At 49.9% G+C, this 45,704-nt stretch carries 43 protein-coding genes, 2 tRNA genes and 2 riboswitches (1 of these 47 only partly in view); of the genes, 30 read left to right on the top strand and 15 right to left on the bottom strand.

The annotated features are described in order from the left end of the window. Nucleotides 1-16 precede the first annotated feature (16 nt). From C9I89_RS18340 to thiH, 9 genes are all read left to right on the top strand, one after another. A tRNA-Asp gene (locus C9I89_RS18340) sits at nt 17-93 on the top strand. Nucleotides 94-131: 38 nt separating this feature from the next. Continuing rightward, a tRNA-Trp gene (locus tag C9I89_RS18335) sits at nt 132-208 on the top strand. A 156-nt stretch (nt 209-364) separates the two neighbouring features. Then, nucleotides 365-429, top strand: a riboswitch (Fluoride riboswitch). A 76-nt stretch (nt 430-505) separates the two neighbouring features. Continuing rightward, complete coding sequence (locus C9I89_RS18330; RefSeq protein WP_107284766.1) at nt 506-1,876, top strand: voltage-gated chloride channel family protein; 1,371 nt, start codon at nt 506-508, stop codon at nt 1,874-1,876. Nucleotides 1,877-1,978: 102 nt separating this feature from the next. Then, nucleotides 1,979-2,077, top strand: a riboswitch (TPP riboswitch). 140 nt (nt 2,078-2,217) lie between these two features. After that, nucleotides 2,218-4,140 (top strand): phosphomethylpyrimidine synthase ThiC, encoded by a 1,923-nt coding sequence (gene thiC, locus C9I89_RS18325; protein ID WP_107284765.1) that lies wholly within the window; start codon nt 2,218-2,220, stop codon nt 4,138-4,140. Then, a complete protein-coding gene (locus tag C9I89_RS18320; protein WP_107284764.1) occupies nt 4,140-5,390 on the top strand; it encodes a thiamine phosphate synthase in 1,251 nt (416 codons plus the stop codon). The genes thiC and C9I89_RS18320 overlap by 1 nt, the downstream gene beginning before the upstream one ends. Continuing rightward, a complete protein-coding gene (locus C9I89_RS18315; protein ID WP_107284772.1) occupies nt 5,380-6,174 on the top strand; it encodes a HesA/MoeB/ThiF family protein in 795 nt (264 codons plus the stop codon). Before C9I89_RS18320 ends, C9I89_RS18315 begins: the two co-directional genes overlap by 11 nt. Next, nucleotides 6,161-6,397, top strand: coding sequence for a sulfur carrier protein ThiS (gene thiS / locus C9I89_RS18310; RefSeq protein ID WP_245905521.1), 237 nt, complete (start codon nt 6,161-6,163; stop codon nt 6,395-6,397). The genes C9I89_RS18315 and thiS overlap by 14 nt, the downstream gene beginning before the upstream one ends. After that, nucleotides 6,398-7,168 carry a thiazole synthase gene (locus C9I89_RS18305; RefSeq protein WP_107284763.1) on the top strand — a complete coding sequence of 257 codons (771 nt, stop codon included), beginning with the start codon at nt 6,398-6,400 and terminating at the stop codon, nt 7,166-7,168. 10 nt (nt 7,169-7,178) lie between these two features. Beyond that, complete coding sequence (gene thiH / locus C9I89_RS18300; protein ID WP_107284762.1) at nt 7,179-8,291, top strand: 2-iminoacetate synthase ThiH; 1,113 nt, start codon at nt 7,179-7,181, stop codon at nt 8,289-8,291. Between the two features lie 221 nt (nt 8,292-8,512). On the opposite strand, the gene C9I89_RS18295 is transcribed toward thiH, so the two are convergent. Further along, a complete protein-coding gene (locus C9I89_RS18295) occupies nt 8,513-10,300 on the bottom strand; it encodes an aminopeptidase P family protein (protein WP_107284761.1) in 1,788 nt (595 codons plus the stop codon). Between the two features lie 152 nt (nt 10,301-10,452). Next, nucleotides 10,453-11,400 carry a LysR family transcriptional regulator gene (locus tag C9I89_RS18290; RefSeq protein WP_107284760.1) on the bottom strand — a complete coding sequence of 316 codons (948 nt, stop codon included), beginning with the start codon at nt 11,398-11,400 and terminating at the stop codon, nt 10,453-10,455. Nucleotides 11,401-11,516: 116 nt separating this feature from the next. Between C9I89_RS18290 and C9I89_RS18285 the strand changes: the two genes are divergently transcribed. Further along, complete coding sequence (locus C9I89_RS18285) at nt 11,517-12,740, top strand: multidrug effflux MFS transporter (protein WP_107284759.1); 1,224 nt, start codon at nt 11,517-11,519, stop codon at nt 12,738-12,740. A 227-nt stretch (nt 12,741-12,967) separates the two neighbouring features. On the opposite strand, the gene C9I89_RS18280 is transcribed toward C9I89_RS18285, so the two are convergent. Beyond that, on the bottom strand, nt 12,968-13,867 hold the full coding sequence (locus C9I89_RS18280) for a DMT family transporter (RefSeq protein ID WP_107284758.1): 900 nt from the start codon (nt 13,865-13,867) through the stop codon (nt 12,968-12,970). A 307-nt stretch (nt 13,868-14,174) separates the two neighbouring features. On the opposite strand from C9I89_RS18280, the gene rmuC reads away from it, so the two are divergent. The 9 genes from rmuC (at nt 14,175) to hemB (ending at nt 22,313) form a co-directional block, all read left to right on the top strand. Next, nucleotides 14,175-15,713: a DNA recombination protein RmuC gene (gene rmuC, locus C9I89_RS18275; protein WP_107284757.1), complete on the top strand. Its 1,539-nt coding sequence runs from the start codon at nt 14,175-14,177 to the stop codon at nt 15,711-15,713. A gap of 72 nt (nt 15,714-15,785) precedes the next feature. Beyond that, a complete protein-coding gene (ubiE, locus tag C9I89_RS18270; protein ID WP_107284756.1) occupies nt 15,786-16,541 on the top strand; it encodes a bifunctional demethylmenaquinone methyltransferase/2-methoxy-6-polyprenyl-1,4-benzoquinol methylase UbiE in 756 nt (251 codons plus the stop codon). A gap of 7 nt (nt 16,542-16,548) precedes the next feature. Then, nucleotides 16,549-17,151, top strand: coding sequence for a ubiquinone biosynthesis accessory factor UbiJ (locus tag C9I89_RS18265; RefSeq protein WP_107284755.1), 603 nt, complete (start codon nt 16,549-16,551; stop codon nt 17,149-17,151). Between the two features lie 6 nt (nt 17,152-17,157). Next, nucleotides 17,158-18,795 carry a ubiquinone biosynthesis regulatory protein kinase UbiB gene (gene ubiB, locus C9I89_RS18260; protein WP_211315273.1) on the top strand — a complete coding sequence of 546 codons (1,638 nt, stop codon included), beginning with the start codon at nt 17,158-17,160 and terminating at the stop codon, nt 18,793-18,795. Between the two features lie 89 nt (nt 18,796-18,884). Beyond that, nucleotides 18,885-19,136, top strand: a complete 252-nt coding sequence (gene tatA, locus C9I89_RS18255) for a Sec-independent protein translocase subunit TatA (protein WP_107284754.1) — start codon at nt 18,885-18,887, stop codon at nt 19,134-19,136. Nucleotides 19,137-19,139: 3 nt separating this feature from the next. Beyond that, entirely contained in the window at nt 19,140-19,478 is a 339-nt protein-coding gene (gene tatB, locus C9I89_RS18250) for a Sec-independent protein translocase protein TatB (RefSeq protein WP_107284753.1), read from the top strand. Nucleotides 19,479-19,489: 11 nt separating this feature from the next. Continuing rightward, nucleotides 19,490-20,242, top strand: a complete 753-nt coding sequence (gene tatC, locus C9I89_RS18245; RefSeq protein ID WP_107284752.1) for a Sec-independent protein translocase subunit TatC — start codon at nt 19,490-19,492, stop codon at nt 20,240-20,242. 168 nt (nt 20,243-20,410) lie between these two features. Further along, nucleotides 20,411-21,208: a 3'-5' ssDNA/RNA exonuclease TatD gene (tatD, locus tag C9I89_RS18240; protein ID WP_107284751.1), complete on the top strand. Its 798-nt coding sequence runs from the start codon at nt 20,411-20,413 to the stop codon at nt 21,206-21,208. 55 nt (nt 21,209-21,263) lie between these two features. Further along, nucleotides 21,264-22,313: a porphobilinogen synthase gene (gene hemB / locus C9I89_RS18235; RefSeq protein ID WP_107284750.1), complete on the top strand. Its 1,050-nt coding sequence runs from the start codon at nt 21,264-21,266 to the stop codon at nt 22,311-22,313. Between the two features lie 76 nt (nt 22,314-22,389). Here the strand turns inward: hemB and asnC are convergent, their stop codons facing one another. Beyond that, nucleotides 22,390-22,851, bottom strand: coding sequence for a transcriptional regulator AsnC (gene asnC, locus C9I89_RS18230; protein ID WP_107284749.1), 462 nt, complete (start codon nt 22,849-22,851; stop codon nt 22,390-22,392). Between the two features lie 155 nt (nt 22,852-23,006). On the opposite strand from asnC, the gene C9I89_RS18225 reads away from it, so the two are divergent. The 3 genes from C9I89_RS18225 to C9I89_RS18215 all read left to right on the top strand — a co-directional run bounded on the left by C9I89_RS18225 (nt 23,007) and on the right by C9I89_RS18215 (nt 26,878). Continuing rightward, nucleotides 23,007-25,559 (top strand): putative bifunctional diguanylate cyclase/phosphodiesterase, encoded by a 2,553-nt coding sequence (locus C9I89_RS18225; RefSeq protein WP_107284748.1) that lies wholly within the window; start codon nt 23,007-23,009, stop codon nt 25,557-25,559. A 90-nt stretch (nt 25,560-25,649) separates the two neighbouring features. After that, nucleotides 25,650-26,420 carry a class I SAM-dependent methyltransferase gene (locus C9I89_RS18220; protein ID WP_107284747.1) on the top strand — a complete coding sequence of 257 codons (771 nt, stop codon included), beginning with the start codon at nt 25,650-25,652 and terminating at the stop codon, nt 26,418-26,420. A gap of 62 nt (nt 26,421-26,482) precedes the next feature. Further along, entirely contained in the window at nt 26,483-26,878 is a 396-nt protein-coding gene (locus tag C9I89_RS18215) for a hypothetical protein (RefSeq protein ID WP_107284746.1), read from the top strand. A gap of 353 nt (nt 26,879-27,231) precedes the next feature. Here the strand turns inward: C9I89_RS18215 and C9I89_RS18210 are convergent, their stop codons facing one another. The 4 genes from C9I89_RS18210 to hemC are packed head-to-tail and all read right to left on the bottom strand — an operon-like array spanning nt 27,232 to nt 31,373. Next, nucleotides 27,232-28,419 (bottom strand): heme biosynthesis HemY N-terminal domain-containing protein, encoded by a 1,188-nt coding sequence (locus C9I89_RS18210; protein ID WP_107284745.1) that lies wholly within the window; start codon nt 28,417-28,419, stop codon nt 27,232-27,234. Next, complete coding sequence (gene hemX, locus C9I89_RS18205) at nt 28,416-29,678, bottom strand: uroporphyrinogen-III C-methyltransferase (RefSeq protein WP_107284744.1); 1,263 nt, start codon at nt 29,676-29,678, stop codon at nt 28,416-28,418. Before hemX ends, C9I89_RS18210 begins: the two co-directional genes overlap by 4 nt. 4 nt (nt 29,679-29,682) lie before the next feature. After that, a complete protein-coding gene (locus C9I89_RS18200) occupies nt 29,683-30,438 on the bottom strand; it encodes a uroporphyrinogen-III synthase (RefSeq protein WP_107284743.1) in 756 nt (251 codons plus the stop codon). Next, entirely contained in the window at nt 30,438-31,373 is a 936-nt protein-coding gene (hemC, locus tag C9I89_RS18195; RefSeq protein WP_107284742.1) for a hydroxymethylbilane synthase, read from the bottom strand. The genes C9I89_RS18200 and hemC overlap by 1 nt, the downstream gene beginning before the upstream one ends. Nucleotides 31,374-31,767: 394 nt before the next feature. Here hemC and C9I89_RS18190 point away from each other — a divergent pair, with 394 nt between their 5' ends. Then, entirely contained in the window at nt 31,768-34,332 is a 2,565-nt protein-coding gene (locus tag C9I89_RS18190) for a class I adenylate cyclase (protein WP_107284769.1), read from the top strand. Between the two features lie 57 nt (nt 34,333-34,389). On the opposite strand, the gene cyaY is transcribed toward C9I89_RS18190, so the two are convergent. Continuing rightward, nucleotides 34,390-34,701 carry an iron donor protein CyaY gene (gene cyaY / locus C9I89_RS18185; protein WP_107284741.1) on the bottom strand — a complete coding sequence of 104 codons (312 nt, stop codon included), beginning with the start codon at nt 34,699-34,701 and terminating at the stop codon, nt 34,390-34,392. Nucleotides 34,702-34,778: 77 nt separating this feature from the next. Here cyaY and lptM point away from each other — a divergent pair, with 77 nt between their 5' ends. From lptM to yigB, 6 genes are all read left to right on the top strand, one after another. Further along, nucleotides 34,779-34,895: an LPS translocon maturation chaperone LptM gene (lptM, locus tag C9I89_RS18180; RefSeq protein WP_107284740.1), complete on the top strand. Its 117-nt coding sequence runs from the start codon at nt 34,779-34,781 to the stop codon at nt 34,893-34,895. A 111-nt stretch (nt 34,896-35,006) separates the two neighbouring features. After that, complete coding sequence (lysA, locus tag C9I89_RS18175; RefSeq protein ID WP_107284739.1) at nt 35,007-36,257, top strand: diaminopimelate decarboxylase; 1,251 nt, start codon at nt 35,007-35,009, stop codon at nt 36,255-36,257. Between the two features lie 34 nt (nt 36,258-36,291). Next, on the top strand, nt 36,292-37,122 hold the full coding sequence (gene dapF, locus C9I89_RS18170) for a diaminopimelate epimerase (protein ID WP_107284738.1): 831 nt from the start codon (nt 36,292-36,294) through the stop codon (nt 37,120-37,122). Further along, nucleotides 37,119-37,820, top strand: coding sequence for a DUF484 family protein (locus tag C9I89_RS18165; RefSeq protein WP_107284737.1), 702 nt, complete (start codon nt 37,119-37,121; stop codon nt 37,818-37,820). The genes dapF and C9I89_RS18165 overlap by 4 nt, the downstream gene beginning before the upstream one ends. Next, nucleotides 37,817-38,731: a tyrosine recombinase XerC gene (gene xerC, locus C9I89_RS18160; protein WP_107284736.1), complete on the top strand. Its 915-nt coding sequence runs from the start codon at nt 37,817-37,819 to the stop codon at nt 38,729-38,731. Before C9I89_RS18165 ends, xerC begins: the two co-directional genes overlap by 4 nt. A gap of 15 nt (nt 38,732-38,746) precedes the next feature. Beyond that, nucleotides 38,747-39,463, top strand: coding sequence for a 5-amino-6-(5-phospho-D-ribitylamino)uracil phosphatase YigB (yigB, locus tag C9I89_RS18155; protein ID WP_107284735.1), 717 nt, complete (start codon nt 38,747-38,749; stop codon nt 39,461-39,463). An 88-nt stretch (nt 39,464-39,551) separates the two neighbouring features. Here the strand turns inward: yigB and C9I89_RS18150 are convergent, their stop codons facing one another. Genes C9I89_RS18150 through C9I89_RS18135 form a run of 4 tightly spaced genes read right to left on the bottom strand, consistent with a single transcriptional unit; the run spans nt 39,552 to nt 41,944 of the window. Then, the gene (locus tag C9I89_RS18150; RefSeq protein ID WP_107284734.1) at nt 39,552-40,007 is read right to left on the bottom strand and encodes a DoxX family protein; all 456 of its coding nucleotides are present in this window, start codon (nt 40,005-40,007) and stop codon (nt 39,552-39,554) included. Next, nucleotides 40,007-40,840, bottom strand: a complete 834-nt coding sequence (locus C9I89_RS18145; RefSeq protein WP_107284733.1) for an HvfC/BufC N-terminal domain-containing protein — start codon at nt 40,838-40,840, stop codon at nt 40,007-40,009. The genes C9I89_RS18150 and C9I89_RS18145 overlap by 1 nt, the downstream gene beginning before the upstream one ends. After that, entirely contained in the window at nt 40,818-41,681 is an 864-nt protein-coding gene (gene bufB / locus C9I89_RS18140) for an MNIO family bufferin maturase (RefSeq protein WP_107284732.1), read from the bottom strand. The genes C9I89_RS18145 and bufB overlap by 23 nt, the downstream gene beginning before the upstream one ends. Beyond that, the gene (locus C9I89_RS18135) at nt 41,681-41,944 is read right to left on the bottom strand and encodes a BufA1 family periplasmic bufferin-type metallophore (protein WP_107284731.1); all 264 of its coding nucleotides are present in this window, start codon (nt 41,942-41,944) and stop codon (nt 41,681-41,683) included. The genes bufB and C9I89_RS18135 overlap by 1 nt, the downstream gene beginning before the upstream one ends. A 333-nt stretch (nt 41,945-42,277) precedes the next feature. On the opposite strand from C9I89_RS18135, the gene uvrD reads away from it, so the two are divergent. Next, nucleotides 42,278-44,449, top strand: a complete 2,172-nt coding sequence (gene uvrD, locus C9I89_RS18130; RefSeq protein ID WP_107284730.1) for a DNA helicase II — start codon at nt 42,278-42,280, stop codon at nt 44,447-44,449. 89 nt (nt 44,450-44,538) lie between these two features. On the opposite strand, the gene C9I89_RS18125 is transcribed toward uvrD, so the two are convergent. Both C9I89_RS18125 and C9I89_RS18120 read right to left on the bottom strand, forming a co-directional pair. Next, nucleotides 44,539-45,195, bottom strand: a complete 657-nt coding sequence (locus C9I89_RS18125) for a LysE family translocator (protein WP_107284729.1) — start codon at nt 45,193-45,195, stop codon at nt 44,539-44,541. A 128-nt stretch (nt 45,196-45,323) separates the two neighbouring features. Next, nucleotides 45,324-45,704: the 3' portion of an AraC family transcriptional regulator gene (locus tag C9I89_RS18120; RefSeq protein ID WP_107284728.1), read on the bottom strand. 414 nt of this gene lie beyond the right edge of the window; 381 of the gene's 795 nt are visible here — the last part of the coding sequence; its start codon lies off the right edge, out of view — the gene reads right to left on this strand; its stop codon occupies nt 45,324-45,326.

Genomic DNA, 45,704 nt, shown 5'->3' with positions numbered 1-45,704 from the left:
GCTGAATAGACACTGCGGAGTGGTAGTTCAGTTGGTTAGAATACCGGCCTGTCACGCCGGGGGTCGCGGGTTCGAGTCCCGTCCACTCCGCCACTTATTTAGAGTTGTATCGCTCTTTAAACTGATAAGATAGGGGTGTAGCTCCAATTGGCAGAGCAGCGGATTCCAAATCCGCGTGTTGGGAGTTCGAATCTCTCCACCCCTGCCACTTTAGAAAGCCTCAGCAGAAATGCTGAGGCTTTTTTCGTATCTGATGTTTGGGAAAATTAACGGTTTTATGTCAACTCAAATGAGAAAAGTGTATTTTGAACTTGTTGCTGCAGCTGATTACCGTTAGCATGCTTTTATTGTCACTGGCACCATGCTGGTGACGGGTGATGGAGTTCCACCTTTAACTGCTCTTGTCGAGATGATGACTCCTGCTGTAGTAGGATAGATCTCTCTATGGCAGGGCTATTGCCATGTTATCTATCCTAAGATATAAACCTGATATAGATAGGCTGGTATGGCTCATCCACTAAGCGAAAACCCTAAAATTTTTGTCCATATTCTCAGATGGACGCTACTTATTATCCCTGTCGCTGCCATTGTCGGTTCTCTCAATGCTTTTTTTCTCTGGATATTGAGTGTGGCTACGACGACTCGAATTGACAACTCCTGGTTGATTTACTTATTACCCCTTGCAGGCATTGTGATCGTTTATTGTTATCGCAATCTGGGGAAAAACTCTGAAGGTGGCAATAACCTCATCATGGATGAAATCCATGAGCCAGGAGCTGGCATTCCTACCCGTATGGGACCTCTTGTCTTGATTACGACGGTGATCACTCACTTATTTGGGGGATCAGCCGGTCGGGAAGGTACAGCCGTTCAAATTGGAGGAGCAACAACACATTGGCTTGCCAGAGTATTTAAACTTAATGAAGCTGATACACGTTTGATCCTTATTGCTGGGGTGGCTGCAGGTTTTGGTGCGGTATTCGGGACGCCATTAACCGGGGCAATATTTGCGTTGGAGGTGTTGGCAATTGGTCGCTTGAAGTTTGATGCAATTATTCCTGCACTTTTTGCCGCTATTCTTGCCGATCTGGTGTGTAGTGCATGGGGAGCCCATCATACTCATTATCGCATTAACTTTTTAGAGACAATTACCTTGTTTGAGCAAGCGGTAAAAGTGGATATCTTTCTGATCGGAAAAATCATTTTAGCTTCGATAGCATTTGGTTTGGCTGGATACCTGTTTGGTGAGTTGACTCATGCCTTTAAAGATATCTTTAAAGCAACCCTGAAAAATCCATATCTTATTGTGGTGGTTGGGGGGCTGATCGTTATCGGTGCTGTTCAGTTGATTGGTCATTATGATTATATCGGTCTCGGGGTCTATTCGAGTCGAGATGGTGGGGTCAGTATTCTCAGCGCATTTAGTCCAGGAGGTGCTGAATGGTACAGCTGGTTGCTTAAGCTGTTGCTGACAGCCGTTACCCTGGCTGCTGGCTATAAAGGTGGTGAGGTGACTCCGCTGTTCTTTGTTGGTGCGACATTAGGAAACACCATGGCCTGGGTAATGGGTGCACCAGTTGATCTATTTGCCGCACTTGGCTTTTTGGCTGTCTTTGCTGCGGCAACCAATACCCCGCTTGCCTGTACCATTATGGGCGTCGAGTTGTTTGGTGCAGACTATATGTTGTACTTTGCGATAGCTTGTTTTACTGCTTACTATTTTAGTGGTCATACCGGTATTTATTCATCGCAGCGGGTTGCTGTACCTAAGTTATTTGACTTAAAAGGTGCACCGAAAATTACCCATAAGTTGGGTGAGCTGCGTGAAACGCATTCATCTCTGCTCAAAGCAATGGTTAAAAAGCATTCCAAATAACCGTAAGGCCGCACAGTTGTGCGGCCTTATTTATTTTACATGAGTTCATCATTTTCTTTGTTTTGCCCTTGCTGTGAATTATTCCCTTCCCTATACTCTTTTCGAAACTTGTCGGAGTGCCAAATGGCTGAGACCGTATTACGGGATCCGTTGAACCTGATCAGGCTAATACCTGCGAAAGGGAACAAGAGAATTCTTCTGCCTAGCTGTATTGATAGATACGCGACATTAATACACAACTAGCGCACCTGATGCTGCTGCACAGCCTACGTGTATGCCTCTTGTTTACGCGCCAATCCGCCAAGCAATTTCCCCCTATATGGATACTCAAGGAATTTGCTATGTCGAATCGCAAACAAGCGAGACTGGAAGCTAAACAATTTATTGATTCACTAACCGCCCAACCTTTTCCTAATTCCCGGAAAGTTTATGTGCAAGGTAGCCGAGCTGACATTCAGGTACCCATGCGCGAGATCTCTCTGTCTGACAGCCTTGTTGGCGGCACTAAGACTGACCCTATTCTAGATCCCAATGAACCTATTCGTGTCTATGACACCTCCGGTTTTTATTCCGATCCTAAGCAGCCTGTAAATATTTATACAGGCTTAAAAAAAATTCGTTCAGGCTGGATCGATGAGCGTGGTGATACTGAACTATTAGGTGAGCTAAGCTCGGAATATACCGAGGAACGTTTATCGGACGATACGTTGGATGATCTTCGTTTTGCCGAGCGAATTCATCCTCGTCGTGCCCAGCAAGGACAATGTGTTACCCAGCTGCACTATGCCCGCAAAGGGGTTGTGACACCTGAAATGGAATACATTGCCATTCGCGAAAACATGGGACGTGCTCAGTATCGTGGTGAAGTGCTGAACCAACAGCATCCCGGTATTAGTTTTGGTGCAAACCTGCCTGCTGAAATTACGCCTGAGTTTGTGCGGCAGGAAGTGGCTGAAGGTCGTGCCATTATTCCTGCCAACATTAACCACCCTGAATCTGAACCGATGATCATTGGTCGTAACTTTCTGGTGAAAGTGAATGCCAATATTGGTAATTCTGCGGTCAGCTCTTCCATTGAAGAAGAAGTTGAAAAGCTGGTGTGGTCAACCCGCTGGGGCGGCGATACCGTGATGGATCTTTCTACCGGTCGGAATATTCATGAGACCCGTGAGTGGATCATCCGCAACAGCCCCGTGCCAATTGGTACGGTACCTATGTATCAGGCATTGGAAAAAGTGAATGGTATTGCCGAGAACCTAACCTGGGAAGTCTTCCGCGATACCTTGTTGGAACAAGCCGAGCAAGGGGTTGATTATTTCACGATTCATGCCGGTATGTTGCTTCGTTATGTGCCGATGACGGCTAAACGAGTGACCGGGATTGTGTCACGTGGTGGCTCGATCATGGCTAAATGGTGTTTAGCACATCATGAAGAAAGCTTCCTCTATGTACACTTCCGTGAAATCTGTGAAATTTGTGCGCAATACGATATTGCCCTTTCTTTAGGTGATGGCCTGCGTCCTGGCTCTGTTGCTGATGCTAATGATGAAGCTCAGTTTAGTGAGTTACGTACGCTGGGTGAACTGACGAAAATTGCCTGGGAATATGATGTCCAGGTGATGATTGAAGGCCCGGGTCATGTGCCAATGCATATGATCAAAGAGAACATGGAAGAGCAGATGAAGCATTGCCATGATGCCCCTTTCTATACACTGGGACCGCTAACGACAGATATCGCACCTGGTTATGATCATATTACCTCGGGAATTGGTGCTGCAGTCATTGGTTGGTATGGTTGCGCTATGTTGTGTTATGTCACTCCGAAAGAACACCTTGGCTTACCGAATAAAGACGACGTAAAAGTGGGTCTGATCACGTACAAGTTATGTGCTCATGCGGCAGACTTGGCTAAAGGCCATCCTGGCGCACAAGTCAGAGACAACGCTTTGTCAAAAGCGCGTTTTGAATTCCGCTGGGACGACCAATTTAACCTGGGTTTAGATCCTGATACTGCTCGTGCATATCATGATGAAACCCTGCCTCAGGAATCGGGAAAAGTCGCGCATTTTTGTTCTATGTGCGGGCCTAAATTCTGTTCGATGAAGATCTCTCAGGAAGTACGTGATTACGCCAAAGGTCTTGAACAGGATGACGAGTTAGCGATCAATTTATTGAATGATCCATTGGAAGGCATGCAGCAAAAAGCCGATGAGTTCCGTTCCCGAGGTAGTGAGTTATACCACCCTGCTCAAGAGGATAGTTAATGAGCTCTTTATGTTTACCCGATAGTTTAACACCGTTGTTAATGCATGTAGAACCTCTGCTGGCCACTGCTGATCAGTATCAGCTTGGTGAGTCAGTCAGTGTGAAGTTGAGTGATTCGGGGGCTGTAGAGATTCAAATTGAAGAGCGTCAGTTCAGCCTGGTATTTAACCAGGCTGAAGCTGGTATTGATGGCTACAGAGTGCTGGATCAGTGGTTAGCACCCTATCCGACGTTGCGTGAGATGCAGCATAAGGTTGAGCAAGATCCGTCATTAGTGGTGTGTGATTTGCCAACGGATAAGGGCTGCGTCGATATCTGGCATCATAAAGGTGAAGCACGTGCGGTCTATTGTCACCATGCCGGGGCCAGTGATCCTCAGCGTGCAATGCTACTAACTGCACTGGCGCTCGATTATCCGCTGGAAGATGCGGTGACCTTAGCGCGCGCTCATGCTCGTGGCTATCAGGAATCGAATGCGGATGGCCATGGTGAAATTAGCTGGCCAATGCGGCGTGAGCTGTTTCCCCGTCCATTAACGGCTAATCATCCGGAAGTTGCCGAGTTAGGCTGGCACAGTAAAGAAGTGGCGGTTGCTCCCTTTGCTGAGACAGATGTGACGCAGCTGGCATTGTACCCGGTTGTCGATTCGGCAGAGTGGGTGGAACGCTTACTCAAGTTGGATGTGAAAACCACCCAGCTGCGAATTAAAAAACCGCAAGATATTGAACTTGAAGAGCAAATCCAGCGAATTACTGCCTTGGGCAATGCTTATCATGCACAGGTTTTCGTTAATGACTACTGGCAGTTGGCGATTAAGCATCACGCCTATGGCGTTCATCTTGGTCAGGAAGATTTAGACACCGCAGATCTGACCGCAATTCAGCAGGCTGGTTTGCGTATTGGTTTATCGACACATGGCTATTTTGAAATATTGCGGGCTGCGGAGTTTTCGCCGAGTTATATCGCGCTGGGGCATATTTACCCAACCACCACCAAAGATATGCCATCCAAGCCGCAAGGCCCGAACCGTCTGGCGCTGTATCAAAAATTGATTGGTGATGAGTTCCCGACTGTGGCGATTGGCGGCATTGATTTATCTCGTGCGGAAAAAGTCTGGCGTACCGGCGTCAGTAGTGTGGCTGTGGTTCGCGCGGTGACTCAGGCCGATGATACAAAAGCAGCGATTGAGGCATTTAATCAATTGCTGATCCGCCATGCTGCTGTTGGGGGCCCGCTGGATGCTGGGTGATCAGGAATTTCTTCGCTACAACCGTCAGGTCATGTTGCCGGAAATCGGTGAACAAGGTCAGCAGTTATTGGCTCGGTCTCAGGTTTTGTTAGTGGGGGCCGGCGGTCTGGGCTCGGCGGCTGCATTGTATCTGGCGGGAGCTGGCGTCGGAAATATCGTGATCGCCGATGACGACGAAGTCGAGAGTTCTAACTTGCAACGTCAGGTGATTTATCGTGATGCCCATCAGGGGCAAAGCAAAGCCAAAATGGCGGCTGAGCAGATCCAGGCGCTTAACCCGCATATACGGGCACGTGCAGTACAAGCCCGGTTAGCCAATCAGCGTCTGGCGATGGAAGTTGAACTGGCAGACGCCATTTTAGATTGCTCTGATAACCTGCCTACTCGACATGCGGTGAATCGGGCCTGTTTTTCCGCGGGTAAGCCTCTGATCTCAGGCGCGGCCATTCGCTGGCAAGGGCAGTTGATGGCATTTGATTTCAGGCAGAAACAAGGGCCGTGTTATCACTGTCTGTTCCCTTTGCAATCCGATTCTCCACAAGAGCCACAGAATTGCAGTAATTCTGGTATTGCCGGTCCGGTTGTCGGCATGATGGGAACTATGCAGGCATTGGAAACGATTAAGTGTATTACCGGGGCGGGACACGTTGCCTTTGCTGCGTTGCAACAATTTGACGGTCTGACTATGGCCTGGCAACGATTTAACCTTGCCCGGGATAAGCAGTGCCCTGTTTGTCGTCCGGGTAGTGATAAAAGAGAGCGGCATTCTAATGACAATCCATAACCAGATAATGAATGACTTGCAGATCCAGATCTGGGTGAACGATAAGCCCGTAGATTGCTCATCAGAGCAAAGTCTTACAGCGTTGCTGACGACTTTGGAAATGCCATTACAAGCCACTGCAGTAGCATTAAACGACGAGATCGTCGCACGCAGTGAATGGGACAGCACACAATTAAGTGCCAGTGATCGTATTGCTTTGTTTCAAGCCATTGCTGGAGGTTAAATGCTAACTATTGCGGATAAAACGTTTTTTTCTCGTCTTTTTACCGGCACTGGTAAATATGCCAATAGCCAGACAATGGCTGAATCCATCATCACATCCGGATCGGAGCTGGTGACGATGGCGCTTAAGCGGGTCGACATTGATAATCGTGACGATGATATTCTTGCACCGTTGATTAAAGCGGGTGTGAACTTACTGCCGAATACCTCTGGGGCTAAAAATGCCCAAGAGGCTATTTTTGCCGCGAAGCTTGCCCGTGAAGCGCTGGGAACCAATTGGTTGAAACTGGAAATTCATCCGGACCCTAAATATTTAATGCCGGATCCGACTGAAACGCTGGCAGCGGCAGAGCAACTGGTACGAGATGGCTTTATCGTTCTGCCATATTGCCATGCCGATCCGGTGTTATGTAAGCGTTTGGAAGAAGTGGGTTGTGCTGCGGTGATGCCGTTAGGTGCACCGATTGGTTCTAACAAAGGGCTGGTATCGCATGATTTTCTTGAAATTATCATCGATCAGGCCCGGGTACCGGTGATTGTTGATGCCGGTATCGGCGCACCTTCTCATGCAGCAGAAGCGATGGAGATGGGAGCCGATGCGGTTCTGGTGAATACCGCAATTGCTGCCGCTGCCGATCCGGTTGCAATGGGGCGCGCATTTAAATTGGCGGTTGAGAGTGGGCGTATGGCCTATGAAGCGGGGTTGGCGGGTACGGTTAATCATGCAATTGCTTCAAGCCCGCTAACGTCTTTCTTAGATCAAAGCGCATAAGGGGATCGGCATGAGCTATGTTGATGTCTGGAAGCAGCTTGATTGGGATGATGTGCGCTTATCGATCTACAGTAAGACGGCGGCAGATGTAGAGCGTGCATTACGTAAAACTAAGCGCGATCTGGAAGATTTCAAAGCGCTTATTTCACCGGCGGCCGAGCCATACCTCGAGCAGATGGCACAACAGTCTGCCGCGTTAACGCGGAAGCGGTTTGGCCATACAATATCATTTTATGTCCCGCTCTATCTGTCGAATTTGTGTGCGAATGCCTGTACCTATTGCGGCTTTTCAATGGAGAATCGAATCAAGCGACGTACATTAGCTATCGAAGAGATCGAGCTTGAGTGCCAGGCAATCAAGGCAATGAACTTTGACAGTGTGTTGTTGGTAACCGGTGAGCATGAGCGCAAAGTGGGAATGGAATATTTCCGTAAAACGGTACCTACGATCAAACAGCAGTTCAGTTATCTGGCCATGGAAGTACAGCCGCTGGAACAGCATGAATATGCCGAGCTGAAAACCTTAGGCTTAGATGCGGTAATGGTGTATCAGGAAACCTACAGCGCACCAACCTATGCCGAACACCATTTGCGTGGTAATAAGATGGATTTTGAATACCGACTGGCAACGCCAGATCGCCTGGCAAAAGCGGGGATAGATAAAATCGGTATTGGGGCTTTGATTGGTCTGGAAGAATGGCGGACAGATTGTTTCTTTGTGGCCAGCCATCTTGATTATCTTGAACGTACGTATTGGCAAACACGTTATTCAATTTCTTTTCCGCGCTTGCGTCCATGTGAGGGTGGCTTGCAACCGAAATCTGTCATGAGTGATCGCCAGCTGGTTCAGTTGATTTGTGCTTATCGGATGTTTAATCCACAAGTGGAATTATCACTGTCGACCCGTGAATCTCCTGAATTCAGAGATAATGTGTTACCACTTGGCGTGACTAGCCTGTCGGCAGGGTCGAAAACACAACCGGGCGGATATGCCAATGACGAGCCGGAGCTAGAGCAGTTCTCGATCAGTGATGAACGTTCGGTGGCAGACGTTGCGGCGGCAGTGAAGCAACACGGCTTTGAAGTGGTGTGGAAGGATTGGCACCACGCCTATTCCGGCTAATTAACTTTCCCCTCGTTGCTATTTAGCTAAATATAGTCATCGAAAGTGCTCATTTATACTTACAAACTGCGCGCTTTCTCTTTGTTCTTTAGCAAAATAGCTTAGAGGCAAAAAGTTACTATTTGGGCAGAGATAAAAAACTCCCGGGCTCGAGAAGAGTGCGGGAGTTTTATGTTTTAAGTACCTGAATGATTAAAGTCAGGTCTTAATTTCTTGTGGTGTTAGCGTTTAAGTGGTGCCGTTGCTTGCGCTAACCATGCCAGGTCGTTACCTTCCAGTGACGGGCTGATCACGGTGAATACGGTATGGTGGTAGTTGTTGAGCCATGCAAGTTCAACATCGTTAAGCAAGCGAAGGTCAATCAGACGACGATCGATCGGAGCACGAGTCAGGGATTCAAAGCCCATCATGGTCATATCACCTTGCGTTGCCACTTCTACCACCAGCTCCAGGTTTTCGATACGGATCCCGAAGGCGTCAGCACGGTAGTAACCCGGCTCATTAGACAGCACCATGCCCGGAAGCAGTGCGGTTGGGTTGTATACTTTCGCAATGCGTTGCGGACCTTCATGCACGCTCAAGAAATGTCCTACCCCGTGACCGGTGCCATGGTCGTAGTCGAAGCCATGCGCCCACAGGTGCTGGCGAGCGAGTGCATCAAGTTGTGAGCCGGTTGTACCTTTCGGAAAACGTGCCGAAGCAAGAGCAATATGCCCCTTCAGTACCAGCGTAAACGCCTGTTTTACTTCATCACCGGGCTGACCGATGGCAATGGTGCGGGTGATATCCGTTGTGCCGTCCGGATACTGGCCGCCTGAATCGACCAGATAGACATTATCCATTTCCAGTACGCTCGGCTCTGGCTGGTTTAAGTGATTGTAGTGACACATTGCCGCATTGCCGCCGACGGCAGAAATGGTATCAAAACTCACATCACTGCAGCTGGTATCCTGGACGCGGAACTGCCATAACTTGTCAGATAGTGTACCTTCATCGAGCAAATTACCCGCTGCTACCTGTGCATCAACCCATGCCAGGAACTTAGAAACAGCCACACCATCACGGATATGGCACGCCTTCATCCCGGCAATTTCGGTTGGATTTTTGGCGGCTTTTGGCAGTAAGCAAGGATCCGCCGCTTCGATAAGGTTGGCACCTGCGGCACGTAATACCTGATCAGCCCAGGCGTTACTCGTTGCCGGATCAACCAGAACGTGTTTGCCGCTCAGTGCTTGTAAGCCGGCTTCTAATGCCTCTGGCTGGTGGGTACGAACACCTTCGCCGACATGAGCGGCAAATTCAGCAGGCAGACGAGCAGGGTCGATATAGAAATCCACGCTGGCATCGGCATGAATAATGGCGGTCGAGAGCAGTACCGGCAGGCTTGGTACGTCACTACCACGGACATTCAGCAACCAGGCAATACTGTCTACCTGAGTCAGTAATGCCGCCTCAGCTTTCTGTTTTATCAGCTCTGCGGCAATTTTAATGCGCTTTTCATTGCTGCTCTGGCCGACAAAATCCAAGCCCATCAATTTGGCATCAGACAGTGTCGCCGCAGGACGATCATGCCATAGCGTATCGATTGGATTAGCAGCAATACAGACCAGTTCTAATGCGCCAGCAAGGCTTTCTGTTGTACGCGTTAGCCATGCGCTGCTGTGCAGGCGGGCATCAATGGCCACTTTGCTGCCGACGGCAAGGTTATCCTGGGTCCACTGAACTGGTGGCTCTTCAATCAGATGGCGATATTCAAAGACTTCACCCGGTACTTGTTTACGAACCTGTACCACATAACGACCATCAACAAAGACAGCAGCTTTGTCACGGGTGATCACCGCCATACCGGCAGAACCGGTAAAACCCGTAGCCCAAAGCAGACGTTCGTTGTGAGCGGGGATGTATTCGCCCAGATATTCATCTTCATGAGGAATAAGCAATGCGTCGAGCTGATTTTCAGCCAGCCATTGGCGAATTTGCTCAACGCGTTGTGAGATAACTGCTTGCATGTTTTGAGGTTCCTTGTGTGTGCCACCGTCCGTGTGACGGAATAAATGCCAACCTGAATAATTCAAGACAAGGTAGGTCAGATACTTATTGCCATGCGCTGAGTTGTTCAGGCTGATCACATTACGGTATCGCTTTTGCTGGCTGGCTGCAATTAAGAGGCAGATAAATCACCACAACGACTGATTATTATTTGACGTAACCAGCTATGTCCCGGATCTTTTTCCTGATGTTGATGCCAGAATAACGTATAAGCCATAGCAGGAAGCTCGAACGGCAGCGGTACCACCACCAAATCGAGCTGGGCGGCAATATAGTTGGCAAAATGACTGGGAGCGGTAAACACCAGATCGGTGTGGGTACAGAGGCTCGCCGCGCTATTAAAGTCCGGCACATATATCGCGATGTCTCTTTGCAGGCCGAGATCCGCCAGCTTGTAATCGAGTAACCAGCGATCGCTACCGTCACAGCGAACCTGAATGTGGCGCTGGCGCAGGTAACTATCCTGATCCCATGGTTGGTTTAAGAGCGGGTGATCCTTACGCACAATGCAGCGCTGGGTATCCCGGTGGAGTTCCTGCCACACGACATCTTTGGGTGGCATTAAGGTGAGCATGGCATCTTTGGGGTTGAGATCTTTGCCTGTTACGCCGAAATCAATTTCCCCGCGTTGCAGTTTGCTGAAGGTACTTGGCTCCCAGGCCTGGGTATCTAAAATAATATTAGGGCCTTTACTGAAAACTTCACTGAGAAATTGCGGCAGTAATAGCGGGTAGGCACTTTCCACTAAAGCCATTTTGAAATGGCGATCACTGCTTTGTGGCATAAATTCTACCGGTGCCGCCAGTTGTTCGATATCCCGCAGCAGTTGTTCTAATAGCGGTAACAGGGCCTGTGCCCGTGGTGTAGGCTTGAGGCCGTGGGACGAGCGGAGAAACAGGGGATCATTAAACTGCTCACGCAGACGCGTAAGGCTTTTACTGACCGCCGACTGGCTCAGATGCAATCGCTTGGCGGCCAGGGTGACACTGCACTCTTCTAGCAGTACATGAAGACATACCAGCAAATTGAGATCGAGCCGGGCAAGCTTTTCAAATGACACTGTGCACCTCTGCCAATAGTGATATTCCAAAATGGAAATTCTGGTTTGAATATAAACCATTTCTATTCATATCACTAAAACCTTAGACTGCCGCTGTCATTAAATAGGAAAGTAACATGCAGCCAGAAACATCAGCCGTTAGTCAGCAGACTGCCGCAACAGGAACAAGATTAGTCGCCTTAATGGTGGTGCTGGTCTTATTTAGCCCGCTTGCTATCGATATTTATCTACCTGCGCTTCCTGCGATGGCAGAGACATTTGCGGTAGATACAGCCCGGGTGCAAGATACCGTTACCTGGTTCATGTTCAGTCTGGGCTTGGGGCAGCTGTTAGCCGGCCCGCTGGCAGACCGTTTGGGTCGTCGTCCCATTGCTTTGGGTGGTGTAACCATTTATGCCCTGAGTGCAGCGATGGCGTACTGGGCACAGACATTAGATTTATTGCTGGTGGCGCGTCTGCTGCAGGGCTTTGGTGCCTGCGCAACGTCGGTCGCCGCCTTTGCTGCTGTGCGTGACAGCTTCGGTCCGGAACGCAGCGGCCGTATGATCAGCTACCTCAACGGTGCAATCTGTTTTATTCCGGCCTTGGCTCCGATCTTAGGTTCATGGTTAACCCATGAGTTTGGCTGGCGGTCTAATTTCAGTTTCATGGCGGGTTTTGCGCTGGTCGCGGGTAGCTTCATTGCTCTTTGCTTTAAAGAAACCCGGCCGGCGGACACCAATACTGATGGCGCAATGATCAGCCTGGATCGTTATATGTCAGTGCTACGTGAGCCGGCATTTTTGTTCCACGCCACGCTTTGCATGCTGTCAATGGCGGTGATCCTGGCTTATGTCACATCAGCGCCGGTCTGGCTGATGATGGAGCTGGGTCAGGATATGGGGCAGTTCACCCTATGGTTCGGAGTCAATGCGGCATTGAACATCCTGGCCTGTATGATCGCACCGAAATACATGGATAAATTTGGCACCCGAAAAACATTGAGTGCTGGCCTGATTTTACTGGTTATTTCTGGCGCTGCGATGCTGGCATTCAGCAGCATATCGCAAGCCTGGGCCTTTATGGGACCCATTTTCATGTGCTCATTTGGCTTTGCATTTGTGCTGGGCTCATCGGCGGGTAAGGCGCTGGCACCTTTCGGTGACCGTGCCGGGACTGCCGCAGCCTTGCTTGGCCTGTTTCAGATGAGCGGGGCTGGCATCATGGTCAGTCTGACTCAGCGTTTGGATCTTACCCCACCCATGCTGCTGACCTTCCAGATGTGGTTGCTGATCCCCGGTCTGTTGATTCTATGGTCGAAGTTGGGTCACCGGTGGCATGGCGCGGTGCCTGCTCATTAACAAAATTCATAACTAGACGCCTTTTATTCCGATAGGCGCTGGGTCTCGACAACCCTGCTATCCGTTTAGCCTGTCACATCAGTGACAGGCTTTTTTTTGATAACAATTCACCTTATTGCTATTTCGCCAAAGTTCGGCATCGAAAGTGCTCATTTATAAGTATAAACTCCGCGCTTTCTCTTTGCTCTTTAACGAAATAGCTGCAAGTTGAACAGTTATAAAAGGAGCTAAGCTAAATGGTTACTTTTTGTTATTTTGCCTTTCCATTGCTGGATTAACAGACCGCAGACGATCAGGACTAAACCGACCAACGTAGAGGGATGGATCTCTTCGCCAATAATTGTGGCCAGCAGCAGCAGGGAAATGAACGGCGAGATAAAAATGAGATTACTGATGCGTGCCGTATTGTTAGTCAGGCGCAGCGCATTCAGCCACAGCACAAAAGTGATGCCCATTTCGAACAAACCGACATAGCTTACGGCTAACCAGCCTTGCCATGGCACAGAGCCCCAGCTACCGGCATAAAGGCTAAGGCCGATGGAGAATGGCAGCGAAAGCAAGAAGCCCAGCAAGACCCCTAACACCGGATCGGCCTGGTTCTTAGTATTTAAGATCCAGTACATCGCCCACAGCAGGGTCGAACACAGTGCCAGTGCGACGCCCTGAGGGTTGTCAAACTGCAGCGCCATCACATCCCCTTTCGTCGCGATAATTACCACACCCAAGTAGCCACATGCGCAGGCAATCCAGTCTTGATTGCGGATTTTCTGACCTAAGAAAATCGCGGCCATCAAAGTCAGCGTGATTGCCCAGCTGTAATTAATTGGCTGAGCCTGAGATGCCGGCAGTAGCTCATAGGCTTTAAACAACACCAGGTAATAAGCAAATGGGTTGATAATCCCAAGCATCAGGTAATAGAGCGGGCGAGCCGTAAACGTACGTCCTAACAGATGCAATTTTCCCTGAAGAAAAGCAATCAGGGTTAGCACGACAGCCGACACAATACTGGCGGCGACCATCATCTGAACAGGAGTGAAATAGTTGAGGGTGATCTTAAAGGCGGTCGCTACCGTCGACCAAAGCAGAACTGCAGCTAATCCATACCCAAGCGCATGACGTTCGTTCATTGTTCATCCATTAATAAGCGGCGATGCCTCCCACTCACGACGGGTTGAGCCGCAACAACAGCATTTAAAAAGAAGTATGGTGTTCACCATAAAGAGCGCCAGTCTATTCGATTGTTTTTAGCACGACCAGATCACAGCGCGCCATGCTGTGACCATCAGCTCAATCATGATGAACAATTTTGCCAGTGATTATCAAGGGCTCCTGACGGGGTTGATAATTACTGGACATTCATCCAGTATCCACTTAGCCTTTGAACTTGCAATTCCTACTTTTTCCAGTTTAAGAATAATTTCAGGTTTAACAACAATGATGACTGAATGGCTTAGCGGTGGTGCTTTGGTTGCATTAGCCACCCTTTCAGGAGCAACGATTGCCAGTGTGATCACTGGATTGTGGATGAGAGGGCGTTTGCAGCAGCAAGTCCAATTATTTCAGCAGCAGATCGACGCCGATGGGCGATTGGCGCAAAGCCGCGAACAACAACTGCAAGAGGTATTGGCTGAACGTAATCAGGATCTTGACGGGCTGGATATCGAGCGTGACCGTTTGACCGGTGAACTGCGCCAGATGCATGCGCGTCTGGCTGCCGCATTAGAGAAGATGCGCTATTTTGAAACGCTGAAGACTGAAAAACAGTATCTGACGGAGCAACTGGAGAATGCCCGCTCAGCTAATGCCGGGTTAGAAGCGGACTTACGCGAACAGTATGCCCGCCATGTCGAAGAGCAAAAAGCGGGCGAAGAAAAAATAGCGCTGCTGGAAAATGCGGAGGAACGCTTACGGGTGCAGTTTGAAAGTTTAGCAAATCGTCTGTTTGAACAGAAAACCCGGACGGTGGATGAACAGAACAAATTGAGCCTGGAAACCTTGCTAAACCCGCTGAAAGAGCAGCTTGACGGGTTCAAAAAACAAGTTACCGACAGTTTCAGCCAGGAGGCCCGCGAGCGGCATACCCTGGTGCATGAAATTAATAATCTTAAGCAGCTCAATGAACAGATGGCACTGGAAGCGGTCAACCTGACTCAGGCACTCAAGGGTGATAATAAAGCACAGGGTAACTGGGGGGAGGTGGTACTGGCACGGGTGCTGAGTGAATCGGGATTACGCGAAGGCCATGAATATCAGACTCAGGTGAATCTGGAAAATGGAGACGGAAAGCGTTATCAGCCTGATGTGGTGGTGCATTTGCCGCAAGATAAAGATGTGGTGGTTGACGCCAAAATGTCACTGGTGGCTTATGAACGCTTCTTTAATGCCGATACGGTTGCCGAGCGTGAGTTAGCCATGGGGGAACATGTCGCCTCTGTTCGTGCCCATCTTCGTGGCTTAAGCCGCAAAGATTACCATCAGTTGCATGGGGTACAGAGTCTTGATTATGTCTTGATGTTTATTCCGGTTGAGCCCGCCTTTCAGGCGGCAATAGAAGCTGACCCGAGCCTGATCCGCGATGCCATGGATCTCAACATCATGCTGGTCAGCCCGACCACCTTGCTGGTTGCCTTAAGGACGATCAATAACCTATGGCGTAATGAAAAGCAAAACCAGAACGCCAAAGAGATCGCTGATCGGGCCAGCAAGCTGTATGACAAATTGCGCTTGTTCGTTATTGATATGGAAGCCGTGGGGGGCTCGCTGGAAAAAGCCAGCCAGAGCTACCAGGGCGCAATGAATAAGCTCAGTACCGGACGGGGAAATATGATCCGTCAGGCCGAAGGTTTTAAGCTGCTAGGGGTGGAAGTGAAGCGCGACATCAGTCCGGGCCTGGTTGAAAAAGCCGACGCCGTGCTGAGCGAACGAAAGGACGTTGAGCGTCCGGAGTGCGTTGCCGCAAATGATTTGCCGTAGTGCTTTGAGCAAACCGTGACCATCAAGTACACTAAGCCAGTTGTTTACACATATAAACATGACGGATATAGCATGACGGACATCACACAAGATACGACCCATTTTGGCTATCGTACCGTAGCCAAGGAAGATAAAGCGAACCTGGTCGCGGAAGTATTTCATTCCGTAGCCGCGAAATACGACATCATGAATGACATGATGTCGCTGGGCATTCACCGGGTGTGGAAACGCTTTACCATTGATTGCAGTGGTGTTCGCCGTGGTCAACGCGTACTCGACTTGGGCGGCGGTACGGGCGACTTAACCGCTAAGTTTTCCCGTATTGTGGGTGACGACGGGCAGGTCGTACTGGCTGATATCAACAATTCAATGCTGAAAGTGGGCCGCAGCAAACTCCGTGATTGCGGCATTGTCGGGAATGTCGGCTATGTACAGGCCAATGCCGAAGACCTGCCTTTCCCCGATGATTACTTTGACTGCATTACGATCAGCTTCTGTCTGCGTAATGTCACCGATAAAGAGAAAGCACTGCGTTCGATGTTCCGGGTATTAAAACCGGGCGGTCGTCTGTTAGTGTTAGAGTTCTCAAAACCGATTATGAAGCCGTTATCGAAAGTGTATGACGCCTACTCTTTCCACCTGTTGCCAAAAATGGGCGAAATCATTGCTAACGATGGTGAAAGTTATCGTTATCTGGCTGAGTCTATTCGCATGCACCCGGATCAGGAAACACTGAAGGGGATGATGGAAGAGGCAGGCTTCGAGCAGGCCACCTACCACAACCTTACGGGTGGTATCGTGGCGTTGCACCGCGGCTTTAAGTTCTGAGGACATTATGTCATTTGATGCCTTTGTCACCGGCGCGGTCGAAACCTCGCTAAATAGACTGTTAAAAGACGATCCAGAAAGCCTGCGTCGTCTTGCTCGCTTGCGCGGTAAAGTGATCAGCGTAACCATTAATGAATTTGGCAAGCAGCTGATTTTCATTTTCAGTCAGCAGATAGACGTGCTGGCAGCGTATGAAGGAGACGTGGATTGCCAGTTAGCGCTGAACCTGAGCGTGCTGCCTGAGCTACGCCAGCAAGCAAACCTTACCCAGTTAATTAAAGCCGATAAACTGGCCGTGGAGGGTGATATTCAGCTGGCACAACAGTTTTCCTCCTTGCTCAGTGGCTTAAAACCTGATCTCGAAGAAAAATTGTCGCACTACACCGGTGATATTGTCGCTCATACTGTCGTGAGCGGGGCTAAATCCAGCGTGCGTTTTATTCAGCGCGAGGTTGAGCGTTGCCAGCGTGATTTGGCGGAAGTGATCACCGAGGAGTGGAAGTTGGCACCCCAAGCATTAGAAGTCGCCTATTTTGCCGATCAAGTCGATGACTTGAAATCTGATTGTGCGCGTCTTGAAGCACGATTTAATCAGCTGCCAGGGCAATAACAGGTCATGATAACTCCCTCTGATTGTAAACGTCTCTATCAGATCACCGAAGTTCAGCTTCGTTACGGTCTTGATGATCTACTGCCTGACGATCCCCGGGTTAAAGTGCCGAAAATGGCACGCAAGTCGCTGTTCTGGATTAAAAATAAGCATCCGGAAAAGTCACTGGGTGAGCGCCTGCGCCTGGCGCTGCAGGAGCTGGGGCCGGTCTGGATTAAGTTTGGCCAGATGATGTCGACCCGGCGGGATCTGTTTCCACCGCATATCGCCGATCAGCTTGCCTTGCTTCAGGATCAGGTAGCTCCTTTTGACGGTAAACTGGCCAAAACACAAATGGAGCAGGAACTGGGTGGGCCGCTGGAAACCTGGTTTGATGATTTTGATGAAACCCCCCTGGCTTCGGCATCGATTGCTCAGGTACATACCGCGACATTAAAAGAAAACGGTCGGGAAGTCGTTCTGAAAGTGATCCGTCCTGATATCTTGCCGGTGATTCAGGCCGACATCAGGCTGATGTACCGAATGGCCCATACCATATCGCGCTTTTTGCCGGATGCACGTCGGTTACGCCCGGTCGAAGTGGTGCATGAGTATGAAAAAACGCTGCTTGATGAACTGGATATGATGCGTGAAGCGGCGAATAGTATTCAGCTGCGCCGCAACTTTGAAGATAGCGGAATGCTATATGTACCGGAGATGTTTACCGATTACAGCAGCAAGAAACTGTTGGTGATGGAACGCATTTATGGCATTACGGTGTCTGATATTGATGCCCTGAAAGCGAATGGCACTGACATGAAACGTCTGTCAGAAAATGCGGTTACCGTTTTTTTTACCCAGGTGTTCCGTGATAGCTTCTTCCATGCGGATATGCATCCGGGAAATGTTTTTGTTTCCTATGAAAACCCGGACAACCCGCAGTGGATAGCCTTAGACTGTGGCATCGTCGGTACTTTGAACCGGGAAGATAAGCGCTACCTGGCAGAAAACCTGCTGGCATTCTTTCATCGCGACTACCGCAAGGTGGCTGAATTGCATGTCGATTCGGGCTGGGTACCACCAGATACCAATGTCGATGGGTTTGAAGTTGCCATTCGTACCGTCTGTGAACCTATTTTTGAGAAACCGCTGGGCGAAATTTCTTTTGGCCATGTTCTGCTGAATTTGTTTAATACCGCGCGGCGCTTCAATATGGAAGTGCAGCCACAGTTGGTCTTATTGCAAAAAACGCTACTGTACGTTGAAGGACTGGGCCGTCAGCTGTATCCTCAGCTGGATTTATGGGATACCGCCAAACCTTTCCTGGAAGACTGGATGTCGCGTCAGGTCGGACCGCAAGCCGTCGTAGAGGCAGTAAAGAGCAAGGCCCCATTCTGGGCCGAAAAATTACCGGAAATACCAGAATTACTCTACGACAGTTTGCGTCAGGGCAAGGCAATGAACCAACGTATCGATAAACTTTATGATAATTTCATGGAGAGTCGACGTTATCAGGGGCTGGCAAGGTTCTATCTAGGGATTGGTGCTACTCTGGTGGTATGTTCTGCCATACTTTTTAGTAATCACATTGAAACTTTCCCGGCGGTATCTGCCGTTACAGGTGTCACGTTTTGGTTGCTCGGATGGCGAGCTTGCCGAAAATAGCGGTTAAAGTATACTCCCTAAATATTTTTTATTCGTTATGGGCTAGTTATAATTAGTCATTAACCACAAAGAGCTGAGGTAAAGCAAGCATGGGTGGTATCAGTATCTGGCAATTGCTAATTATTGCACTGATCATTGTTCTTTTGTTCGGAACTAAAAAACTTCGTAGCCTGGGTGGTGATTTGGGCTCGGCGGTTAAGGGGTTCAAAAAAGCGATAAGCGATGATGAAACAGCTGCAAAGAAAGACAGCACTGACGCTGAATTCGATCAGAAGACTTTGTCTGATGAGCCGAAAGGTGATCAGGTTCAGAAGAGCCAAAAAGACAAAGAGCAGGTTTAACGCGTGTTTGATATCGGGTTCTGGGAGTTAATATTGATCTCGGTGGTGGGATTAGTAGTACTGGGGCCGGAGCGTCTTCCCGTCGCGATCCGTACGGTTTCGCAATGGGTCGGCGCTGCTCGAAATATGGCAAACTCGGTGAAGGATGAATTGTCGCAGGAACTGAAAATTCAGGAGCTGCAAGCGAATCTGAAAAAAGCCGAGAAAATGGGGATGAAGGATTTATCACCTGAACTGCGTGATTCTGTGGCAGAGCTGAAACAAGCCGCTGCGGATGTGCAGCGTCCTTATGCTGAGAAAAACGAGCAAACCTCAGCAACAACTTCTCAAAAGCAGGAATAAATTACATCACTATGTCGACAGTCGAAGAAACACAACCGCTATTCAGCCATTTGATTGAGCTGCGTAATCGGTTATTGCGTTCTATTTTGAGTGTAATAGTGGTTTTTCTTGGTCTGGTTTGGTTTGCGAATGACATTTATGCTTTCTTGTCTGCGCCTTTGGTAGAACGTTTACCGGAAGGGGCAACCATGATAGCAACCGATGTGGCATCACCTTTCTTTACGCCAATAAAACTCACTTTGGTTACCTCAGTGTTTGTTGCTGTGCCGATGATTTTGTATCAGGTCTGGGGGTTTATTGCTCCGGGTCTGTACAAGCATGAGCGTAAGCTGATCATGCCGCTGCTGTTTTCCAGCTCTTTGCTGTTTTACGGCGGTGTGTCATTTGCGTATTTTGTCGTGTTTCCTCTGGTGTTTGGTTTCTTTACCAGCATCGCACCGGAAGGTGTGCAGGTCGCAACTGATATTGCCAGTTATCTCGATTTCGTTCTGGCGCTGTTTATGGCGTTTGGTATCGCCTTTGAGATCCCTGTTGCAATCATCCTGTTATGCTGGACGGGGGCAACGGACCCGGAAAGTTTAAGACAAAAGCGTCCTTACATTATCGTGGCTGCTTTTGTGGTGGGGATGATGCTGACACCGCCTGACATTATCTCGCAGACGTTGCTGGCGATACCAATGTGCCTACTGTTTGAAGTCGGCCTGTTCTTCTCGCGTTTTTATGTTCGCAGCGAAGAAGATGACGCCGAGCAGCATGAAGAGTAATGGTCTGCCAGTGCAGTGATCCATTGTGATAAAAAACCGGCCGAGTGCCGGTTTTTTGTTTATAAAGCCGCTATCCACCTGTTGGCTCTTGAACGAAATCGCAGTGAGTTGAATTGTGATGCATAGTAAGGCGTTAAAGAATAATCTGAAAAAACGGATGAAAGTAAGATGATTGATATTGGCGTTAACCTGACCAACAGCCGATTTGATAAAGACCGTGCTGAGGTCATCTCGCGTGCTCAGGCCGCAGGCGTGAAAGGATTGATCCTGACGGGGACCAGCATTGAAGAAAGCCAGCAGGCACAGGTGATGGCGCAGCAGTGGCCACAGTATTGCTACAGCACGGCAGGAGTTCATCCCCATGATGCTAAAACGGTCACGGATTTATCTCTGCCGCCGATCCGGGCATTAGCGTTAACCCCCCAAGTGGTGGCAATTGGTGAGTGTGGGTTGGATTTTAACCGGGACTTTTCCCCTCGCCCTCAACAGGAAGCCGTCTTTGAAGCGCAGTTGGCGTTAGCCGCAGAATTGAAGATGCCGGTCTTTATGCATTGCCGTGACGCGCATGAACGCTTTATGGCGATATTAAAGCCGTGGCGAGATAAGTTACCTGCCGCGGTACTGCACTGCTTTACCGGTAGTGAACAAGAGCTGAAAGAGTGCCTGGCTCTGGATCTGCATATTGGGGTCACGGGCTGGGTGTGTGATGAGCGTCGTGGCACAGAGCTGCGTGACATTATTCGCTATATCCCCGATGATCGCCTGATGATTGAAACGGATTGTCCTTATTTATTGCCTCGTGACTATCGGCCCAAGCCGAAATCAAGCCGCAATGAGCCCCGATATCTGCCCCATATTGCCAGCGTGATTGCACAGTGCCGGGGGCAGGAAGCCTCTGAAGTAATGCGGAATTCTTGTGCTACAGCGCAGGCGTATTTTGGAATTGGATCACCCGAACCACAATGACGGTGGTATTATCGAACAATTGAAAAAGTGAATTAACTCATACAAGGAGTATGCAGTGTCTGTATCTATCCAGGGCGCGTTTCCGGCACGTCGTATGCGTCGTATGCGTAAGCATGACTTTAGCCGCCGTTTAATGGCAGAGAATCAGATTTCTGTTAATGATCTGATTTATCCGATGTTTATTCTGATGGGTAAAAACCGTCGTGAAACCGTTGAGTCCATGCCGGGTATCGAACGCCTGTCTATCGACCTTATGTTGCAGGAAGCACAATACTTGTCCAAACTCGGTGTACCGGCGATAGCCCTGTTCCCGGTTGTTTCCCAAGATGCCAAGAGTATCTGTGCTGCTGAAGCCTACAACCCCGAAGGTCTGGTACAACGTGCTGTACGTTTGCTGAAAGAGAATGTGCCACAAATGGGGGTGATCACCGATGTCGCGCTAGACCCGTTCACCATTCACGGTCAGGACGGCATTATTGATGAGAGCGGTTATGTGATCAATGATGTTACGACCGACGTGCTGATCAAGCAGGCATTGTCACACGCCGAGGCGGGTGCTGATGTGGTGGCTCCCTCTGATATGATGGATGGTCGGATCGGTGCGATCCGTGAAGCTCTGGAAGAAGCGGGTCATATTCACACCCAGATCATGGCGTATTCGGCGAAGTACGCCTCGAATTATTACGGCCCGTTCCGTGATGCCGTCGGCTCAGCCGGCAACCTGAAGGGGGGGGATAAGAAAACCTATCAGATGGATCCGGCCAACAGTGACGAAGCGTTGCACGAAGTGGCGATGGACGTCAATGAAGGCGCCGATATGGTGATGGTGAAGCCAGGAATGCCCTATCTGGATGTGGTGCGTCGCGTGAAGACGGAACTTCAAGTCCCCACTTTTGCGTATCAGGTTTCCGGTGAGTATGCGATGCACATGGCCGCGATTCAGAACGGCTGGCTGAAAGAGCGCGAAACCGTGATGGAATCGCTTCTGTGCTTTAAGCGTGCTGGTGCTGATGGCATTCTGACTTATTTTGCCAAATCCGTTGCCCAGTGGCTGGCGGAAGATGCGGCCGCTCGTAAGGCTGACGCCGATACTTGTAATGAATAAATTGGTACCCATCGGTTGAGCCATGACAGAGGCGGGAATAATCTTTCTCGCCTCTCGCCTCTCGCCTCTCGCCGTCTTATGGCTTTACATTACGGTTGATCGGATTTTGCAATGAAATCAGGGTTTCCGTAGATTGCACTTCATCAATTGCCTGCAGTTTGTCGATCAGTACATATTGCAATTCTTCAATAGAATGGCACATCAGCTTCACAAAAATATTGTATGCCCCGGTGGTGTAATAAGCTTCGACGACCTCGTCCAGTTCATTCAATTTGGCGAGGGCTGAGTGATAGTCGCGGGCTGCATTAAGGTTAATGCCAATAAAGCAGCAAACGTCGTAACCAAGCAGTTTGGGATTAACAACCACTTCCGTGCCGGTGATGATTTCTGCTGCGCGCATTTTTTCCACCCTGACATGTACGGTGGCCGGGCTGACATTGAAACGTTTGGCCATTTCCGCATAAGGGATCCGGGCGTCATTCATTAGGGCATTGAGAATATCGCGGTCTAAGTCATCAATGCGTGGGGGCTGGGTCATGGTTTTGCTTAATCCATTGTTTATACATAACTGCTCATATCTTATACTGAGCACAATTTGTAAACATAACAAAAAAGTAAACTTGTTAGCACTCTTAACCGTGATTGGTTCAAGTTATTTCTAAATCCTAATAAACAGGACATGTTGAACGTTGTATGCGCTTTATATTTTTGTTGTTATTAGGGTGGTGGGTTACGCCTTCTTTCGCCTTCCCTCAAAACACCGTAGTTATTCATTCTAATCATCAAGAAATGAGCTGGACGGCTGGCCTTCAAGCCGGGTTGGAAGCGACGACTGCCTCTTATGATATTCCGTTGAATGTCACTTATATCGATGGCAAGCGCTATCAGTTAACCAGATATTTGAACGAGTTACTTGACCTTTGCCGAACCAAAATCAGCCAAGATGATTACGATGTGATTGTCGTTAGCGATGATCATGCTTTGCGGCAGGTGAATCAGCCTGCCGAGCAGATCGGTGATACCCCGGTGATCATTGGTGGTAATAATGATTACAAACCCAATAGCTGGATTGAGCGCTACCACAAAGAACTTCGTGCGCTCAGTGTGGCGATTATGGTTATGGGCACCATTATCATTTTGCTGGTGTTAATGATCCGCCGGCAACGGAAAAGTGAGCAGCAATTACAACAAAGTCAGGCTTTGTTTGAAGGGGTATTTGATCAGAGCTTTCAGTACATTGGTATTTTAGATGGCAGCGGGGTGCTGATTTCCGGAAATCTGGCGCTGCAGAGCCTGTTAGGGCGCAATATCATTAAGTATGATCGGCCATTGTGGCGTTGGCATTGCTGGGATCAGGATGTTGCCGTTCGGCTTAAGCAAGCTTTTCTGTCAGCCCAGCAAGATCAGATTGTCCGTTTTGAAGCCCAGGTTCACAGTACTGATGACGGCAAGCGGATGCTTGATCTGTCGATTAAGAGCATGCCAGCCACAATCGGGGATAGCGGTCAGATGTTGCTGGAGGCCAGGGATGTGACTTCCCGCCAGCAGATGGAAGAGAAGCTGCGTGAACGGGAAGTGAGTTACCGCTTGTTGTATGAGCAGCAGCCAGTCATTCTGCTGGCCATTGACAGTCAGGCGCGGATCCAGTCGGTCAATCAGTTTGCGGCTGATCTTCTGGGTTATACCAAGCGCGATTTATTAGGCCATAAAGTCACAGACTTTTATCTTGATGCAGAGCCGCTGCCACAACAATTTATTTCTACCACCCAGGCCGGTGATGATCAGATGGTCTGGCGTCGCCAGCTGCGGTATAAGTGTGCCGATGGAGAGTCGGTTTGGATCCGTGAAACCATTCGTCACACCCAGTCAAAATTGCAATTACTGCTGGTAGGAGAAGATATTACTTCAACCCGGGAGCTGGAGGCGAAGCTCAAGTATCAGGCCTGTCATGATTACCTGACCGATCTGTTCAACCGTAATTACTTCGAAACAGAGCTGGAAAAAGGGCTGGCTGAGGTGCGGGACAGCGGTGCGCGCCATGCGATGTTCTATATCGATCTTGATCAGTTCAAGGTGATTAATGATACCGCGGGCCATGAGGCGGGTGATGAAGCGTTGAAGCAAGTGGCATTATTGCTTCAGGGCATTACGCCAGGGAAAGCAACGTTAGCCCGCTTAGGCGGTGATGAGTTTGCCATTATTCTCCGTCATTGCAGTCCCGATGAAGCCGTTGAATTTGGTCATGAGATCCTTCTCTTGCTGGAAGAGGCTGAGTTCTTCTGGCAAAACACCCGGTTTAGCTTTAGTTGCTCGCTGGGGATCCGCTTGATTGATGAGACGGCAGGATCACCGCAGCAGGTACATGCCCAGGCCGATACGGCTTGTTATGCGGCGAAAGACGAAGGGCGAAACCGCCTTCACCTTTATCACCCTGATGACAAAGAATTAAAACGCCGCGAGCTGGAGATGCAATATGTCAACCATATTCATAAAGCGTTAGCGGAAAAACGTTTTGAACTTCATGCCCAGCAGATTGCGCCTATGGCGTGTGGTTCGAAAAAGCAGCATTATGAGATCCTGGTCAGAATGCGTAACAGCGATGGCTCCATGGTTTCTCCCGGGCTGTTCATACCAGCTGCAGAGCGGTATAACCTGGCGCATTTAATTGATCGTTATGTGGTGCAGGAAGTGATTGCGTGGCTGAGGGCGAATCCTGATGCGGTCGCGCAGTTGGAGCTGTGTTCGATTAACCTTTCCGGGCAGTCGATGGGCAATCGTGATTTTGTGAATTTCCTGATTGAAAAGATCCGCACATCGGGCCTGCCAACCGAGAAACTGTGCCTGGAAATAACCGAAACAGCGGCAATTGGTAATATGAGCGAAGCGATCCAGCTATTTACCCAATTGAAAGCACTCGGATGTCTGATTTCTCTGGATGACTTTGGATCGGGCTTATCCTCGTTTGGTTATCTAAAGCGCATGCCGGTCGATATCATTAAAATTGATGGCATGTTTGTCCGCGATATCGCTGACGATGAAATGGATTTTGCCATGGTGAAGGCGATAAATGAGCTGGCAAAAAAAATGGGTAAAAAGACGGTCGCTGAGTTTGTTGAAAACGAAGCGATTTTAACCCGGCTGCAGAGCCTGGGGGTCGATTATGCGCAGGGATACTATTTTGGCAAACCGAAGCCGCTGGCGGAACTGGTGGCTGAATTGAGCCAAGCCGAGCTGGCGGTGGTATAATCGCGCGCCTCATACTCAATAGCATCGTTATCGGGCTGTTAGCGATGCTGGTGTGGGTTGGAGTTTGTCTTTTTTGAACCGGAGAGTGCTGTGCAAATAGCCTTAATTTGTGAAGCCCCAGAACGTCAACATGAACTGGATGAATTAACGCAACGCTGGGGGCTGAGTCATGACGAAAACAGTATCTTTGCGTTGGTCTTGACCGAGCAGCATTTAGAGCTACGTAAACGTGATGAACCTAAATTGGGGGCCGTCTATGTTGATCTGGCTGGTGGCGCCGTGGCTCACCGACGCAAGTTTGGTGGCGGACGCGGCCAGGCGATTGCCAAAGCCATAGGGTTAAAAGGCGGGGTGATGCCAAGAGTGCTGGATGCAACGGCAGGCTTGGGCAGAGACGCGTTTGTCCTGGCTTCATTAGGGTGCAAGGTGCAAATGGTCGAGCGCCATCCGGTTGTGGCGGCACTGCTGGATGATGGTCTTGCCCGGGCTAAAAATGATCCGGAAATTGGTGGTTGGATTGGTGAGCGGATGACCTTGCTTCATGCGTCCAGCCACGATGCGTTGATCAAATTGGCACAAGATCCTGACTTTATTGCACCGGATGTGGTCTATCTCGATCCCATGTATCCGCACAAGAAAAAATCGGCTCTGGTGAAAAAAGAAATGCGGGTGTTTCAGACTCTGGTCGGGGCTGATGATGATGCTGATAGCCTCTTCGCGCCCGCAATGGCGCTGGCAACAAAACGAGTGGTGGTGAAACGTCCTGATTATGCTGACTTCCTCGCTCAGGTGAAGCCGTCGACGGCGATTGAAACAAAGAAAAATCGCTTTGATGTATACGTTAAAGCTGCAATGAAGTAATACCAATCGGGATAAATTAACCATAATTAGAATGATTGGCTTTATTACTGTGGGGGGCATAAATGGCGAAGTCGTTATGTAAATATCGTCGGGTTGAAATTGCCGCTCAAATCGCAGCCATCACACGTATTGTCAGTGCGCCGGAGTATATCTGTAGTAGCTGTGCTCGTGTGGCAAGTGATCAAGCGTATCTCTGTAAACCAAGTGCAATGTCCTCAAAGAAGAGGGTGCAATCGGCGAATGTGCGCCCCGCTAAGAGCGCGTCAGAGGACGATCCTATCCAATCTATTCAATCGCTTGCGCCAGTGAAGCCGCATGCGGTCGAAGGGGTGACGCTGGGTAAGAAAAAGACCAGGAAGCTGAAGAAATTAGCAAAGAAAAAAGCCAAGAAGCTCAAGCAAGCCACCAAGGCACTAAAGCGTTATAACGCAGCACTGGGAAAGGTAGATGTTGAGTAGAGTCGAAAAGATTGCTGAGTGAAAACGCCTCCGCTTACGGAGGCGTTTTTATATCTCGGGCATTAAGATTCTTTAATAAGAACAGCTGTCATCAGACAAGTGATCACAGATATAACAATGCCAGAAACGATTAACCAGGGAAGCATGTCCATAGCGAGTTATCCAACGGTTAGCGACTAGAAAGACTATTGAATAACTTTTATATTCTGCTGGCAATGGGTGGATATAAGTTGTAATGACTGTTAACTGTTTGAAACAAATTAGCGGAATTTGCTACATAAAGTATTATTTAGTGGGATAAAAAAACGCCCGAACGGGCGTTTTTTATTGCAGGGAGGTATGCTGCTGAAAGGTTACATTTTAGCCGGAAGTGCTAAGGTTAATGCCTGACGTGAAACATCAGCCGCAGCTTGGTTGTCGTGGAGTTTCTCCAGCACCTCAACCAGACGGGCGTAGTCAGAGACATTTTGATTCAGTTCGATAGCTTGCTCTAAATGTGTTTTCGCCTCTTCCCACTTTTGCTCGCGGATGAATAGCTGGCCCAGTGCGCTGTGAGTCGCAGGATTTTTGCTGTCATAGCGTAGCAGATCCTGCAGGCGCACAATGGCAGGGTGGTAATCCGGCAGATCCAGCTCCGGGACTAACCGGATTAAGCGTTCATCACTCTGCTTTTTAAGTGCATCACGTAGTACGATATAGGCTTCGGTGTCGGCGTTACGCTTGATCATTTGCTTGATAAAGCAGGCAATCAGTTCAGGGCGTTGTTTTGCCTTACGGTTCAGGCTATTCCAGTGAGCCATCAAGCCATCGCTGCCGCTATGCTGGCCAATATGGGCTATCAGGCCGCATTCCGCTTGCAGGCCCAGTTCTGCGGCTTCCTGACCGGTAAGTACCCCCGATTTTTCCAGTTGTGGCAGTAGTGTCAGCAATGGCTGCCAGTCTTCCAGTTTCAGGTAGCAATCTTTGAGTAACGCAAGCAGGATAGGATTACGGCCGTTTTCCCGCTTGATATCTTGCAGGGTTGCCAGTGCTTGCTCGTACTGTTGCTGGCGGTATTGCAGTTTGGCACGAGTCAGGGCTACAGCCAGGCTCTGATCATCGAGCTCTGCTGCTTGCTTAAGGTATTCGTCGCGCAGTATTGTATTCCCCTGGCCTTGAGCCGCTTCTGCCGCAGCCAGGTAATTCAGTAGTGGTGTCTCACTGTGCTTAACGGCTTTAACAACCAGTTTCTCTGCCTGTTTCCAGTCACCTTCAATGACTTTCATTAAGCCATTAGAGGTTTGCGCGCGAGCTTTACGGGCTTTACGACCACTGAACCAGCCACGGGTTGAGCTGCTGACCGACAAGATACGCTTGATGATCGTTTCCAGCAGGAAGAAAGCCCCAAACAGTACCAGGATTAATAAAATCAAGGTGGTTAAGCTCATTTCCAGTGTCTGATCGGCAACGGAAATCAACACGTAACCCTGGTTACCGGCCAGCATAGGGCCAGCAACAATACCGGTAATCAGAGCGGCAACCAGCAATAAGAGTTTGATCATGCCGGATCCTCCTCGGTGCTAAGCGGTTTTACCTGGTTACGCAGGCGTTCACTGATCACGTCGGTGATAAGAATTTGTGATTTCAGCTTGTCCGGATAGCTGGCTTCAATGTTTTCTTTCGCCAGCTGATCCAGCACGTTAATGAAACTCTGGGTTGCTGGTTCGTCAAGGTTGTAGAACTGCTCGGCCCACTCTTTCGCCATCAACAGAGACTTGCTGTATAGCTCGCCTTGCTCGCGATATACCGAGCGGATTGCCGTTTCCAGCTTGGATTTGATGTTTTCCTGCAGATAAAAGTCTTGTTTCGGCGATAGCAGCGGGATCACACTACCGTCACGGTGGCGGTAAGTGATGAAGTGATCGCTGAAATTTTTAAGCGATGTCATCAGGTTATCTTTCCAGTCATCCACTGATGTTGATACTGTCTCTTCTTTAACCGCTTCTGCTTCCGGTATGATGGCATTCGCAAGAGGCAGGTTGGCGACTTGTTCCTGCAGGCTGGCCAGGCGTAATACCAGACCGTCGCGGTCAATACGGGCAACCGCCTTCAGCGCCGTGATGTCGTCATTCATGGCCTTACGTACGGAGGTCAGGCTCGGATCATTCAGCTCTGCGATACGGTGATCGGCAGATTCCAGTAAAATCGTGGCGCTGACAGCATCGTGCTCTAGCCACAACTTGCGCCCGGCCATTTTGATCAGGTAGTCGGCTTCGGCTAACAGCCAGTCGTTAGGGCGACGGCCTTTCATTTCAGCCAGTGCCAGTTGCAGACCCGTGATTGATTTGTCTTGCTGGGCAATGGTCACTTGGGTACGCTGCAGGCTCTGGTCAACCTGACCCAGCGTTTCTTTCTGGTTTTCGCTCAGGCGAGTCTGCATACCTGTCAGCTGTTCTTGTAGCGCGGTAATTCTCGCTTCCTGCGCCACACCTTGCTGATGGCCGTGGTAATAAAGGCCAGCTCCCAGAGCTATCACCAATGCGATTGCAATGGCGCCGGTCTTGCTGCCACTTTTCTTTTCTGCCGGTTGAGAGGCAGGCTTGGCGGCCGCTGTTTTTGGTGGTGTTGCTGTTGAAGTGGTCGCCTGTGAAGAAGCTGTTGAGGTTGTTTTGTTCGCCTCAGTTTTAGCCGCTTCTTTTGGGGCTGAAGAATCAGGTGATTGTGCTTTTGCACTTGAACGACCTGGTTTGTTTGTGTTACTTGACGCTGCTGATAGGTTGTTATCTGCAGGGTTTTCATTATTGGTTTTTTTGTCAGTCATCCGATTATCCCATCGTGCCTATCTTACTCAGGAACGTGAAGAGTGCGGTATTAGCAGCACTGCCCACGGTGGAAATTTTTTCAAAACCAAGCTCATTAGCTTGATCTGCGATACGTTGGCTTGGTACGAAAAGGTGGCATTGAAGAAACCAAGCCAAGTCTTGCTCTGGTATCAGACCTGATAACTGCGTCAGTTGTTCACCACTGGTTACGACCAGGGCTGATACCTGCTGCGCTTGCCATGTTTGGCACAGGCTTTCTCCATCTAACGCCAGCCAACAACGCTGGTAGGTTTCACAATAACTTACCGTTGCGTTGCGTTGGAGCAGCGTCTGGTAGATCAGCTCGCGTCCGCCATTTCCCCGCAATATCACGACCTGACGACCGCTGACCTGCTTGAGTTCCGGCAGTGCGAGCAGACCTTCACTATCACAACGCGTAGGTGGAGTGATGACCCTCTGACGGGTTGCTGCTGCCAGCGCAGCGGCGGTTTTATGCCCAACAGCCATATAATGCACGTTTTTTGGCCAGCTGGCACCTTGTGACATCAAGTAATTGTGAGCCAAATTAACTGCATGGTCACTGACGGCAATCAGAAAATCATCGTTTTTCAGCATATTTAGGTGAGAAATGAGGGCTGGAAGCTCTCTTCCTGCCTCGATTGTGAATAGGGGTTGGGCGATAGCATTGATCCCCGCGGCATTTAGCTGTCGGGTGAGCTTATGGCATTCTGGTGCCGGGCGGGTGATCAATATGGTCATTAAGAAGCGTTGCCGTAAAGTTTATCCAGGATCTCTTTTGCACCATCAGCAAGCAGTTGGTCAGCAAGTTGAGTTCCAAGTTTCTCTGCATCAGCTGCCGGCCCCGTGACTTCACCGCAAACAATCTTGCTGCCATTAGGTTCACCTACCAGCGCACGTAACCAGATCTGATCGCCCTGCAGTTCAGAGTAACTGCCGATTGGTACCTGGCAACCCCCTTGCAGGCGATTGTTCATTGCACGTTCGCAGAGTACCCGGGTGGCGGTTTCACTGTGGTTTAGTGATTCAAGCAGGCCCCGAACACGCTGATCGTCAAGACGGCACTCAATACCCACTGCACCCTGGCCTACCGCGGGCAGGCTGACTTCCGGGGCAATGGCGGCGCGAATACGATCTTCCATCTTTAAACGCATCAGTCCGGCACAAGCAAGGATAATGGCATCATATTCGCCTTCATCAAGCTTGCGCAGGCGAGTATTCACGTTGCCGCGCAGATCTTTAATCACCAGATCTGGGCGCTGGGCACGTAACTGGCACTGGCGACGCAGGCTGGATGTACCGACAATGGCACCGGCCGGTAATTCATCAATACTGAGGTAATGGTTCGACACAAAGGCATCGCGCGGGTCTTCTCGTTCGCAGATGGTGACCAGCCCCAGACCTTCAGGAAAATCAACCGGCACATCTTTCATTGAATGGACGGCGATATCGGCGCGGCCTTCGAGCATTGCTACTTCCAGCTCTTTCACAAACAGACCTTTGCCACCTACTTTGGCCAGAGGCGTATCCAGGATCACGTCTCCTTTGGTGACCATAGGCACCAGTTCAACGACTAAGCCGGGATGCGCCTGTTCCAGCGCCTTTTGTACAAATTCAGCTTGCCACATGGCCAGCGGACTTTTGCGGGTCGCAATTCGGATCGGTTTATCGGTCATAGAATAAGGTCCATAAATAGGCTTTCTTTTGGCTAATCCTACCACTCCTGTGCTGCGATGATAATTCACTTGTTATCGTCAGTGCGGTGAAGCGGTATTGTCTTGAATTGTAATGTAATTAATGTGATACTTCTCACATTAGTTTTATGTGATAGAGTTGTTGCAATATAGTAACTGGCGGTTTGGCCAGATTGTACTAGCTTGAGGGGAGGACTAGGGAAGAGCCTCAGCGGTAGAACTACTATTCATAACCTGTCATAAATCCTCATAAACTTTACGGCCAATGCAAGAAGTGTTACATTGATCACGTTTTTGCTCCCGTGTAGAACAATAACTACACTAATAATGATAGTTTTTGGGCCGCTTTGACGCCGGCAGCTCTTGGAAGAGTAATTTGCATAATTATATCAAGACGCTAAAAAGTAGACTGGATGCACATAATCAGCTTCGTATTGATCGTGCACTCGCTGCAATGAATATGCAGTCTGGCCAGGTGTTTGAGCTGGTCTCTGTCTTACTTCATTACAATCATCCGGCAATACCTGGATACCTTGATCAGGAGGTCCCTCAGGGCATTGCGGCATTTGCTATTTCGGATCAGCAGCAACAGTTTATCGATAGTTGCGGCTTAACTGCACAATGCACGATTACTCAACCCCAATGGGTTGACACCCAGTGCCCGATAACTGGTCTTTATGCTATGGGCAGCACGTCATCATTAGGGCAAAGTTTGACCAGCGATCTCGATATCTGGGTCTGTATCCGTACCGACCTTCCTGCCGAAGCGCGTGATGTGCTGGAGAGTAAATGTTCCTTAGTATCCGAATGGGCGATGGCTCAGGGCGTTGAAGCGAACTTTTTCCTGATCGATGAGAATCGTTTCCGTGATAACTTTTCCGAAGCAATGACCGGTGATAACTGTGGTTCAAGCCAGCACTTGCTGCTGCTTGACGAGTTTTACCGTTCTGCAGTGCACTTAGCCGGCCAGCGATTGCTGTGGTTTATGGTGCCGCCGGAAATGGAAGAGTGTTACGACGAATATGTTGAGTATCTGGATTCTGCCGGGCATATTCGTCGTGATGAGTGGATTGATTTTGGCGGCTTAACCCGCATTCCTGCTGAAGAGTATTTTGGTTCCAGTTTATGGCAGCTGTATAAAAGTATCGACTCGCCGTATAAATCGGTGCTGAAGGCTATCTTGCTGGAAGCCTATTCATGGGAATATCCGCATACCCAGTTATTAAGTGTTGATGGTAAACGCCGTTTCTTCTCGGAAGAGCAGAATGAGTATGGCCTGGATGCTTATTATCTGATGCTGGATAAGGTGACTCGTTACCTGGAGCGAATTAACGATCACCGTCGGCTTGATTTGGTACGTCGTTGTTTTTATCTCAAAACCCATGAAAAGCTGACCCGTGCACCGTCATCAGGTTCCGTGCCATGGCGTCGCCGGGTGCTGGAGCAGTTAACGACTGAGTGGCAGTGGTCGCCGGAAGTCCTGTCTGAGCTGGATAATCGCCGTAACTGGAAAGTGGGACAGGTGAAACGGGCGCACAATGAACTGCTTGATGCGTTGATGCTGAGTTACCGTAACCTGATCCGTTTTGCCCGCCGTAATAACATCACTTCTGCAATTAGCCCGGAAGATATCAGTATTCTGGCCCGTAAGTTATATGCTGCGTTTGAGGTGTTGCCGGGTAAGGTGACGCTGCTTAATCCGCAGATTTCTCCGGATTTGCATGAACCTGATTTGACCCTGATCCAGGTGCCGGCCGGACGTACTAATACCGCTGGCTGGTATCTTTATAAGCAACCTCTCGATCCGTATGCCATTTTGGGCCAGCCATCGCTGGAGCATAACCGCTACTTAAGTAAGCTGGTGGCCTGGTCATATTTCAATGGATTGCTGACGGAATCGACCTGTCTGCACAATGTCGTGCGTGATACGGATATGGATATTGATAAGCTGTACCAGCTGGTGAGCGATATTCGCAATACCTTCCCAATCCGTCGTCCGCAACCTGGCCTGCAAGCCTTATCCAGCCCGTGTGAAATTCGTCAGCTGGGTCTGTTTATTAATCTGGAAAATGACCCGACCACGGAATTAAAGGACCGCTCGGTGCGGTTTGACTTCAAACACACCGATATTTTCAGCTATGGGCCTGAGCAGAAGTGTTTGGTTGGCAGTGTCGATTTGGTTTACCGCAACTCGTGGAATGAAGTACGTACCCTGAACTTCAGTGGCGAGAGTGCAATGCTTGATGCCTTGAAAACCGTATTAGGTAAAATGCACCAGGATGCAATTCCACCGGAGTCAGTGGATGTCTTCTGTTACAGCAAGCACATGCGCGGTTTGATCCGTAATCTGGTGTATCAACTGGTGGCCGAGTGTATCGAGATGCGCCTGAAGCCGGTAGAACAAGAGAAACGCCGTCGTTTTAAAGCAATCCGTATTGGCGAGCAGACTCATGGTTTGTTTTTTGAGCGTCGCGGTGTGTCTGTACAGAAACTGGAAAACTCGGTTGATTTTTACAGCTGTATCTCGACCAATAAGCTAACGGGTACGCCAAATCTGGTGATGGGTAAGACGGATGAGCCACACCCACCGGAAATTGTTGATGCTTACGCCAGTGAGGGCTTGATCCAGTTTTTCTTTGAAGACAGCGAGCAGGGTTACAATATTTATATTCTCGATGAAACCAACCGCATCGAAGTGTATCGCCAGTGTAATGGTGATAAAGACGAAATGGTGCATGGAGTGAACCGTTTTTACACCTCCGCGCAGGATCGTTTCAGCTACAGTGCTCACTTTATCAATTTTAACTTGCCGCAGTTTTACGATATTGTGCGTACCGAAGCGGGTGATTTACAGGTGATCCCATTTAAGAGCGGCCAGCAGACCCAGCGTCGCCCGTCGGCTGAAACGCCGTTAAACATGGTGTCGTTGTCACCGCGATAAAAGAGACGAGTAACCAGATTCTCGTTACTCGTCCCTCGAATCTCGCTGCTCTATTGCTTACCAATCGACCTGTTCGCCAGCATGCACCGAACACTCACGTTTAACTACCGCAAAAAATTCTTCGCCACTGCGAGTGCAGCGCCACTCATCATTCTGATATTTGAAATGATAGCCACCTGATTTCGATGCCAGCCACAGTTCATGCAGGGGCTCCTGACGGTTAATGACGATTTGGCTGCGGTTTTCAAATTCCAGGGTCAATACATTGCCCGTAGTTTCATACTCAATATCCGCACCGGATTCATCGATGCCTTCTTCGATAATCATTAGTGCTTGATCGACTAACTTATGAAATTCAGTGTCATTCATCCCATTACGTCCTATTGCTTTTCCTATTGTTGGTGCGATTATAGAGGGCATTGAAATGATAATCACTGGCTATCAAGATGCGAAAAGGTTTATTAGCAATTTTAGTTATGGGTGTATTAGCCTTAACCGGCTGTGGTCAGAGTGGCGCGCTCTATATGCCGGACGACTCACAGCAGCAAGAGCAACAACCGTAGTCACCGCCACAACAATTGCAACCAATGGCAGTAACAGCCATATACCAACAGTGAATGCTGCAGCAACAGTAACTATAATAGCAACAGCAACCGGACAGGGAATAGACAACATTGGATTATTTTAACTATCAGCCAAACGGCCAACTATGGGCAGAAGATATCGCACTGACTGAGCTTGCTGAACGCTACGGAACGCCTCTGTATGTGTATTCACGGGCGACGCTGGAGCGTCACTGGAAAGCGTTTGATCAGGCCGTCACCACCCATCCGCATTTAATTTGTTATGCGGTTAAAGCCAACTCCAATCTTGGCGTACTGAACGTTCTGGCACGTTTAGGTTCAGGTTTTGATATTGTCTCGCAAGGTGAGCTGGAACGCGTCATTGCCGCTGGCGGTGATCCGGCGAAGGTGGTCTTTTCCGGTGTCGGTAAAACGGCAGTGGAAATGAAACGGGCGCTGGAGCTAGGCATTAAATGTTTCAATGTTGAATCTGAACCTGAACTGGCGCGTTTAAACCAGGTGGCGGCTGAGCTTGATGTTGTTGCACCGATTTCACTGCGTATTAACCCGGATGTGGATGCAAAAACGCACCCGTATATCTCAACCGGATTGCGTGACAATAAATTCGGTATCGTGTTTGAGCGGGCGATCGAAGTCTATCGCCTGGCGCATAGCCTCCCGCATCTGGAAGTGGTCGGTATGGATTGCCATATCGGTTCTCAGCTGACCGATATTGAGCCGTTTATTGATGCCACTGATCGCCTGCTGGCACTGATCGATACCCTGAAAGCTGACGGTATCGAGATCGCGCACCTGGACGTAGGCGGTGGTTTAGGGGTTACTTACAACGAAGAGCAACCGCCGTTGCCGTCGGAGTATGCGACTGCGCTGCTATCCCGTTTGGCTGATCACCAGTATCTGGAACTGATTTTTGAGCCGGGACGTGCTATCGCGGCCAATGCCGGCGTATTGCTGACCAGAGTCGAATATCTCAAGCATACCGAGCATAAAAATTTCGCCATTGTTGATGCTGCGATGAATGATTTGATCCGCCCGACCTTGTATCAGGCGTGGCAGGATATCGTGCCGGTCGTCCCGCGCGATGGTGAACCCACCGAGTATGACTTCGTTGGTCCCATCTGTGAAACGGGCGATTACATCGGTAAAGAACGTTTGCTCAATCTTGAGCCGGGGGATCTTCTGGCGGTCCGCTCTGCCGGTGCTTATGGCTTTGTGATGTCTTCAAACTACAACACCCGTACACGCGCCGCAGAGATCATGGTTGATGGCAATACCGCCCATGTGGTGCGCGAGCGTGAAAAACTGGTAGAGCTGTGGCAGTCTGAGCACCTGTTGCCGTAGCGGTACTGAATAAATCATAACGATAAGGAACATCATGCAGATTAATTTTTCAAAAATGCATGGGCTTGGCAATGACTTTATGGTGGTGGATTGCGTCACGCAGAATGTATTTTTTTCGCCTGACGCTATCCGGCGACTAGCGGATCGCCACCGTGGGATAGGGTTTGACCAGCTACTGGTGGTTGAGCCACCTTATGATCCTGAAACCGACTTTCATTATCGAATTTTCAATGCCGATGGCAGCGAAGTCGAGCAGTGCGGCAATGGTGCGCGCTGCTTTGCCCGTTTTGTGTGGATGAAGGGGCTTACCAATAAATACCATGTTGCGGTGAGTACTAAAGCCGGCAAGATGCTGTTAAAGCTCGAAAATGATAATCAGGTGACGGTCAATATGGGCGTGCCGGTGTTTGAGCCCGGTAAAATTCCGTTCCGGGCTAAACAGTTCGAAAAGACGTATATTTTGCGTGCCGGAGACAGCACCCTGTTTTGTGGCGCGGTCAGTATGGGCAATCCGCATTGTGTGACGGTTGTTGACGATGTTGATACCGCGGCGGTGGAAACCTTGGGTCCGCTGGTTGAATCCCATGAGCGTTTTCCCGAGCGGGTGAATGCCGGATTCATGCAGGTGATTTCACCCAATGAAGTGAAACTGCGGGTCTATGAGCGCGGTGCAGGAGAAACTCAGGCCTGTGGTAGCGGGGCTTGTGCTGCTGTGGCAATTGGCCGAGTGCAGGGATTATTAGATGAAAATGTAAAAGTGTGTTTGCCTGGTGGTGATTTACACATTCGCTGGGCCGGAGAAGGGCAGCCACTGTATATGACAGGCCCTGTTGCTCACGTCTTTGATGGACAAATAGTACTATGACCGATGTATCACTACTGGGTGAATTGCCCGTCGCGACAGACATTCCGTTGAATGATGACGTGGTGGCTGACTACTTGCTCAGTAACCTCGATTTTTTTGCCCGCCAGCCTGATTTGTTGACGCAATTACGTATTCCACACAGCGAGCGCGGCGCCGTTTCTCTGGTCGAGGTGCAACTCGACAGACTGCGCCACCGGGTTCATGATTTAGAAGGCAATATTGCGAATTTAGTGTCACTGGCGACAAAAAACAGTGAGCTATTCGCGGTATTTTCAAAAGCTCAGCAACAGCTTTTTCAGACTCATAATATTTATCAGGCTCTGGGCGTGCTGGGTGAGCTGAGTGAGCAACTGCAGCTTGAGTTCAGCCTGCGTTTGTTTGAAAGTCAGGATCCGCAGCTATTTTTAGACCGGAAAGTGTTTGAGAGCTTTCGCGTGTCCCGTTTGTCGCACCGTCCGGTGTATCTTGGCCGCCTGCGCAAACCTGAAAGCGAGCTGTTGTTCGAACAGCCCCCTCAGCTGGGCTCTTTTGTGGTGTTGCCTTTGGGGATAAATCATCAGATTGGGGTGCTGAGTTTTGCCTGTCCTGATGGCGGCCATTTTCAGCCGGATATGGATACCTTGTTTGTTGAACAGTTAGGGGGGATCCTGACGCGTTTAATTCACCATTGGGAATACACCCGAGTGGTGATTGATTGAGTAGCTTGCCAGCCAGTTTAGAAAAACCGTTGCAGCGTTTTTATGAATACTTGCGCAGCGAACGTGAGCTGAGTTTACATACCCAGAATAACTACAAGCGTCAGCTAACCACTATCGCTGAGCAACTGGTCGAGCTGGGTGTCAGTGACTGGCAAACCGTCGATGCGGGATGGGTACGTCAGGTGGCCAGTAAAGGCATGCGTGATGGCCTGAAAGCCAGTAGCCTGTCGATGCGATTATCTTCGTTGCGCAGTTTTTTTGATTATCTGGTTCGGCAGAAAGTATTGAAAGCTAACCCGGCAAAAGGGGTGGCGGCACCACGTAAAGCCCGTCCGCTGCCGAAGAACCTTGATGTCGACGAGATGGATCAGCTGCTCAGCGTTAATGAAGATGATCCGCTGTCGATCCGCGATCGGGCAATGATGGAGCTGATGTATGGAGCCGGGCTACGTCTGGCGGAGCTGGTTAATCTTGATATCCGTGATATCAGTCTGAGCAAAGGTGATATTCGCGTTATCGGTAAAGGGGATAAAGAGCGCATTGTCCCGTTTGCGGGCTTAGCCCGCGAGTGGGTGGCGAATTGGCTCAAAGTGCGCGGAAGCCTGGCGGCAGCTGATGAGCCCGGCCTGTTTGTGTCTAAGCTGGGTAATCGCATTTCTACCCGCAACGTGCAGAAGCGGATGGCGGAGTGGGGGCAAAAGCAGGCGGTTTCCAGTCATATTAACCCGCACAAACTGCGCCATAGTTTTGCCACCCATATGCTCGAGTCCAGTGGTGATTTACGTGCGGTGCAGGAGTTGCTGGGCCACGCCAACCTGTCGACCACCCAAATTTATACCCACCTCGACTTTCAGCACTTAGCAAAAGTGTATGATGAGGCACATCCACGCGCGAAACGCGGTAAGCGCTAGTGACAGAGGAAGCTGATGCAGTTCTACCGAAACCTCCAGCCAGTGAAAGCACTGACGTTTGATTTAGATGATACCTTGTATGATAACGGTCCGGTGATCCGGCGTGCCGAGCAGGCAATGCATGACTGGCTGGCGGAGTACCATCCCTGTAGTCATAGTGTCAGCAAGCAAGATTGGACAGCACTCAAGCATCGCTTGGCGCAAGCCGATCCTATGCTGAAACACAACGTCACCTTATGGCGTCACCAGCTGCTGAAAATCGGGTTGATGCAGTTAGGATATCTTGAACGCCGGGCAGAGCAGGCCGCGCAGCATGGTATTGACGTGGTACTGACCGTTCGTAATCAGATTGACGTTCCAGAGGAAACCCATCGCGTACTGACCCGGCTGGCACAGCAAGTTCCTTTGCTGGCGATCACCAATGGTAATGTTGATGCAGATAAAATTGGCTTAGGTCAGTATTTTTCTCGGGTGCTGGTGGCGGGGCGTGACGGTTTAGCCAAGCCGGAGCCGGATATGTTTGCTCAGGCCTCAGCATTGCTCGGGCTGTCACCACCGCAGATCTTGCACGTGGGCGATCACTTGGTCACCGATGTTGCTGGTGCGAAGCAAAATGGCTTTCAAGCTTGCTGGTATAACGATCAGGGGCGTCAGCTAAATAACGAACCCAAAATCCGTTGTCTGCCGGATGTTGAAATTTGTCAGTTGAAGCGTCTGCTTGATTTGATCTGACGGCTCCTGCACACATTGATCTCACATTGAATATCCAGAAAAGCGTTGAATCTCGTCTCTTGAGGGGGGATCAAAAACTGGGTATATGTTACTGGATCTGGCTGGGCTTCGGCTCGCCGCCGATGAGCCGATCGACCGAGAACAGCCCGGCTCCCCAGAACACATTAACCAGTATCATCATGCCCCACAGCTGATGGTCATAGAAGCCTTTTTCCCACAGCAACGGGTAAGAGGCCACGGCGGTAATATTGAACACAAACAGCACCAGTGCCATCGGGCGGGTAAACAATCCCAGGGCGAGAAAGACGGGTAAGATCAGCTCTGCTGCCGTGCCCATATACGCGGCAATCTGCCAGGGTAGCAGCGGTACCTGATATTCATACTCAAACAAATATAAGGTGCTGTCCCAGCTGGAATATTTCACCATGCCGGATTTAAAGAATACCCAGGCTACCCACAAACGCGTAAATAACAATAAAAACGGAATGAAAGGCTCTGCGATACGCTGGCCGATACCGTCGATCTGTTTAATGAAATTCAGCATCATTTCTCTCCCTGTGGCGCATGATCCCGATCGGCACTATTTAAAGCGGTACTCTTTTTATCAGTACGCTCTGAATTGATACTAACGTCTGAAAAAATATGCCGCTGCACCAGTTCACCTAACATCAATAGCATAGCGTCACTGGCTGCACTGAGGCTCTGTTGCTGCTGGCTCAGGGCTATTAATGCGGTAGCAGCCTGATTGGTGTTCATCACCAGGATCTGATCCGGACGATGCTGGATCACTGCCGATTCTGGCTGGTTGATATCGAAATCTGCAAAATTATCATCGGCGATCATCTGCCACAGGGTGACGACCGCGAAGCCTGAATCGAGGCACAGGGTCGGTTGCGGGACTTCAAACTGTAACGCCGGAAAATCGTCTTCCGCTAAGCCCTGCAGTTTGTGCAAAGGAAACCGAGGGTTAATCACCGGCTGGCAGGCGACGCGGTCAACGTACCATTCAAGCCGGGCCAAATCGGCCAGGTAAGGCACGGCCTGGCTTAATTCGGCGGCGTCGCTGATGGTGTCGGCCAATCCCTCGCCATAATGGCTGACATCACCCTGTCGCAGAGGGTGAGACAGGATGTGCTGGCGTGCCAGCTGGCTGAAGCATTCATCGCCCACTACCGCTTTCACTCCGGGATAGGTTGCCTCTAAGACTTCCGACAGGCCGATAATAAAATTATTGCGATAGATCTGGATCAATTGCTCAGCCTTAAACGGTCCGCGGGCAATCTGCTCGCTGAGGTCACTGGGCTGATAATGGAGCGCCTCGGCAAACGCTTGTTGCAGTTGATGCAGAGAGCCATTATGGGAGGGTAATTTGGCCATGCGGTGTCTCCTGCATCAGAATCGTGTTGGCCTTATCAGCTTCTGCCAATAACACCGCCAGTTCGGGAATCTCTGCATCCCATTCAATCAGGGTGGGTACGGCTCCGTGCTGTTGCACCCATTGGCGATACAGTTGCCAGACCGGCTGACTGACGGGCTTACTGTGGGTATCTATCCAGATCTCTCCGTCAGCAAATTGCTTGACGGTAAAGCCGGCGAGATGGATTTCTTTCACCGCAGACGGATCGAGAGCGGCGAGATAGTGGTTACAGTCAAAGCCATGGTTAAAGGCACTGACATAAATATTGTTGAGATCTAACAGCAATCCGCACTTGGTGCGTTGTTGTACCTGATGTAAAAACTCCCACTCAGGCATCGCAGAATGTTGAAAGCTGAGATAGCTGGAAGGGTTTTCTACCAGAAACTGGCGGCCGAGAAAACTCTGTACCTGATCGACTTTGCGGCAAAAATTATCCAGCGCCTCTTCGGTATAGGGCAGAGGCAGCAGGTCGTTAAAAAACTGGCCGTCGACAGAGCTCCAGCTGAGGTGATCAGACACCGCAATAGGATTAATCTCATCCACCAGCTGCTTTAGCTGTATCAGGTGCTCGCGATTTAACGGATCGGCCGACCCTAAAGAGAGTCCGATACCATGGCAGCTGATCGGGTAGTGGTCGGCAACCTGACGTAACTGCTGCCGGGCGAGCGATGCCGGCGAGAAGTAGTTTTCACTGTGAATTTCGAGCCACCCGATATCAGGCCGCTGCGCGATGACTTGAGATACGTGGGGAGAGCGTAAGCCCACCCCAACCATCTGCTGTTGTGTTAGCAAGCTCAACATTATTTCGACTCTGTTGAACCGCCCGCCAAACGGTCACACAGCCCTTTCGGCACCATGAGGAAGGCATCTTTCTGGGCATCAGATTTAGCCGTGCCGGCACAGGAGCCGGTCTTCGTTGCACAGTCGTTTTTACCGGCTTTTACAACCCCGTAGCACTTCTCTTTTTCTTCTGCCGCGACGGCGGTGGTCGTGGTTAAAGCCGTACCGCCTAGTGCAAGTAGGCCGGTGAAAGCAGTGGCTACGGCAATGTTAGTCTTTTTCATCATGATTCCTCGTTAATACGCTGACGATTGCTGTGTTTAGCAACGTTTCCTTTCGTTTTGGATAGCACTTGATAAGTGTTCTCGGAACATAAGAAAGGTTAAGAAGGTAATTAATTTCACTTTTCTTTAACTTTTACCCGCATCACTTAACAATGTGGCTCGATCAAGCATAGAACAAAAAGAAAAACGGCAAGGCAGAGAGTCGCGGTAGCGTTCTCGAAGCATTGTGAAATGAGCGGGTATCTCGCCAAACCGCCTCAATCTGCAGAGTTTCGCATCTTGAGGTGATTTGGGTATAATCATCACCATTGTATAAATAACCAGTAGATAGCGATGGACGTTTCACTCCTGTTAGATGGCCTCAATGACAAACAAAGAGAAGCGGTGGCCGCGCCGCTGGGTAACCACCTCGTGCTGGCGGGTGCTGGCAGTGGCAAAACCCGTGTGCTCGTCCATCGCATTGCATGGTTAATGCAGATTGAGCAGGCATCGCCTTATTCAATCATGTCGGTGACGTTCACCAACAAAGCGGCTGCTGAAATGCGCGGGCGCATCAATGAACTGATGCAGGGCTCTTCAGCCGGCATGTGGAACGGCACCTTCCACGGTCTGTGTCACCGCATGCTGCGGGCCCATTATTTGGATGCCCGGCTGCCGGACGATTTCAATATTCTCGACTCGGACGATCAGATGCGCTTGCTGCGCCGTTTGATCAAGGCGCAGAACCTGGATGAAAAGCACTGGCCGGCGCGTCAGGCAGCCTGGTACATCAATGGCAAAAAAGATGAAGGGCTGCGCCCGGCCAACATCGAGACGTTTAGCGATCCGGTGGAAAAAACCTGGCTGCGAGTGTATACCGCGTATCAGGAAGCGTGTGATCGTGCCGGGCTGGTTGATTTTGCCGAGCTGCTGCTGCGTGCCTTTGAGTTAGTACGCGATAACAAGCACATTCGTGAGCATTATCAGGCGCGCTTTAAACATATACTGGTCGATGAGTTTCAGGATACCAACAACATTCAGTTTGCCTGGCTGCGCCTGATGGCGGGGCCTGATTGCAGTGTCATGATCGTGGGCGATGATGATCAGTCGATTTACGGCTGGCGAGGCGCTCAGGTCGAGAACATCCAGCGTTTTCTGCGTGATTTCACCAACGCCTCTTCGATCTTCCTTGAACAGAACTACCGCTCGACGGGCAACATCCTAAATGCGGCCAATGAGCTTATTGCCAATAACAACGAGCGGATGGGCAAGAACTTATGGACGGAAGGTGCAGAAGGTGAGCTGATTTCACTTTACTCGGCATTCAATGAGCTGGATGAAGCCCGCTTTGCAGTCGGTAAAATTAAAGAGTGGCGCGAGAAAGGCGGTATGTTGAATGAAACGGCCTTTTTATACCGGAGCAATGCCCAGTCACGCGTACTGGAAGAAGCGTTAATTCAAGCGGGGTTGCCGTACCGAATTTATGGCGGCATGCGTTTCTTCGAACGTCAGGAAATCAAAGATTCACTGGCTTACTTACGTTTGACGGCGAATCGTAATGACGATGCCTCGTTTGAGCGGGTGGTGAATACCCCAACCCGTGGTTTGGGCGATCGTACATTGGAAACCATTCGCCTGGCCGCGCGTGATCGCGGGGCGACGATGTGGCAGGCGAGTATTGCCCTGCTCGAAGAGCAGGTGCTGGCGGGGCGGGCTGCAAACTCACTCCGTCGCTTTATCGAGCTGATCAATGCGCTGGAAGACGACACGTGTGAATTGCCGTTATTTCAGCAAACGGATGCCGTGATCCACAATTCGGGTCTGCGGGCGATGTATGAACAAGAAAAAGGTGAAAAAGCCCAGGCGCGTATTGAAAACCTGGAAGAGCTGGTGACGGCTACGCGTCAGTTTGAAGTGCCGGAAGAAGCGGAAGAGATGAGTCCGCTGTCAGCGTTCCTGTCACATGCGGCATTAGAGGCCGGTGAAGGCCAGGCTGATGACTTTGAAGATGCCGTGCAGTTGATGACCATGCACAGTGCCAAGGGGCTGGAATTCCCGGTTGTCTTTATGGTCGGTGTGGAAGAGGGGATGTTCCCGAGCTCGCGTACCACCGAAGAAGTGGGCCGTTTAGAAGAGGAGCGCCGTTTGTGTTACGTAGGCATGACCCGTGCGATGCAGAAACTCTACATCACCTACGCGGAAATGCGCCGTCTCTACGGTAAAGATAACTTTCATAAGCCATCGCGTTTTATTCGTGAAATTCCGACGGAGTATGTTGAAGAGGTGCGGATGAAAGCGCAGGTGTCGCGTCCTGCCAGCAGCGGCCGGTTCAGCCAGACCCAGGTCAATGACAATTTCAACCAGACCGGATTCAGCTTAGGCCAGCGGGTACAGCATACCAAGTTTGGTGAAGGTACCATCATTAACTTTGAAGGTAGCGGTGCCCAGAGCCGGGTACAGGTTGCCTTTAACGGTGAAGGGATCAAATGGCTGGTCACTCAGTACGCTAAGCTACAGCCGATGTAACAATCAAGGCGCAAGTCACTGCTTTAAACAGCCCCTCCCGTACTGCCAGTCAGTATGAGAGGGGCTTTGTTCTTTTGATTCGTGGGTATTTACGGTTGCTGGATTAGATTGAACAGGATCATACTGCCGATAGTGACAAACAGCACGCCACAGATCCCGTCGATGCAGGGGGTCCATTGCTGTATTTTTTTCTGCAGGCGTTTGCCGGTCAGTAGCCATGCAAGCATTGCGAACCATGAAAATGACGTAACCCACAAAATCGCAATGGCCGTTACTTTACCGCCGAACGACATATCAACCGGCACCAGGGTCGAGAGCAGGCTGAGGAAAAAAACCAGCGCTTTCGGATTGAGAATGTTGGTGGTAAAGCCTTTGGCCAGTGCTTGTTTACGGTTGGCAATCACCCGCAGTGGTGTTGCCGTTTTCAGGGGGCTGGAAGCCGGACGCAATATCGGTAGCAGTACGCCTTTGACCGCACCAATCCCTAACCACAGCAAGTAGCATCCGCCTGCGGCTTGCAGGGTCGCAAACAGCATTGGTTGCTGGTGGATCAACAGGCTGGCACCGGTCAGGCTTAAAATGGAATGGAGCAAAATCCCCAACGATAACCCAAGGGCTATGGAAATACCGGTTTGCCGGCCATAGCGACCGGCATTTTGTACCACCAAGGCGAAATCCGGTCCCGGACTCATTAAGGCTATAACATGGACGGTAAGCAGGGTTAGTAGTGTCGTGATTTCGTTCATAGTGACTCGCTGTACTTAATTTTCTATGGTGTAACGGCAGGTATGGCTTTATGTCATGTAGCATGACGGATGCGGGAAGTGGTGGCTTGTAAAAAAATGACAGGGAGCGAAATATCTCATGGCGTGCGCTATTTGATTTGCGATGGTGCAAGGCCGAAGGTGTGTTTGAAGGTATTGGCAAAGTGAGCCTGATCGTAGAAGCCGACATGATAGGCAACTTCGGTGCTGCTAAAGCCGGCTTTAAGTAGTGCCATGGCATGTTCTAAACGCAATCTAGCTAACCATGCATAAGGTGTAATGCCTGTGGCTTTCTTAAATTGACGCAACAGTTGCGATGAACTGAGATTGCACAAGGCCGCCAGGTTATCGAGGCTGACTTTCTGGTCGAGATGCGCCATAAAATAATCACGTAGCTGGCGTAAATCTTTGCTCCCCAGTTTCGTGACGGGTTGCTCCCTGACTTTGCCGTAGTGGGTCAGCAAGTGCGAGAAATACTCGATCGGCAGACT

The organism is Photobacterium lipolyticum (assembly GCF_003026475.1).
Lineage (GTDB): Bacteria > Pseudomonadota > Gammaproteobacteria > Enterobacterales > Vibrionaceae > Photobacterium > Photobacterium lipolyticum.
Note: the sequence above shows the minus strand (reverse complement) of the source record. Positions and strands in the feature narration are given on the sequence as shown.

Excerpts from the sequence above, each read along its gene's own strand:
- tatA (WP_107284754.1), top strand. The coding sequence starts at position 18,885 with ATGGGTGGTATCAGTATCTGGCAATTGCTAATTATTGCACTGATCATT.
- C9I89_RS18135 (WP_107284731.1), bottom strand. The coding sequence starts at position 41,944 with ATGAAAAAGACTAACATTGCCGTAGCCACTGCTTTCACCGGCCTACTT.
- C9I89_RS18330 (WP_107284766.1), top strand. The coding sequence starts at position 506 with ATGGCTCATCCACTAAGCGAAAACCCTAAAATTTTTGTCCATATTCTC.
- C9I89_RS18215 (WP_107284746.1), top strand. The coding sequence starts at position 26,483 with ATGGCGAAGTCGTTATGTAAATATCGTCGGGTTGAAATTGCCGCTCAA.
- cyaY (WP_107284741.1), bottom strand. The coding sequence starts at position 34,701 with ATGAATGACACTGAATTTCATAAGTTAGTCGATCAAGCACTAATGATT.
- bufB (WP_107284732.1), bottom strand. The coding sequence starts at position 41,681 with ATGTTGAGCTTGCTAACACAACAGCAGATGGTTGGGGTGGGCTTACGC.
- tatC (WP_107284752.1), top strand. The coding sequence starts at position 19,490 with ATGTCGACAGTCGAAGAAACACAACCGCTATTCAGCCATTTGATTGAG.
- C9I89_RS18210 (WP_107284745.1), bottom strand. The coding sequence starts at position 28,419 with ATGATCAAACTCTTATTGCTGGTTGCCGCTCTGATTACCGGTATTGTT.
- uvrD (WP_107284730.1), top strand. The coding sequence starts at position 42,278 with ATGGACGTTTCACTCCTGTTAGATGGCCTCAATGACAAACAAAGAGAA.
- C9I89_RS18320 (WP_107284764.1), top strand. The coding sequence starts at position 4,140 with ATGAGCTCTTTATGTTTACCCGATAGTTTAACACCGTTGTTAATGCAT.
- hemC (WP_107284742.1), bottom strand. The coding sequence starts at position 31,373 with ATGACCGATAAACCGATCCGAATTGCGACCCGCAAAAGTCCGCTGGCC.
- ubiB (WP_211315273.1), top strand. The coding sequence starts at position 17,158 with ATGATAACTCCCTCTGATTGTAAACGTCTCTATCAGATCACCGAAGTT.
- C9I89_RS18305 (WP_107284763.1), top strand. The coding sequence starts at position 6,398 with ATGCTAACTATTGCGGATAAAACGTTTTTTTCTCGTCTTTTTACCGGC.
- lptM (WP_107284740.1), top strand. The coding sequence starts at position 34,779 with ATGCGAAAAGGTTTATTAGCAATTTTAGTTATGGGTGTATTAGCCTTA.
- C9I89_RS18150 (WP_107284734.1), bottom strand. The coding sequence starts at position 40,007 with ATGCTGAATTTCATTAAACAGATCGACGGTATCGGCCAGCGTATCGCA.
- dapF (WP_107284738.1), top strand. The coding sequence starts at position 36,292 with ATGCAGATTAATTTTTCAAAAATGCATGGGCTTGGCAATGACTTTATG.
- C9I89_RS18285 (WP_107284759.1), top strand. The coding sequence starts at position 11,517 with ATGCAGCCAGAAACATCAGCCGTTAGTCAGCAGACTGCCGCAACAGGA.
- C9I89_RS18315 (WP_107284772.1), top strand. The coding sequence starts at position 5,380 with ATGCTGGGTGATCAGGAATTTCTTCGCTACAACCGTCAGGTCATGTTG.
- C9I89_RS18265 (WP_107284755.1), top strand. The coding sequence starts at position 16,549 with ATGTCATTTGATGCCTTTGTCACCGGCGCGGTCGAAACCTCGCTAAAT.
- asnC (WP_107284749.1), bottom strand. The coding sequence starts at position 22,851 with ATGACCCAGCCCCCACGCATTGATGACTTAGACCGCGATATTCTCAAT.
- C9I89_RS18280 (WP_107284758.1), bottom strand. The coding sequence starts at position 13,867 with ATGAACGAACGTCATGCGCTTGGGTATGGATTAGCTGCAGTTCTGCTT.
- C9I89_RS18165 (WP_107284737.1), top strand. The coding sequence starts at position 37,119 with ATGACCGATGTATCACTACTGGGTGAATTGCCCGTCGCGACAGACATT.
- yigB (WP_107284735.1), top strand. The coding sequence starts at position 38,747 with ATGCAGTTCTACCGAAACCTCCAGCCAGTGAAAGCACTGACGTTTGAT.
- C9I89_RS18145 (WP_107284733.1), bottom strand. The coding sequence starts at position 40,840 with ATGGCCAAATTACCCTCCCATAATGGCTCTCTGCATCAACTGCAACAA.
- ubiE (WP_107284756.1), top strand. The coding sequence starts at position 15,786 with ATGACGGACATCACACAAGATACGACCCATTTTGGCTATCGTACCGTA.
- rmuC (WP_107284757.1), top strand. The coding sequence starts at position 14,175 with ATGATGACTGAATGGCTTAGCGGTGGTGCTTTGGTTGCATTAGCCACC.
- tatD (WP_107284751.1), top strand. The coding sequence starts at position 20,411 with ATGATTGATATTGGCGTTAACCTGACCAACAGCCGATTTGATAAAGAC.
- C9I89_RS18125 (WP_107284729.1), bottom strand. The coding sequence starts at position 45,195 with ATGAACGAAATCACGACACTACTAACCCTGCTTACCGTCCATGTTATA.
- thiS (WP_245905521.1), top strand. The coding sequence starts at position 6,161 with ATGACAATCCATAACCAGATAATGAATGACTTGCAGATCCAGATCTGG.
- C9I89_RS18295 (WP_107284761.1), bottom strand. The coding sequence starts at position 10,300 with ATGCAAGCAGTTATCTCACAACGCGTTGAGCAAATTCGCCAATGGCTG.
- C9I89_RS18225 (WP_107284748.1), top strand. The coding sequence starts at position 23,007 with ATGCGCTTTATATTTTTGTTGTTATTAGGGTGGTGGGTTACGCCTTCT.
- thiH (WP_107284762.1), top strand. The coding sequence starts at position 7,179 with ATGAGCTATGTTGATGTCTGGAAGCAGCTTGATTGGGATGATGTGCGC.
- hemX (WP_107284744.1), bottom strand. The coding sequence starts at position 29,678 with ATGACTGACAAAAAAACCAATAATGAAAACCCTGCAGATAACAACCTA.
- C9I89_RS18200 (WP_107284743.1), bottom strand. The coding sequence starts at position 30,438 with ATGACCATATTGATCACCCGCCCGGCACCAGAATGCCATAAGCTCACC.
- thiC (WP_107284765.1), top strand. The coding sequence starts at position 2,218 with ATGTCGAATCGCAAACAAGCGAGACTGGAAGCTAAACAATTTATTGAT.